This window comes from Bradyrhizobium sp. Ash2021 (assembly GCF_031202265.1).
Taxonomy (GTDB): Bacteria; Pseudomonadota; Alphaproteobacteria; order Rhizobiales; family Xanthobacteraceae; genus Bradyrhizobium.
This window is the reverse complement of the sequence record NZ_CP100604.1, coordinates 4161280-4216416: the sequence shown is the minus strand read 5'-3', so window position 1 is coordinate 4216416 and position 55137 is coordinate 4161280. Positions and strand designations below refer to the sequence as shown.

The following is a 55137-nucleotide window of genomic DNA, read 5'->3' as shown; positions in this document are numbered from 1 at the left end:
GAACACGCCCTGAATGATCAGCGCCAGCCCGAATGTCAGCAGCAAGCCGTAGAGATGATCGAGGCCGGCCAGCCATTGCAGCATGGTTCGCTCGAGGATCATCCCGAAGATACCCACGACGATCGGCGCGATAATCAGCGCCGGCCAGTAGCCGATGCTGAGGTACGCATTGTTGAGCAGGAAATACGCGACGAAAGCGCCCATCATGTAGACCGCACCATGGGCGAAATTGATGATGTTGAGCATGCCGAAGATCACGGCAAGCCCAAGACTGAGCAGCGCGTAGAACGAGCCGTTGATCAGTCCCACCAGAAGCTGTGCGTACAGAGCCTGCATCGATTTGGCTTTCGCTACCTAAAGTGAAGCCCGCCGGCGGCTTGATCGCCGGCGGACCATGATAGTTATTTCTTCAGCAACGCGCACTTGCTTTCCGAGAGCGGCGTGAACGCCTGGTCGCCCGGAACGGTGCCGACCAGCTTGTAGAAATCCCAGGGGCCCTTGGACTCCGAGGGCTTCTTCACCTCGAACAGATAGGCCGAATGGATGGTGCGGCCGTTCGGTTGAATTTCGCCCTTGCCGAACAGCGGATCGTCGGTCGGCATCGACTTCATCTTTTCCACGACCTTGACGCCGTCATGCGGATTGCCGCCGAGCGCGTCCAGCGCCTTGAAATAGTGGATGAGGCCCGAATAGACGCCGGCCTGCACCATGGTCGGCGGCGCGCCGTTCTTCATCCGCGCGGCGAATTTCTTGGAGAACGCCCGGGTCTGGTCGTTCAGGTCCCAATAGAAGGTCTCGGTGAAGTTGAGGCCCTGCGCGGTCTCCAGGCCGATCGCCTTGATGTCGGTGAGGAACAGCAACAATGCTGCGAGCTTCTGGCCGCCCTTGACGATGCCGAATTCGGCCGCCTGCTTGATCGAGTTGGTGGTGTCGCCGCCGGCATTGGCAAGGCCGATGATCTTGGCCTTCGACGACTGCGCCTGCAGCAGGAACGAGGAGAAGTCCGAGGTGTTGAGCGGATGCTTGACACCGCCGACGACCTTGCCGCCATTGGCGTTGATGACGGCGGTGGTGTCACGCTCCAGCGCTGCGCCGAAGGCGTAGTCCGCGGTCAGGAAGAACCAGCTGTCGCCGCCGGCCTTCACCAGCGCCTGACCCGTGGTATGGGCCAGCATGTAGGTATCGTAGGTCCAGTGCACGGTGTTGGGCGTGCACTGCGCGTTGGAGAGGTCCGAGGTCGCCGCACCCGAATTGATGTAGACGCCGTTCTTTTCCTTCACCACGTTGTTGACCGCGAGCGCGACACCGGAATTCGGCACGTCGACGATGACGTCGACCTTGTCGACGTCGAACCACTGCCGGGCAATCGCGGTGCCGATGTCGGGCTTGTTCTGGTGATCGCCGGAAATGATGTCGATCTTCCAGCCCTTGGCCGCGAGGCCGGAATCCTCGGCCGCCATCTGCGCCGCCAAAGTCGAGCCCGGCCCGCCGAGATCGGCGTAGAGCCCGGACTGATCGGAGAGCGCGCCGATCTTGACGGTCTTGTCCTGCGCGAATGCGAAACCGGCCGACGCCAGCGTCAGCGCGGTGCCGAGCAGAAGCGTCGAAATCGAATTCTTCATGCTGTGATCCTTTTTGGTTTTCTGGTCCGGCGGTTTCAGACGCCGAGATAGGTGTGGAGCTTGTCCATATTGGCCGACAGCTCCGAATTGGCGAAGCCGTCAATCACCTTGCCGTGCTCGACGATGTAGTAGCGATCGGCGACCGTCGAGGCGAAGCGAAAATTCTGCTCGACCAGAAGAATGGTGAATCCCTCCTTCTTGAGCCGCGCGATGGTGTGGCCGATCTGCTGGATGATCACCGGCGCCAGACCTTCGGTCGGCTCGTCCAGCATCAGGAAGCGGGCGCCGGTGCGCAGGATTCGCGCGATCGCCAGCATCTGCTGCTCGCCGCCCGAAAGCTTGGTGCCCTGGCTGTTGAGGCGCTCTTTCAAATTCGGGAACAGATCGAAAATCTGATCCAGCGACAGCCCGCCTGCGCGCACGATCGGCGGCAGCAGCAGGTTCTCGCGCACGTCGAGGCTGGAGAAAATCCCGCGCTCCTCGGGACAGAACGCGATCCCCATCCGCGCGATCTTGTCGGACGAGGTGCGCGTGATTTCCTTGCCGTCGAAGCGGATCGAGCCGGTGCGCTTGCCGATGATCCCCATCACCGATTTCAGCGTGGTGGTCTTGCCGGCGCCATTGCGGCCGAGCAGCGTCACCACCTCGCCGGCATTCACATTGAAGTTGATGCCGTGAAGGATGTGGGATTCGCCGTACCAGGCCTGCAGATCGTTGACCGACAACACTTGCGTGTCCGCCGGTTTCGCGGCGGCTTCGGCCATTTTCAGTTCAGGCATGACCGGCCCCCAGATAGGCTTCCTTGACGCGCTCGTCCTTCGACAGGTCGGCATAGTTGCCTTCCGCCAGGACCTGACCGCGCGTCAGCACGGTGATGATGTCGGACAAATTGGCCACCACGGACAGATTATGTTCGACCATCAGGATGGTGTACTTCGCCGAAATGCGCTTGATCAGCGCCGCGATCTTGTCGATGTCCTCATGGCCCATGCCGGCCATCGGCTCGTCGAGCAGCATCATCTCCGGGTCGAGCGCCAGCGTCGTTGCTATTTCAAGTGCGCGTTTGCGCCCGTAGGGCATCTCGACGGCCGGCGTGTTGGCAAATTCGCTCAGGCCGACATCGTTCAGCAGTTCATGGGCGCGGTCGTTGAAGCGGTCGAGCACGCTCTTGGAGCGCCAGAAGTCGAAGGAACTGCCGTGCTGGCGCTGCAGCGCGACACGGACATTTTCGAGCGCGGTCAGATGCGGAAATACCGCCGAAATCTGGAACGAACGCACCAGCCCGAGGCGCGCCACATCGGCCGGCGCCATCGCGGTGATGTCCTGCCCCTTATAGAGAATCTGCCCCGCCGAAGGCTTCAGGAATTTGGTCAGCAGGTTGAAGCACGTGGTCTTGCCGGCGCCATTCGGCCCGATCAACGCATGAATGCTGCCGCGGCGCACCTTGAGGGCGACGTCGCGAACGGCAAAGAAACCCGCGAATTCCTTGGTCAATCCATGGGTTTGGAGAATGAACTCATCGGCCAAACAAATTTCCCCCATCAGCCATCGCCGCGAAGTCCCCTCGCGTGTGGCCAATTTTTTCCTAACCAGCCAGGTTCTCCCGGACGCCTTGGAACGCCCGGACCTGCCGCCTCCGGGCCGGAATATGCCGTTAACGGCGGGGATTAGGCAAGGTGGAAAGCTCGGCTTGTGCAAAGCATTAGGACCGGTTCCGAATCCGCCCTTAGTCGAATTGCCGGTGGACAGGATCATCCGGGTTTGCCAGCCGTTTTCCGCCGCCTCCCGCAAACCGGAAAGCGAGCGTTAACGGTGTTTTGCTGCAATCACGCGTTTTCATAGAATATTTCCGCCTCGGGCCCATCATGGCGTGATTTACATATTTAGGGATCGCGGCTTTGCATTTCGAAAGCGCCAACCCATCGGTCGTCAAATCGATCAAGCAGCGCGACCTGCTCAACAATTGGCTGCGGCTTTACGTCCGCGACCATTCGCTGCCACGCATTGACGAATATCAGCCGGCGCGGATCGAGGATGAACTCCCGGACCTGGTGTTTTGCACCGTCGATACGACGTCTGAGCCGCCGCGGCTGACGATCCAGAGCGACGGCACGCGGATGTCGAGCGCCTATGGCAGCACCGGCAAGGGCCGCTATCTCGACGAATATCTGGGCACGAGGCTCGCGCCGATCGTGATGCCGGTCTATTACGAATGCATCGTCCGCCGCCTTCCCGCCTATACCATCGCCAATATCGATGACATCTACGGGCGAATCGTTGCCTATGAGCGGCTGCTGCTGCCGTTCTCGAGCGGCGGCAACGTCACCCACATCATCGCGTCGCTGAAGACCATCAGCGAGGACGGTGGCTTCGAGATCAAGAATCTGATGCGTGGAAACGACAAGCTGCCGGTGCCGAAGCTTCGCACCATTATCGATCGCGATCTTTTCCATTGCGCACCCGGCCGCATTCCGCCCGGCGACGTCCTCGAATTCGGCTAGCTCCATGGAATTCGAAAGTTCCGATCCCTCGGTGATCAGGTCGATCAAGCAGCGTGAGCTCCTGAACACTTGGCTGCGCGCCGCCGCCAGGCACCGGCCCCTCCCCCTCATCGGCAACTTCCAGCCGAACCGCTTCGGCGAAGAACTGGCCGACATGATGGGATTTGATGTCAGGGGCGTTGGCGACAGCGCGCGCTTCCTGATTACCCAGGAGGGCGTTCGTCTGACCGCCACCTATGGCAACGAGCATATCGATCCGGACCAGCGAACCAACCGCTACCTCGACGACGCGATCGGGCCAGTACGTTACGCCAACGTGATTGAGCTATATCGCGCTTGCGTGACGCACAGGCGGCCGGCCTATTCGATTTCAACGGTGCAGGACGCCGACGGCAAGGACGTTTCCTATGAGCGGCTGCTGCTGCCGTTCGGCAGCAGCTCTAACGTCGAGCAGATCGTCGGTTCCTACAAGAGCATCAGCATCGAGGGCGGCTTCAAGATCAATAATCTGATGGGTCTGAAGCCGAAAGCCCTGCCCGTGATCCTGATCAGGGCCATCATCGATCGCGAATTCGTTCCGAGCCGCGCAGACCGGCGTCTGTCCGACGACGATGTGATCGAGCTGGATTAGCCCTTCCGCCCGCGCGGCTTCGACGCCACTTCGCTGGCGTAGATGTCGGGCTTGAAGCCAACAAGCAATTTGCCGCCGAGGTCGAGCACGGGCCGCTTGATCATCGAGGGCTGGGCCAGCATCAGCGCCAGCGCCTTGCGCTCGTTGAGGCCTTCCTTGTCAGCATCGGGCAATTTCTTGAACGTGGTGCCGGCGCGGTTGAGCAGCGTCTCCCAGCCGACTTCGTCCGACCATCGCTTGAGCTTGTCCTTCGCAATGCCCGCGGTCTTGTAGTCGTGGAAGTCGTAGGCCACGCCATGGCCGTCGAGCCAGGTCCGCGCCTTCTTCATGGTGTCGCAGTTCTTGATGCCGTAGATGGTGATGCTCATCGCATGTGTCTTTCCTAAGTTGCGCCGGGCTCGAGCGCCTCGCCGAGTTCGATCGGATGCGCCATCGCCTCGTGCAGCCTGTCCTTGTCGAGTTCGCCTTCCGAGCGGCTGATGACGATGCAGGCAACGCCATTGCCGATCAGGTTGGTCAGCGCGCGGCACTCGCTCATGAACTTGTCGATGCCGACAAGGATGGCGATCGACTGGATCGGTATGTCCGGCACGATGGAAAGGGTCGCGGCGAGCGTGATGAAGCCCGCCCCCGTCACGCCGGAGGCGCCCTTCGAGGTGATGATGGCGATGCCGAGAATGGCGAGTTCGTGCCAGATCGTCAGGTGGGTGTTGGTCGCCTGGGCCAGGAACAACGTCGCCAGCGTCATGTAGATATTGGTGCCGTCGAGATTGAAGCTGTAGCCCGTGGGAATGACGAGCCCGACCACCGGCCGCGACGCGCCGAGGTGCTCCATCTTCTGGATCATCTGCGGCAGCACCGTCTCCGACGACGACGTCCCGAGCACGATCAGCAGTTCGTCCTTGATATAGGCAATGAAGCGGATGATCGAGAAACCCGAGAGACGTGCAATCGCGCCGAGCACGATCAATACGAACAGCACGCTGGTCAGATAGAAGGTGGCGATCAGCGCAATCAGGTTCCATAGCGAATTGAGCCCGTACGCGCCGACCGTGAACGCCATCGCCCCGAAGGCGCCGATCGGCGCGACGCGGACGATGATCGCGATCACCCTGAAGAACATTTTGGCGGCCTGATCGATCGCATACGCGATCGGCTCGCCGGCCTTGCCGAGAAAGGCGACGGCAAAGCCGGAAAGGATCGAGATCAGCAAGACCTGCAGCAGGTCGCCGCGGGCGAGCGCCCCGAAATAGCTGTCGGGAATGATCCCGAGCAGATGCGCGACGATGCCTTCCTCCTTCGCCTTGCTGACATAGGAGGCGACGGATTTGGGATCGATCGTAGCCGGATCGATGTTGAAGCCGTGCCCGGGCTGAAGCACTTCGCCGACAATCAGGCCGACGGCCAGCGCCACGGTGGACACGACCTCAAAATAGATCAGCGCCTTCAGGCCGACCCGTCCGACGCGCTTCAGATCACCCATCGAGGAAATGCCGTGCACGACGGTGCAGAAGATCACCGGCGCAATCATCATCTTGATCAGTGCAATGAAACCGTCGCCGAGCGGCTTCAGCTCCTTGCCGAGATCCGGATAGAAATAACCGATCAGGACACCGAGCGCGATCGCAATCAGAACCTGAAGATACAGGATCTTGTACCAGGGCTGATGATGGCTGGCAGGGCGGATTGCTGCTGTGGTCATGGCGCGCTCGGAACGGGAACGAGGAAGCTCGTGGGCCATCATGGGATAGAGCTGCGCGGCGGACAATGAAAAATCATCTCGCGGCGCATCAAGGTAATGTCATGACCCACGGCAAGGACCGCCTGCGTTCGTCGTCCACCGCGTGGCTGATGGGCCCGTTTTTATTCAAAGCGGATCGGCGAATCAGCCATAAACTGCCGTCGCATTCGCTGCCGGGGGCCGATGATGGAATTCACCGCACTGCTTCTCGCCATTACCATCGTCATGCTGGTCGCCTGGCGCGGCCCGCGTCCGCTCGCGCTCGGTCTGTTCGCCGCCGTCATGATCGCCTGCGTCGCGACCTATCTGCACCACGCCACCGATACGCTGAAACTGTCGTTCTGAGATATGCGATGACCCAAACCCGCGCCATCACCCTGAGTGCGCTTGGCCTCTATGCCGTAGCGCTGGTGCTGGCGGCCGCGTTTGCCGCGCAATTCGTGCTGCACGAATTGCCCTGCCCGCTGTGCCTGCTGCAGCGCATCCTGTTCGCGACGCTGGCCATCGGCCCCATTCTGAACATCCGGTTCGGACCGCGTCCCAGCCATTACGCGATGTCGCTGTTCGAAGCCGTTGCCGGCGCGGTCGTTTCGACGCGACAGGTACTGCTGCATATCATGCCGGGAGACGCCGGCTACGGCTCGGCGCTGCTCGGCTTTCATTATTATACCTGGGCGCTGATCGGCTTCGTCGCAGCCATTGTGCTGCTCGCTTCCATCCTGCTGTTCGACCGCCAGTTCGACGACACCGCACCGCAACCGATCTCCCGCGGCGCTTTCGCGCAAGCCGCGGTGTGGCTCGTGATCGGCCTGACGGCGCTGAATGTGGTCTCGACGCTGCTGGAATGCGGTTTTGGCGCCTGCGCCGACAACCCCACGGTCTACGAACTGCTCAAGCACGCCGCTTAAGGCCGTTTCGGAATGTTCAGGCCACGCTCCACGGCAGGACGCGCCAGGCCGCGCTCCAGCCAGGCGGGCACGTGTGTGAGCGTATCGAACGCAACGATCTCACGCGCACCGTAAAAGCCGACCAAATTGCGCACCCAGCCGAGCATGGAAATGTCGGCGATCGTATAGTCGTCGTCCATGATCCACTGCCGCCCCGCAAGGTGCGTCTCTATCACCCACAGCAGGCGCTTTGACTCCGCGACATAGCGCTCGAGCGGCCGTTTATCCGGAAAATCCTTGCCGGCGAATTTGTGGAAGAAGCCGACCTGGCCGAACATCGGCCCGATCGCGCCCATCTGGAAGTGCAGCCATTGGATGGTCTGGTAGCGGCGCGCCGCGTCCGGGGGCAGCAGTTTTCCGGTTTTCTCGGCGAGATATTGCAGGATCGCGCCGGACTCGAACAGGGGAAGCGGCCTGCCGCCGGGGCCATCCGGATCGAGGATCGCCGGGATCTTGCCGTTCGGGTTCAGCGACAGGAATTCGGGCGTCTTCTGGTCGTCTTTGCTGAAGTCGACGAGATGCACTTCGTAGGGCAAGCCGATCTCTTCCAGCATGATCGAGACCTTGACGCCGTTTGGCGTCGGTAGCGAATAGAGCTGAAGGCGGTCGGGATGTTTGGCTGGCCAGCGTGCGGTAATCGGAAAGTCGGAAAGACCGGACATCAAAACTCGTTCTTTGCTTGGTTCTTGTTGGATGGCTAATGTACGGGCCTATCCGCACCTGGCAAGGGCCGGCGTTACGCATGAACGATCATCAGACAACCGAGAAGATTGGCCTGACCGACGCGGAGCTTGCGATTCATCCGACCGTGTTCGCGGCCGACCTGCTCAGAGATCAGGTCGTCCTCGTCTCCGGCGGTACCGGCGGCATCGGCCGCGCGATCGTCTGGCTGTTTGCCCGGCTCGGCGCGCATGTCGCCGTCGTCGGCCGCAATCAGGACAAGCTCGACGCCCTCGTCGCCGAATTGGCCGGCCGAAACCTCAGGGCATCCGCCTGCGTTGCCGACATCCGGGAGCCGGATGCGATCAACGCCCTGTTCGAAACGATCTGGGCGGCGCATGGCCGCGTCGACCATCTCATCAACAGCGCCGGCGGCCAGTTTCCGCAACCCGCAATCGACTTTTCGGTGAAAGGCTGGAACGCGGTCATCAACACCAATCTGAACGGCACCTGGTACATGATGCAGGCGGCCGCCCAGCGCTGGCGCGACCACAAGCATCCCGGCAGCATCGTCAATATCGTGGTGGTGACAACGCACGGGCTTTATGGCATCGCGCACACGATCGCGGCGCGGTCCGGCGTCATCGGATTGTCGCGCGCCGTCGCCGTCGAATGGGCGCCGCTGAACATCCGGGTGAACTGCGTGGCGCCCGGTGCGATCGAGACCGAGGGCTGGAACGTCTACACGCCGCAAGCCCGCGCCGCCTACCCGCGCTCCAACCCGATGATGCGCGCGGGCTCGCCCTGGGACATCGCGGAGGCCAGCGTGTATCTCGCGGCGCCTTCAGGAAGGTTCGTCACCGGCGAGACGCTGACGGTCGATGGCGGCGGCCAGTTGTGGGGCGAGACGTGGACCACGGGCAAGCCGGCGTATTTTGGCGACTAAGGCCATCGTTCGACTGCCGCCGCCCGTCACGCCGTCCTGCCCCGCAAGCTGTCCGCGAACGCGGAAAGCATATCGGCAACTTTTCTCGCGGTTTCCGGTGCCGGCAGCGGCATTTTGAGGTTTTGCGCGCCGGTGTTTGGATCGCGCTCAATCCACGGATGCGCGGCGGCGTCCGGATTGCTGGCAGCAGCCAGCGCGGCAATAAACTGAGCGCCAACCTGCGCCAGGGCTTGCCACGGGTCGGAACTCGTATCGCGCGGTGGTGCTGCGGACCCATCGGCCCGAGCCACCGCCGTCGATCGAGCGTCAACGCTTTGATCCGCACCGGCCGCTTCCACTGATCCCGCGCCATCGGCGGTGACTATATTCGTCACTTCCTCTGCCGGCGTCACGGCCTCGCCCTCACCCATATTTCCGGTGACGCTCTCCACCTCCTTCATGAAGCGGCTGAGACGCGAACCGCCAAGCGAAATCTCGCCACTGCCGCCGTCGAGAATTCCGGCCGACAGCGAGCGCTTGAAGGCCAGCACCGAGAGCATGCCCTCTTCGATGGTGCCCTTTGCCACGAAATTGATGACCCGCACCGGTCGCGCCTGGCCCATGCGATGGATGCGAGCGATACGTTGTTCGAGGACCGCCGGATTCCACGGCAAATCCATGTTCATCAGGGTCGAAGCATGCTGCAGATTGAGACCGGTGCTCCCGGCATCGGTCGACAGAAACACGCGGCAGGCGGGGTCGTCGCGAAACCGCTCGATCAGTGCCGGGCGCTTGTCCGACGGCACACCGCCATGGAAACTGACGTAGCCAACCCCCCGCGCTTCGAGGCGGCGGATGACGATGTCATGGGTCCGCGTCCATTGCGAAAACACCACCACCTTGGCCTCGGGATCGGCGAACAAATCATCCAGCAGTGCCGCGAGTTCGTCGGCCTTGACGCCATGATCGGTTTCCTGGTCCAGCAGATAGGTGCTGTTGCACGACATGCGCATGTTCTGCAGGGCAATCATCAGCCGCCGCTGGTCCATGTCCGACAGAAATTTGGTCTTGCGCCAGCGCCGGACGATTTTCGCCACCTCATCGGCGTTTTCCTTATGATGATCCATTTGCATTTCCGTCATCGGCACCAGCAGGTTCTGGTCGGTCCGGCTCGGCAGTTGCCGCAGTACCTCGGCTTTGCGGCGGCGAATCATGATCGGCGCCAGCGTTTGGCCGATCTTCTCCAGCCCGGTATAGCCGGTGACTCGACCGGCTTCGTCCTTGACCTGATGCTCGTGCAGCAGCTTCCAGGTTGGCCCCAGCCGATGCTGATCGACGAACTGAACGATGGAGATCAATTCCTCCAACTTGTTTTCCAGCGGCGTGCCGGTCAGCACGATCGCATAGGAGCTATCAATCCGCTTCAAGGCGCGCGCCGCAATGGTGTTCCAGTTTTTCACCCGTTGGGCTTCATCGACGATGACCAGTTCGGGCGCCCATGCGGCAATCAGGTCTAGATCGGGTTGCAGTTTCTCGTAGTTCGTGATCTTGCAGAAGTCGTCCAGGGCGTAGTCCTTCTGCCGCTGCGCTCGACCGCCGTTGATGACGCGTGCGGCATCTTCACCTTCCCGCCCCGAGAAACGCGCAATCTCGCTTTGCCATTGATATTTAAGGGAGGTTGGGCAGACCACCAGAACTTTCGAGACGCCAAAATCCCGCGCCAATATCTCTGTCGCGGCGATCGCCTGTATCGTCTTGCCGAGCCCCATATCGTCGCCGATGAGGGCCCGGCCAATCCGCACTGCGAACAGCGCGCCGTCGGCCTGGTAGGGATAGAGTGGCACCTTCAAAAGAGACCGCAGCTTTGGATCGGTGGCGCCGCGCGGGAACAACTGCTCGAGCTTCGAAGCCCGACGGTCCGCGTCCCGTCTCCCGGCGACGAAATCGAGCGCATCGTCGTACGCGCGCAACTCATGACCGCTCTTCGACACCATGGTCATGAAGCGGTCCAGTTCGCCAAGGCGATCGTCCGGCAACATTCCATCGTGCCCGGCGTCGAACAAGTCGGCGGCGGCCTCGCTCACCTCCGGCGGGCAATCCTTTCCGGCGCGAAAATGCACGCGGCGTTTGCCTTCATTGCGTAGATACAACTCGGAAAACGCCGGCTGGTAGCCGCGCGCGAACGCTGTCCTGGCGCCGCGCTTTTTTTCCAATCGCCCAAGCGTGAATTCCAGGTGCTTGCAGGTTCCCAACTCGCTGGTGGCATAATCAGGGCATGAACAGAAATTGCCCCCCGGTCCCAAGCCTCGAATCGCCACGCGATAGCTGGACTTCGAAACGGGATTGCTGACCCGAAATTCGGAGAAAAACGGTTCGCTGCCGAGGTTTTCAAGCCCGAACACTTGCTCGCGGCCGAACTGGCGGCGCAAGCCGCGTTGCCAGGCCAGCGGCGATAGATCGGCGGGCGCATGGGTGCGGGAGAGCTTCGGTTCCTTCTTCGGCTTGGCAGTGAAATTCAGGTTTCGGCGCGTGGATTTCATGGCAGGACGTCCGTTCGGAAGAGGTTTCGCGGCCAACGAAGATTCGAACAAGCCGAGTTCGCGGCCCAACGGCTTCATCCTAGAACAATTCGCGCAAGGGTTCGACCGGCCTCATGCTCATATTTGGGGACGTTTAATAGCCATCGGTCGAGATAGCCTTGATCGCTCCTGCTCAATCATTGCTGGCGAAACATCAAATCCGTTTCTGCAACACCGTCACATGCAGGCGACGGCGGATTTCCATTCCCTGCCCGATGGCGGACGTGTTGTTGGAAAATACATGCAGGAAGGGAATCTCTCCCCGCGACACGATCTGGCGGGCAACCGCGCCAAGCAGCATTTGCGCGTAGCCGCGGCCGCGATGATCGGGATGCACGCAGACGGCCGTCATCTCGGTGTAATGGCCGGGCTTCATGCGCTCGCCCGTCATCGCGACGAGCTGACCATCGATGCGGATGCCGAGAAAAGTACCCAGCTCATGGGTGCGCGCGCTGAAGGGCCCTGGTTTTGTGAGCTCGGTCAACGCCATCATCTCTGGAACATCGTTGACGCCGAGTGTGACGGTCTCAATCCCAGGAAGCGAGCTTTCCGCGGGCGTTCCAATCATCTGCTCTCCTGTTTCGGCCAGCAGAATCTTGAACTCATCGGGCGCAGTCACGGCGTCCGGCGTGAACAACACGGCGATTTCGGATCCGGACAGGATCGCGCCGAGCGCAGCGAAACTCTGTGGCGACATATCCACCATGTCCGCGAACGGCGCGATCGCAGGCGGATAACGCCGCGCCAGGGCACCGCCTTCCGCCAGCGACTGTTGCCGGGTCGTCAGCGCGCCCCAGATCGGACGATCAAGCGGATGCACCGGAACCGGACGGCTTTCACTTGCCACGAGCATGCTGATCGAACGCGCTGAGCACGGCGAGCGTCATGGCCGTAACGCCGGTTTCAATGGTCGGCTTCGGCACCGGCGCGAACAGCGGCGAATGATTGGACGGCAGTTCAGGCCCGGTGCCGTTGTTTGCCGCGACGAAGCGTTCAAGTTCGTAGACGCCGATGTTGAAAAACATCGACGGCACCCCGGCATTGACGAATTCGGAATAATCCTCGCTCGGCGTGCCCGGCGGCGAGGTCCTGAACTTGTCGCCGAACGCGGCCTTCAGCACCTTTTCGGCGGTCGCCACCACCTGGGGATCGTTCATCACGGCCTTGGCGCCCTCGGTGATCTTGATCTCGGGCGCGGGCGCATCCGACATCGCGGCGACGGCCTTCGCCGTCCGCTCGATCCCCGCCAGCATCTTGGCGCGGACCTCGGGCTTGAAGGTACGGATGGTCCCACGCAGCAGGACGTCGTCGGGAATGATGTTTTCGGCCGTCCCGCCCTGAATGGCGCCAATGCTGACCACGCCGAATTCGGTCGGGTCCTTTTCGCGGCTGATCACGCTTTGCACGTCGACAACGAAGCGTGCGGCCATCATCACGGGATCGATGGTTCGCTGCGGCGCCGCGCCGTGACCACCGCGGCCGTGGAACGTAATTTCGAGGCTGTCGGAATTCGACGAGCCGATGCCGACGCGATAGCTGATGTAGCCGTAGGGGAAGGGCCCGTCGTGCAGGGCAAAGCCGAAATCGGGTTTCTTGAATCGCGTGAACAGGCCTTCATTCAGCATCGCCTTGGCGCCCGACACCGTTTCTTCGGCGGGCTGGGCGATGAACATCAGGGTGCCTTGCCACTGGTCTTTCAGGCCGACCAGCGTCTTTGCCGTCCCTACCCAGCTCGCCATGTGGATGTCGTGACCGCAGCTGTGCGCCACAAACGTCTCCCGGCCGTTCCAAACGGTCTTGTCGTGGCTTGCATAGGCAAGACCGGTTTTCTCCTCCATCGGCAGCGCGTCGAGCTCGGTGCGCACCATGATGGTGGGACCGTCGCCGTTTTTGTAGATCGCGACCAGCCCGGTCTTGCCGACCTTCTCGGTAACCTCAAAGCCGAGCGCGCGCATTTCGGCAGCGAGTTTTGCGGCCGTCTTGACCTCCTCGAAGGCGATCTCCGGATGGGCGTGGATATCCTTGTAGAGGGCGTCGAGCTTTGGATAGTCGGATTCGACCGATTTCTCGATCGTGGCCTTGAGGCGCGCAACGTCCATCTCCGCGTGCGCGGGCAAGAACGTCGCCGCCCACAGCGCGGCCGACATCAGGAAAGGCTTGGCAAAATGTTTCATGGCACTGACGCTCCCTGTGTGCCCAAATCCGGATTTCACGATCGAACGCGAATTGCACGAGACGGACAACTTGAACCTCCGATAGATGGGTGTCCAGAGCATCGGTTCTGATCGAATCAGAACCAGTGCACTAGCTTCTTGTGTTGACGCGTTTTCTTCACGCGAACCGGCATCCACTTCGCTCGAAAACGCTCTAGCCTGCCGCGCCGTCATCGAGACTCACGATCACGGCGGCATTGGCGATGAGGATGGAATCACTGCCCTGCTCGGCAGGAACTTCCAGCCCGCCCTTGACCGCCGTGACGGTCACCATGCCGTAAGGCAGCTCTTTCGCGACCGCAGCGGTGTCGACCGAGCTCGGGTCCGGCACGCCGATCGTAACATCGACGAACATGTCCTTTGCGGTCTTGCCCAGCATCCTGAAGAACCCGAGACTGGAATGGCGGATCGCGTCCGAGACCGCCCGCTTGGCCGCCTTCGTCGCATCGCGTCCGTGAACGTCAACGCCCATGCCCATTTCGGTGATACAGCGCACACGTGCCATCGGTTTTTTTGCTTTCGTTAGGGTGCGAGGGATATCAATCTTGAGCGAGAGTTTCGCGCCAAGGCGTTCGGAACGCAAGCGGCTCGCAAGTTCGAGTCAATCTCAGAGAGCTGAGGGAGAAACGAAAACGATCCCGCGGCCCGATGCGCCCGAGCGGTGCCAGAGCCTTTCCCCCGTGATAACAGAGGGCGCAGGAAATGCCGGGTGCCCGATGCACCCGCAGCCTCGTGTGCAATATTCCGAATGCTGCGATCTCAGGAGGTCGTGTCCGGCGACGGCGTCGAGGCGCGGCCCCTTCGTCGTCTGGAGATCAGCTTCAGCCAGGGCCCCAAATGGAAGGCACTCATCAGCAGGTACATCGGCGCCATTCCGCTCAGCGGCGACGCGGCCGAGCAGAGCATCTCCGGCGGGCCGCTGGCGGGAACACCCGTAAGCAACGCCATGATGGCGAAGGTCGGCGCGGCCGCGAGGCATAGCCAGTCGGCTGCGCGGAGCGCGGCGGTGCGGCCGCTTTCGTGACGGATCACGCCGCTCGCGCGTTCGCCGGCGTAAGCCTCACCCATGATCTCTCTCCGGTAACGTCCCGCGGTTGCGCCGACGACACCCATGATCCACCTCATTGCCTGTCGTACTGATCATGGTGGCGCCACCAGAGGCCGGTCTCGTTGCGCCCCCTCGGGGCACGGTCGAGCCACTGGTACATGCCCCACAGGCCATCCAGTCCGCGCGCATAGGTGGAATAGGTGTGGTAGACGACGCCGTCCTCATGCGTGAACGCGCTCATGCCCGGCCGCTGGCGCATGAACCCGGCGGTGTCGGTTCCGGCCATGGCAGCGAAGGCGATAGGCCCCTCGGCGGCGGCTTCCGGCTTGGCGTCCAGCACATGGCCGCTGCGCTTGTAGTTGTAGTCGATTCCCCCGGCGCGCTGTTGCTGCTCGGTGATCGACACGTTGAAGTCGAAGTTGAACTCGCCGCCCTGCGAGGACGCCCAGGGGAACGTCCACCCCATCCGCCGCTTGAACGCCTGCAATTTTGCCAGCGGCGCCAGCGACACCGCGGAAAGCATGACGTCATGGTTCGCCAAATGGACGGCGAAGCCGTTGAAGCCATCCGCGATCGCCGAGCAGGACGGACACCCCGCCGCATATTCGGGCCCGAACATGAAGTGGTAGACGAGGAGCTGCGAGCGCCCTCTGAACAGGTCCACCAGCGAGGCGATCCCTTCCTCGGTCTCGAATCGGTACGCCTTGTCGACGCGCACCCACGGCAGCGCCTGACGCCGCCGTGCCAGTTCGTCGCTGCGCCGCGTCAGGTCCTTCTCCGCCTCGAGCAGTTCGAGCCGCGCCGTCAGCCATTGTTCACGCGTTCCGGTCGTGTGTATCGTCATTGTTTTCTCCTGTCGTTTGTCGCCCGCAGCGTTCGCGATACGGCTTGCTGGTTGGTGGTCGTGAGATAGATTAGGGCCCGATATCGGAGGGGTGGGAGTGACAAGTGTGTCGGGATTTAGATGGACTCGCTGATTACGGCCGCGGCGCGCGCGCTTGCGGCGGGTGATCCCCTCGGCGCACTGAACCGGGTCGCCCTGCGCGACGATGCGCCGGCGCTCGCGCTCCGGGGCATCGCAATGGCGCAGCTCGGCGATTTCGGTCGAGCGAAAATGCTGCTGCACAGTGCGGCGCGCGCCTTCGGTCCGAGAGAGGCCGTGGCCCGCGCCAGGTGTGTGGTCGCAGAAGCCGAGATCGCGCTGGTCTCGCGCGATTTGGGTTGGCCTGCGAAAAAGCTCGACGCCGCGCGGGCGACGCTCGAAGCGCATGGCGACCGGGTGAATGCCGCGCATGCGCGCTATCTCGAGGTCCGGCGCCTGCTCCTGATCGGGCGCCTCGACGCCGCCGAGCAGGCGCTTGCCGGGCTCGATCCCGCCCCCTTCCCGCCCGCATCGCGGGCCGCCCACGAGCTGGTGGTTGCGGGGATCGCGATGCGACGCCTCCACGCCAGGGCCGCGCGCGCAGCCCTCGCCCGGGCCGAACGCGCGGCGCGCCATGCCGGCATCCCTGCGCTGACCGCGGAGATCGAAAGCGCCTCTCTCATGCTGAACACACCGGCGGCACGCCTGATCGCGCGTGGCGAGGAGCGCCCTCTTTTGCTTGAGGAGGTCGAAACGTTGCAGGCGTCGAAAGCGCTGGTCGTGGACGCCCTTCATCATGTCGTGCGTGACCCGCGCGCGGCGGTCTCGCTGGCCAGGCGTCCGGTGTTGTTTGCGCTCGCCCGCGCACTGGCCGAGGCGTGGCCGAAAGACGTACCGCGGGACGTGCTCGTGGCCCGGGCCTTCGGCGGCAAGCACGCCGATGAATCGCATCGCGCCCGGTTGCGGGTCGAGATCGGGCGGCTGCGCACATTGCTGCGGACGCTGGCCGGCGTGAGCGCGACCAGCCAGGGCTTTGCGCTGACGCCGCGCCGCGCCCGCGAGGTCGTCGTGCTGGCGCGGCCGATCGACGAGCGGCATGCGGCGGTGCTCGCCTTCCTCGCCGATGGCGAGTCGTGGTCGAGCTCGGCACTGGCACTGGCGCTCGGCGCCAACCAGCGCACCGTGCAGCGGGCGCTCGACGGGCTTGCGGCCGCCAGCAAGGTGCAATCGTTTGGCCGTGGCCGCGCGCGTCGCTGGATGACCCCGTCGGTGCCGGGACTCGCGACGACCTTGTTACTCCCCGCGCCGCTGCCGAGCGACTAGGATGCGGGCATGACCAGGAAAGAACCATGAAAAAATCAGCCGCCGAGATCATTCGTGAGTATGGACCCCTGCCGGGCATCGACCGCATCGGCGGGGTTACGTTTGACGGCCAGCACGTCTGGCTTGCGTGCGGAGACAAGTTGAACGCGCTCGATCCCGCGAGCGGCAAGACGGTGCGCGCGATCGATGTCCCAGCCCATGCGGGAACGGCCTTCGACGGCCGGCATCTGTTCCAGATCGCCGAGGATCGCATCCAGAAGATCGACCCGGACACCGGCCGTGTGCTCTCGACGATCCCGGCGCCCGGCGGCGGCGGCGACTCCGGGCTCGCCTGGGCCGAAGGCACGCTCTGGGTCGGGCAGCATCGGGAGCGCAAGATCCATCAAATTGATCCGCAAACCGGCGCGATCCTTCGCACCATCGAATCCAACCGCTTCGTCACCGGGGTCACCTGGGTCGATGGCGAACTCTGGCATGGCACCTGGGAAGGCGACGAGAGCGATGTGAGGCGGATCGATCCCGAAACCGGAGAGGTTTTGGAGCGGCTCGAGATGCCGCCCGGCGTCGCCGTGTCTGGCCTCGAGTCCGATGGCGGCGATCAATTCTTCTGCGGCGGCGGGGGAAGCGGAAAGCTGCGAGCCGTCCGCCGGCCGAAGCGAGGCTGAGCGGCCTGCCGGCTCAACTATCCACCGGCTTGTCCGAATCCCCCGAGAGCAGGCAAGGATACAGCGGCTTGAACGCAAACTTGTCGTCGCCCTTGGCACGGTCGAAGCGGAGCACGACGTCATAGCGATCGCCATCCCATTTGGTCGGCAGCTTGCCTTTGCTGACCGGAATCCGCGGCAGGATATCGGAGATGATCGCCTTGTGCTCCCAGCACACCAGCGCGACGCCTTTCAGCGGCAGCAGCGCGTTCACCAGGTGTTTTTCGTCGCCCTTGCCGAAGCCTTCCTTGGGCGTCAGCTTGAGTCGGGCCGCCAGCGCCGAAATGGTTTCGGCGGGACGACGGCTCGGCCCCTTGTTCGGGTCGTTGTCCGCTCCGGGCGTGGCGGCGTAGATCACCTGCGGGGCAGGATAGTCCTTGTCGGAAAGCCCGGCGCCAAACAAGGCTGCCCAGGCGCCGGAGCGTTGCCATCCCCGGATCACCAGCGACTCCGTGTCCGAAACGCCATTATCCATAAAGCCCGGCCCCGGCCAGGTCTCACCGGGCTTTTCACCGTGACGAATGATAAAAATCGTGAGTGCGTCCATCTCTGGCCTCATGGAAGTTGTCGTTCTGAAACTTTACCGAAGGATATTCGGTATCGCAACTATAGCGGCGCATGTCACGGTATCTCTACTAAAGAATGTTTGTGCGGTTCTGCCCATTCTCAAGGCTAACGATCACGACGGTGTGACGGCTTTGGTGGGAACATTCAGACAGCGATGGATGCAAGTCCGCATGCGCGCGGCGCGATGCGCCCTCACCCATCCTCAGTTTTTAATCCTCCGGCAGCGTGAAGACCGCACAAGGCGTGGCGATGCCGCGCAAATCGTGCTCGCCTAGCGAGATCAGCTTCATGTTCGTCTCGGCTGCGATCGCGCCCGAGATCAGCACGCTGCGGCCAAGCGGCCGGCATAGTCCTTCGAGTCGGCTGACAAGATTGACGGCCGGGCCGATCGCGGTGAAATCCAGCCGGTCGGCGGTGCCGATGTTGCCCCACAGCATCTCGCCGAGGTGCAACGCTGCGCCGAAGGGCAGCGGCGGCAGTCCTTGCTTTTGGCGTGCCTTGTCGAGATGGGTCATGCCGGCCCGGGCCGCACCGACGGCGCTGAGCGCAGCGTCGCAGGCGGCGGCAGGCGATCGCTCGCCGATCGGAAAAATCGCAAGCACCCCGTCTCCGATGAATTTCAGCACCTCGCCACCGAACGCGTGAACGGCGCCGGCGATGCGGTCGAACCAGGCGTCAAGCGCTGTGACCACCGCCTCCGGCGCCATCGTCTCGGACAGAGCCGTGAAATCGCGCAGATCACCAAACAGCAGCACCGCGCGGATGGTCTCGCCGGTTTGGCGCCGCAGCCGTCCCGCCAGCACCTGCGCCGCGCTGCGCCGGCCGAGATAAGCCTCGAGCAGCGCGGCGAGCGTCGACCGCGTTGCCAGGACGGCGAGCGGTGCCGCGGCGAAACGCGCCGCCTGGTGCAACAACGCAGATTCCTGCCCGGTGAGCGGCCGCAGGATCGACCAACCAAGCTCCGCTCCGTCCGGCGCGGAACCAGCGACATCCTGTTGCACCACCGCGCCGCCAAGCCGCGTCAGCCAATCGCGGCCGACATCGTCCTGACCGGACCCGGCCGAGCCCAAAGCCTCGAAGCCCAGCGCCTCGATCACCACGCCGGTCTCCGCCCGCCATAGCCAGGTGCGGCGCGCGATCATTGGATGCGGCGCCGCCAGCGTCAATGCACCGCCGGCGAGCGGCAAATCATCGGCGATCAGCCGTGCGCCGAGCGCTGCCAGGAAATGGTCAGCGCTATCAGCGGCGCTGGCCTCGTCGAGCAGCCACGCAAGGGTGATGGGCAACTTCATGCGGGAACAATGCGGCCGCGGCGGAGACCTGTCACCATGGCATCGTTACCAAACTGGGCTCGCAGGCAGGAATGTGCTTTTATCCAGCACGGAGCAACGGAGGCTTCCGATGATCGAACCGCTCATCGTCCGGCGCGAGGTCCACATAGCGGCACCGCCAGCGACCGTGTTCGCTTTCCTCACCGATCCCCAGAAAATCCTGCGATGGATGGGCACGGAGGCGACGATGGAACCGCATCCCGGCGGCCTTTACCTCGTCAACGTTACCGGCAAGGACGTCGCCCGCGGCAGGTTCACCGAGGTTATTCCGGTCCACCGCCTCGCCTATAGCTTCGGCTGGGACGAGCGCGACAAAAATGTACCGCCGGGCTCGAGCCTGATCGAGATCGACCTGATCGATCATGAGGCGAACGGGACGCTGTTGCGCATGACCCATAGCGGCCTGCCGGACGCTGCGAGCTGCGCCAACCATGACAAGGGCTGGACCCACTATTTCGCAAGGCTGGCTCAAGCCGCCTCCGGCGGCGATCCCGGTCCCGACCCCAACCGCAAGGTAGCCTGACGCATTTTAGTGTTCCGGCTCGCTCGCGAGGCCGACGATGGCCTCCTTGTCGACTTTGTCTGTCGCTCATTCCTCCTCCGCCGTCGCCTTGATCAGAGTGTCGCGGAGTGTAACGATGCTTTTCTGCAGCCGCGCGAATTCGTCCGGCTTGAGCCCGCTCGACTTCACCAGCTTCGTGTGCATGCCCATCTCGCGCAGCCTTCGGCCGGCGTCGGTGAGGCTGACGCGCACCTGCCGCTCGTCTGCGGGATCGCGCTGCCGGCGCAGATACCCCATCGCTTCAAGCTTTTTCAGGACCGGCGTTAGGGTGTTGGATTCGAGGAACATCTTGTCGCCGAGATCGCTCACGGTCTGGCCGTCCTCCTCCCCCAACGCCACGATCGCGATCCATTGCGGGTAGGTAAGCCCGAGTTCATCGAGGCCCTGCTTGTAGGCCCGCCCGTAGGCGAGGTTGGCCGAATAGATCGCAAAGCACAGGAAATCGGATAGGCGCCGGTCGCCCGCGGCCGGTTTCTGCTTCGCTTTTGAATGGTCTTTGGAATTGGCCTTGGGATTGTCCATGGGATTATCCTTGGGATTGGCCTTGGAACCGTCTTTCAGCGTCATGGGGCACCCTTCCGACACGAACATGTGAAGCCTCGCACCTATATATATCGCATCCGATTAAATCGGAAGGGTTGACATCGGACACGGCTTAACTTTTATATCACGCATCCGATTAACTCGTACACGATATAAATCGAAGGAGCACATTATGACGTCACTCAAGACAATCGCGGCAGCCGCGGTGCTGTCGGCCCTCACGGCAACACCGGTATTCGCTCAGGCCGCCATTCAGGAGCCGGGTGCGTTCGCGTTCTATCATCCCGATCTGGATGTTCTGAACGGTGGCGCACCTACCCCGGCGGCGAGGCTGGCCGCGGAGTTGCCGACGGCTGCAACGGGCAATATCTCAAGCTTCGCGCGGATGTCAGGGCATAACAGGCATCGGAACGACTGAACTCCCGCTCGTTTCAGCCAATGCGGCGCACGCTGCGTGCGTCGTCCCCCCAGGCATCAAGGAGAGAACGATGACCAATGCAACCAAGGCCCCTAAAGCACCGACGGTCGACCTGAAGTTCGAGATCGCCGTCATCCCGGTTTCCGACGTCGATCGCGCCAAGGCGTTCTACACCCGCCTCGGCTGGCGGCTCGACGCCGACTTCGCCGCCGGCGACGATTGGCGCGTGATCCAGTTCACGCCGCCGGGCTCGCCGGCCTCCGTCATCTTCGGCAAGAACGTCACTGCGGCAGCCCCCGGCTCTGCCCAGGGACTCTATCTGATCGTCTCCGACATCGAGGCCGCCCGCAACCAACTGCGCAGCAGCGGTGCTGACGTCGGTGAAATCTTCCACCCCGTCGGCGACAAACACACCGGCACCGACGAGCCCTATCTGTCGGGGCGACACCGGGTCAGCGGCCTGGATCCTCACCGTGGCAGCTACCGCTCCTACGCCTCGTTCAGGGATCCCGACGGCAATGGCTGGCTGCTCCAGGAAATCACTACGCGATTGCCCGGACGCGTCGATGCGCACGGCGCGAGTTTCGCCTCGTCGGCTGATCTTGCCGCCGCGCTCCGGCGTGCGGCGGCGGCGCATGGCGAGCACGAGAAGCGGAACGGCGGCCAGCACGATGCGAACTGGCCGGACTGGTACGCCGACTACATCGCCCGCGAGCAGGCCGGCGAGCCGCTGCCAGTTTGAGCAGCGGCTGGTTCGTCGCGAATTCACGGACGCATATCTGAAAGACAACAGGAGGTTCACATGAGGACGATTCGAAGCATGGCTTTGGCGGCGATGATTGTCGCAAGCGGTCTGACGCTGCCCCCGGCGCAGGCGCAGCAGCCGGGCGTCAAGCGTACCGACCTACAGCGGCACGATCTCAGTGCCCCCGGACGCGAGGCCGTCCAGGTGCGCGTCGATCTTGCGTCCGGCGTGGCGTTCGGCAAGCATACGCATCCGGGCGAAGAGATCATCTATGTCCTCGAAGGCACGCTTGAGTATCAGATCGAGGACAAGCCGCCGGTGACGCTGAAGCCCGGCGACGTCCTCTTCATTCCCGCCGGAACGGTCCACTCGGCGAAGAACGTCAGCAGCGGCACCGGCAGTGAGCTGGCGACCTACATCGTCGAGAAAGGCAAGCCGCTGCTCACACTGGTGAAGTGACGGCTGCTTCAGGAAGTAACAGGGGTCCAGGATGATGACAACGCGAAAGCTCCTCATATTGGGTGTGCTGTTGATCGTCGTGCTTCTTGCCATAGCGCAATTCAGCCCATCGCTGCTGTTTTGATGAAAAACAACGCCGTGGCCAATTCGGCTCTCGACAAGTTGAAGATGTGATTATTGTCATTCCATTGATCGGCGCGGCGTAGCGACTAGCTCGGTAGCAGTTCCTGTTAAGGAGAAGTCCAATGACCAAGCCAACCGAAAAGTCCGGATACCATCGCTATGAACTCGTGCACGGCGACGATGCCGACTTCGTCGCCTATCAGCGCCACCTCGGCGATGGCGTCTGGCAGACGTTTTCGACCTGGATGATCCCGCACGCGGCCTGTGACTGACCCATCCGATCAACGCGCAGCCGTCCAGCGTGAACTTCACGCCGGCACCGGCTCGGGCTCGGCTTTCGCCGCCGGGAACGGCCTGAAGGTCAATGCGATCACGAAGGCGCCGAGGCCGAACGCCCAGGAGCCGATATAGAGCCAAGCATAGCTGGCAAAGGTGTCGTAGATCAAACCTCCGGCCAGCGGTCCCGTCGCCATGCCGAGGCTGCCGGCCATGGCGGTGCCGCCGATCACCGTACCCATCATTCGCAGCGGAAAATTTTCGCGCGCCAGCACCGAATAGAGCGGCATGGTGCCGGCGTAGATGAAGCCAAAGATCGCAGCGACGGCGTAGAACGCGGCAAGCTCGCGCACGAAGACGTAGCCGAGCGCGCCGAACGCCTGGGCGAGCAGTCCAAGAACAAGCACGCGTTTGGCGCCAAAGCGGTCGCCGAGCAGGCCGAACGCGATACGGCCGCCCATCCCCGCCAATCCCTCCACGCTGTAGATCGTAACGGCTGAAATCAGGGGGATGCCGCAGCTGACCGCATAGCTCACGGTATGGATGATCGGGCCCGAATGCGTGGCGCAACAGAAGAAGTTCGTCAGCAGCAACACGATGAACTGCGGCGAGCGCAACGCTTGCCCAAGCGACATCTCGGATTGCGACGCGCTAGCGCCGGCCGGGGCGGAATGCGCCGCTTCCAGCGCCGGCGCGCGGCGAACCAAGAGCGAGACCGGGATCATGATGCAGGCAACGACCGCGGCCACGATCTGCATCGAGGTTCGCCAGTCGTGGTTCGAGACCAGCCAGGCCGCCAGCGGCGACATCGTCATCGGCGCCATGCCCATGCCGGCCGACACCAGCGAGACCGCGAGGCTGCGATGGGTGTCGAACCAGCCGGTGACCGTTGCCATCATCGGGGCGAAGATCGCGGAGATCGAGCCGCCGACCATCAGTCCGAACATGATTTGGAACGACAGGAGCGAGGTCGCCCGGCTGGCCAGCGCCAGGCTTGCCGCCAGCACGATCGACCCGGTCAGCACCACCGGCAGCGGCCCCACCCGGTCGGACAAGGTGCCCCAGGCCATGCTGGTGCAGGCCATCGCGAGAAAGCCGATCGTCATCGCGCTGGACACGCCGGTGACCGACCAGCCGGTATCCCGCGCGATCGGTTGCAGGAAAACCGGCAGCGAAAACATGCCGCCGATCGCGACACAGCCGAGCAAGCCCCCGGCCGCAACAATCACCCAGCGATAGCGAGAATTGGTCATTCGTGGTCTCCAGTGCAGCTCCCTCTGGATGGTAGACGAACGAGACCGGCCGGAACCGACAGGCTGACGGGGGTGCGGTCGATTTTTTTTGCGAGGCGACGGCTCCGGCACTTAGCGACCAGCCAGTTTGCATCCCGGCTGCGGCGCAATCTCTTCCAGCGCGCGGACGGTGACAAGATCGCGGCCTTTGGTCCTGGCGATGAACATTATCGTCGCGCGGTAGTCCACGAGCAAGTGACCGGGCCCAGGCGGTGATCGCGAGGGTCATTTCTTGCCTTGTGGGTAGATCGTCTCGCCGCGCTTGAGCATCGCGACAAAGGCCTCGATCTTCTTCTTCCGGCCGGCTTCGGTCTTCATGTTATGGGTGCGAAAGGCCAGCGCGAAGCGGTTCTGCGCACTGAGTTTCGCCAGCATTGCCTTTGCCTTGGGCTCGGCATCAATCGCGGCTTGCAGATCATCCGGGATTTTCATGTCCTTGCCGCTCTTATAGGCGCGCGCCCAGCGCCCGTCGGACTTGGCCTGATCGACCTCCTTTAACCCGTGTTCAGTCATCCGGCCTTCCTTGATTAGCCGGGCGACGTTATCGACGTTGATCTGGCTCCAGATGCTTTTGCTGGTGCGCGGCGTGTAGCGCTGGAGAAAGCTCTTGTCGTCGAAGCCCTTGCGGAGGCCATCGATCCATCCCCAGCAAAGTATGACGTCGATGGCTTGTTTCGGAGTAATCGATTTGATCCCCGAATCCACCTTGTAGATCTTGATCCAGATCTCACCTTCCCTGTCGTGGTGCTTGCCGAGCCACTTATGGAAGCTCCCTGCGTCGCTGAACGTGCGGATATTGTCGGGATTGATTTTGACGGGTGCCATCAACAGTCCTGCCCAGTGCGTGTAGCGCTCTGCGGTTAGCGATCAGCCAGTTTGCATCCCGGCTGCGGCGCAATCTCTCCCAGCGCGCGAACGGTGACAAGGTCGCTGCCTTTCGTTTTGGCGATGAACATGTTCATGGTCGCGTGGTGGTCGTGGCCGATGGTCACGGGCCCTGTCGGCGACGGAACGACGAGACCTACCATGGCGTCGACGATGGCCTCCTTGTCGACCTTGCCGGCCTTCTCGATCGCCGCCTTGAGCGCAATCAGCGTGTTGTAGTGCGTCATAACATAGTTCGACACCGCGACGTCGGCGCCGGCCTCGGCGCGGGCCTTGGCGACGAACGCCTTGACGGAAGGCTCGTCGCTGGTCGCCACCGACGGCACCACCGTGACCATGTTCTGGCCTTTGCCGCGGAAAATGCCGAGATCAACCTCCGACAATCCCAGGAATGCGATCGTCGTGTCCTTCAGCAATCCCCGGTCATCCGCCTGCCGGATGAAATCCATGCCGTCGCCCTTCAGCGCGAACAGCAGCACTTTTGCCTTGGACGCCGCGACCTGCGCGATCAGCGGCGTGAAATCGGTCTCGGTCCCCAGGGTATATTCGATACCGACGACCTTGCCGCCAAGCTTCTCGATCAGCGGCTGCGCCAGATCGAACATCTGGTGCGGCCAGACCCGGTCGGCGCCCAGCAGGAAATAGCTGTTGCCGATGGTCTTGTTGACGTAGGGCAGCAATTGGCCCAGTTCCTGGTTCGGAACCGTGCCGAACGCGAAAACATATCGGCTGCATTTGCCGCTTTCATAGTTGGTGGCGTAGAGCAGCGGCGTTTTCAGGTTTTCCGCGACCGGCACGATCGCATTGAGGTTACGGGAGGTGATGGGGCCGACGACCGCGACAACGCCGTCGCGTTCGATCAACGCATGCATGGCGGCCACAGCGGAGGCCGGCCTGGTCTTGTCGTCGGCATAGATCACCTCGACCGGCCTGCCGAGGATCCCGCCCGCCGCGTTGATGTCCTTGACCGCGAGGTCAAGCCCGAGCTTGGCCTGCTGACCATAGAGCTCGACGCCACCGGAAAACGGCAGCACCGCGCCGACGCGGATCGGCTCGGCGGCACCGGCGCCGGTTGAAGGGCTGAACCCTGCGCCGCAGACCAGAGCCGCGAAGGTGATGCATTTGATCGACCGCAACTTCATGCGCGCTTTCCCCTCCCCGACTCAGATCCGCCGTGGGTGAGCCTACCGCAGCATCATGGAGATTAGCCGTCGCGTTTGCGAAAGGCAGCCTCGCCGGCGTCCGACACCTTCACCCATTTCGGGTCGGGCGCGGCGTTGGGGACGTAACTGTCGTTCCAGTTCCACCATTTGTACGGCCGGGTCTGGGGGTAACCCTCGGGCGAGTCCTCCCACTCCTCCTGACGCCCGAGCGCCGTCATGTCGAGGTAGCTCCAGACGGTACCCATCGCCTCGTCGCCGCGGCTGTTGATGAAGTAGGTGCGGAAGACGCGATCGCCGTCGCGGATGAACGCGTTGTGGCCGTGCCATTCATCCACGCCGAAGTCGGCATCGAAGCTGTCGGTGATGGTAACCCACGGAATCTCCCAACCCATCCGCGCTTTCAGGCGCGCGATGTCGGCCTGCGGTGCGCGCGAGGCATACACAAGCGTCGTGTCGCGCGCGTTGAGGTGCGCGAGATGGGAGACCTGGTCGGCCCCGAGCGAACAGCCGATGCAGGCATGCTCCGGCCAGCCGTGCACGCCGGGCTCGAAGAAGGCGCGGTAGACGATCAGTTGGCGGCGACCCTGGAACAGGTCAAGCAGGCTCGCCTCGCCCCCGGGCCCGTCGAACGCATAGGCCTTTTCCACGGCAACCCACGGCATCCGCCGCCGCTCCGCAGCCAGCGCGTCCCGGGCGCGGATCATGGCCTTCTCCTTGACGAGAAGCTGCTCGCGCGCCGCCTCCCACGCCTCCGGCGACACAATCGGTGGCGTGTTCATGGCGGGCTGTCCCTGTTTCCGGTTTTTCTCGGGTGAAGTAATCGTCGTCATCGCAACCTCCTCATTAGAGCGGTCTCGCGTGTCTTCGGACTGGAACGCGCCAATGTTCACGGCCGATCGCTCGCTGTTGGTCGAGTTAGTATCGCCGCCAGACCTCGAACGGCGGGAGTGACAAATGTGACGCGATTCATGTTTGGCCGCGCTGCCGGGGGAACTCAGCCGGACCGACCCCAGTTCCTCGCCTTGGTTCTTTTATGCGCACGATCAGACGGTCGAGCAATCTAGGCTGCCGCCAAATCGTCGGCGATGGCCCGAGCCGCCTTGAGCTGAGGACGCACCAGAAAATAGAATGCGACGATGTGCGTGATCATCAGCAGCGGTACGTAGATGATCGGGATCGCGTAGGTGGCGCCCAACTCCCCGGCCTTCGCAGGGAGGTCGACCTGGACCGCGTGGTAATAGTCGAGGATCAGATCGACAAACCCCACCAGATTGAAGGCGACGACGAACAGCCAAAACAGCGGACGGATTCTGGCCGTGAGCAGCGCCAGCATGGCCAGCACGCCGGTTGCAAAATCCCAGTAGGCGGCGAACACGGCGAAGCTGGCCGGCAGATCGGGGCTGACCACGCCCGGAAGGATGAAGACGAGCCCGAAGAAGCGGAAGCTGTGCAGCGTAGCGATCGCACGTTGCGCTTCGAAATGGTCCATCGCTTTGAGCCGGGGCCAGATGTACACGCCAAAGCAAAGCAGCCACGCGACATACCCGAGGACGAGATGGGTCTGGAACAGGATTTCCGTAGGCATTTTGGCCTCCTATCAGCAGTCGATTGACGCGGCCTCGAACACGGCGGTCAAAATGCCGAGCCGGCCTTCCATGAGATTTCGCCCGAGGTTGGCGGAAAGCTGTGCGAAGTCCGGCCCCATCACCACGCCGAGATTTGGCGAAGGCGGCGGCCCCGATGCGCGCAGCTGGGCGATCCAGGCCTTGGCCGCCTCAGAGTCGTCTTGCCAGACGAGCGCGCGGAAACCGGCCGGTTCGATCGTCTCGCGCGTCGTAGCGGCTGTCAGAAGGAAGCTCGTTGCGGGCGTCCGCGCCCACGGCACGGGATAATGCGGCTCACCGCCGTTCGAGACGACGTCGTAAGTCGCGAACCTGCCACCGGTCTTCAGCACGCGACGGATCTCGCGGTAGAGCCGCGCCCGGTCGGAGATGTTCATCGCCACATGCTGCAGCAACACGGCATCGAAGTGGCCGTCGTCAAACGGAAGCTCCAGCGCGCTGGCGGTCTGGAACGACACCTGCCCGCTCTGTCCGGTGCGCTCGGTCAGATAGCGCGCGGCATCCACGAATGGCTCAGAGAGGTCGACGCCCGTCACCCGGCAGCCATAGGTCGCAGCCAGAAAGCGCGCCGGTCCGCCGACGCCCGAGCCGACATCCAGAACCGACATGTCGGCGGTGATCCCGGCCAATTTGGCAAGCTCGGTGGTCGCCGCGAGCCCACGGGTGTGAAACTGGTCGAGGGCGCCCAGTTGCCCGGGCGTGAGCCGCCGATCCTCCGGCCCGAGCGCCATCAGCGCCGTCTTCAGCCGTTCGGTCAGGCCGGGGCTGCGATAGTGGTCGCGCACGCCATCAAGTACATCGGTCATTGCAAGGTTCCTCCTGGCGTCGGATCAATTGGCGCAGCGACAGCGCGTGCAGCACCCATGGACGATCAGGGGCGCTCAGGGATTGGCCATGAGCAAGCGGAGCGGCCAAAGCGGACCGACTGCGATGTACTCGTGGTCCATCAGATCCTGCTTGCCCAATGGCAGCCCATCCATGATCGTGTGCGCCTCGCCGACATCCCTGGTGTCCAGCAGGAGGATGACTCCGCGACCATCGCCGCGCGAATACCACTCGCGAATCTTGCCACCGAGATAGAGCTGCACCGTCTGCCGGATTTCAGCGGGCATGACGGTCATGACTTGTTCGCGGGTGACGCCGGCTTTCACGGTAAGGATGACCATCACCCCGGTGGTGGTGGGCGAGGTCGCTTGTGCCTGGGCAATCGATGGTTGGGTCATGGAAGTAACACCTGTCAGAGTTAGGGTGAGCGCCAGGACGACGTTACGGATTGCTTTCATCGGTCTCGTCTCCGGGATCACGGTCGTCACCTTGGTTGGTTGAGATCGCCGTGGTGTCGCGAATGTTGGGGCTCGACATCAGCGGCGCTCCTGATTTGCAACTCCGATGTACGACCGCTTCCCGCGAGCGACTATCCGCGATAATGTCGTTGGGCCATGAAGCAGAACTTCACAGTCAGGCAGGGCGCGCTCGATGGCGTGGAAGCGTTCCTCAGCGTTGCCCAGCACCGCAATTTTCGCAAAGCGGCGGCAGAGCTTGCGGTGACGCCTTCTGCGATCAGCCAGGCCGTACGTACGCTTGAGGCGCGGGTCGGCGCAGCGCTCTTCATACGCACGACGCGCAGTGTCGGGTTGACCGAAGCCGGCGAACGATTTCTGTTACGCGCCAAGCCTGCTTTTGAGGAACTCGTCGCCGCAAGCGAGGTTGCGCGTGACCTTGGGCAGCGGCCTGCCGGACTGTTGCGCCTCACGGTGCCGCGGGCGGTGGTGCCGATCCTGCTGGAGCGGCTGATCGCGTCGTTCTGCCAAGCCTATCCCGAGGTCGAGGTGGAGGTCGCCGCAAGCGCGGAGCTGGTAGATATCGCTGCCGGAGGATTTGACGCCGGCATCCGGCAAGGCCAGTTCATCGAGGCCGATATGATCGCGGTGCGTCTGACGCCGTCGCACCCGCTGACTGTGGTCGGTAGCCCCGACTATCTGCGGCGGCGGGGGCGGCCGGAATGCATCGACGATCTGCGCCGGCACGCCTGCCTGCGCATGCGCCGCTCAAACGGGTCGATCGCGCCCTGGTCCTTTGTCAGCGGCAACGAGGCCGTCGAAGTCGTCGTTTCCGGACCTTTGATCGCCAACGACATGCCCACAATGCTTGGCGCGGCCGTCGAAGGATTGGGCCTTGCGCAGGTGCCCGAGCCGATCGCTGCCGGCGCGGTCAAGGCAGGAAAACTCGTGCAGGTTCTGCAGCCGTTCGCGCCGATGGCGCCGGGTGTGTTTCTCTACTATCCCAGCCGCCATCAAATGACGCCGAAACTGCGAGCCTTCATCGATCACGTGAAGAGCCGCTCGGGCGCTACCAACAAAGCCCGAAGTCACATTGATGACAAGCGAACTCGCGGGACGAAAATGCGCTGACGCGGGAGGCGCGGACTGGAATAGCTTGAAGTCACTATCTGAAGCATACCAGTGCCGAGACCCGCGGCTGACAAGGTTCGCGCACGCTTGGCGCGCGGTTAGCTTGAAGGAATAGATTGTTTGCTCTACTCCGAGCACGCGGTTGAGCCCTACGACTGCGCCGGACCCGCAGTCCACGATGTGACGATGTTTGGCTCACTAAGTCGTCCCGGCGAACCGCGCCGCATTCCTGATTTAGATTTCAAACAGCGTGAGGTATGGGTCCGCATTCTCGCGGCATGAGATGCCCGAGGCTTGGCAATTTTTTCACCCTCTCACCACGTAGAGGGCGCAGGGAAAGCCGGGTGCGCGCTGCACCCGCGGTCTCGCGTGCATATGTGCATCAAGAATGCGCACACGAGCATACAGGTTCAGCGGAGAGCATCCGGCCTTCCCTGCGCAATGGTTTTACGGCTTACTTCGTGCTCTCCCCGGTGAACGGCTTTCTTGCCACCGTCGCCTGCGATTACTACCGCAAGCTTGACGCCAGCACCGCGGCGTCAGAACCACACGACTTCGCCGTACGCGTCAGCTGCGTTCGTCTTGCGCAACTCCCGCGTCCACCGCATCCCACCGCAACGTCCGTGACGATCGCGACCCGCCCCTCTCTTGGGTGAGACGCGCGGAGTTATGCCCTTGATTTGCCCGTCGGGGTGAAGCGAAATATTTTTGCAAAAGGGGCTGGACAAAGGATTTTGACCATCGGCAAGTGATTTGCCCGTCGGGCAATCGCCGGGTTTCAAATCAGCAGAGGCGTCTCCTCTGCTGACCAAGCGTCAGTGAACTCTACTTTACGGTCATCAATCGACACGCGAGTTCCTGACCGCCCCATCGGGTCGCGAAAGTGTCGGAAACCTCGAACCAGGTGCCATCATTTCCCGCCCCATGATAGAGACCCATGCAGGAACATTGACACTCATACCCCATCGCATTCTGACAAGCCGGCGAGCATTTTTCCTGTTCGCGATACGGCTGTATAATGTAAACTTGGCTGTATTTCACCAATGCACGCTCTACGAAATCATTGAACCATGTCTTGGGAAACTCCCAGTATTTTTTGACGTCGATCCACGCAGGTGAGACGCGCCTTCCATTCTGAAGCCACTGGCGATTGGTGTCTGCATAAGGCAGGCGCGCTCTCAAACGCTGGCCCTTCCCGGTCCGCCGTAGGACGACCGGGACCCGCTCTTGCTCCCAGACATACTTGAGAGTTAGCTTGTGCGTGTTGGGCACAGCTTCAATCCTCAAAGCGCTCCTCAGCCTTCTGCAAAACCGCATTGGCCTGTCGAAGCTCTAGAGACAGTATGTTCATGTCAGGCTGAATTGAGAACGTCTTCGACTGATCATACCATCGCCATTGAAACCGGAGCATAGTGTCACTCTCGCTTCTTTCCCAGACGTGAATCTGAGACGGCTTTCCGTCACCCAGTTCGCGCAATCCGTGCCGCTCGGCTTCGGCAGACGCCATGCTTGCCGAACATTCCTTTGCCGCACGCACCATTGCGCTCGCAATCGCTTCGAATGCGTCTTCAAATTCTGTCGGCATAACCCCTCCTACGGTTCACTGCCTCAAATGGCACACCGGGATATGCGTGCATTCCACAACTAATACTATCGAGAAATTCCCTGCACTACTCTATGCTTCGTGAGTCTCGGGGGGCTCAATGTATCTCAAAAATATTAAACTCAATAGGTTTCGGTCATTCGCTAACGCGACAATCGAACTGCAAAAAGACCTTACCGTCTTCGTTGGCGAAAACAACGGTGGCAAAAGCAATGCCATTGACGCGATGCGTCTCCTTACATCTCCGCTTGGGGGAAGGCGAGAGATTTACTGCGAGTCCACCGACGTTCGTTTCCAGAGCACCATAAACTCATTCGAGATAGAGGGTCGTTTTGCCGAACTCTCGATTGGGCAGCAGGGACGCTTTATTTCGGCCGCTGTGGATTCCTCTCTAACTCAAGCATGCTTCGGCTTACGCTTCGATGCTGCACGGCCGGGCTCGAGGCCGATCGTTTGGGCCGGAAAAGACGGCAACGCTCCCGAGCCCGGCTGTCACGATATGGTTCGGCACGTTTACCTGCCGCCGCTACGAGATGCGAAACACTCCTTGGCGTCCGGGAATCCGACACGAATTCTGGCGCTTTTGAACCACTTCTTGGACGACACGACGCCAGAGCAGCTCGCCAAAGAACTCGCCAGGACCAACTCGCACGACGTCCTGGCCAAGGTAGACGGCGCAGTCGCAAAGAGCCTGACGGCGCTCACCTCGGGGGTGCGCCGTCAGACCGCCTCGTTGGGGTTCACCCCCGATGAAGCCCTGATCGATATTGCTCGTGACCTCAAGTTTAAGCTCGCCGACCACGGCGTCGATCCTGAAGATCTCCGATACTCAGGTCACGGCTACGCCAATCTTCTATTCATGGCCATCATCGCGGTCGAGCTTGAAAAAGTTCGCACTGCTGACCTGACCCTATTTCTTGTCGAAGAGCCGGAGGCTCACCTCCATCCTCAGCTCCAAGCCGCAGTCCTGGCGTTTCTTCGGGACCAGGCCGAGCAGTCGCGCAATGAAGAGCCGGCTGACCACTCCCCGTCGGGTGAGCTGCAAGTAATCGTGGCAACGCACTCCCCCAACCTCTCGGCGTGGGTCAGCAGCGACCGACTTGTCGTCTTCAAATCGATCGTCACAACCGCGCCGCGACCACCTGAAGAGACCCCTATCGACCCAATCGCAGCCGACGCCGCAGTCATCGAAAGCAGTCTTGCCGTCGATCAAATTCACACCAACGACGCAAACACCAATGTCCTCACGGCCACGATGACAGCAGCAGCCGTGCGTAGGTCGACGCTCTGTATTCCTCTGTCCCAAATTCCGCTTGATGAGGTCGAGCGTCGTAAGGTCGACCGCTATCTCGACGTGACAAAAGCAGCGTTGCTGTTCGGTGGACGAGTCTTGCTCGTTGAGGGTATTGCAGAGGCGCTTCTTCTGCCCGCGATTGCAAAATATCACACGCTCAAGGATCATCCGGACAAACTTCGGCTATTCATGTCTACGGTCTTCGTCCCCATCGACGGGGTCGATTTCACTCCATACGCAACGTTATTGCTTACCTCCGTAAACGGGGCGCGTATCGCCGATCGTATCGTCATCATCACGGACGGTGACAAGGGAACGGGCGACGACCAAGATGAGGACGACGAGGAAACGACCGAAAAGGAGGCTACTGAAGCGAACGAGGTGTCAGCGACCTCGGATTATGAACAAGCAGAAGCGCCCCCCGCGGCCTCGGACGGCGCAGCCGACGCTGGAGAACCGCCAATCCCAGGCGAATTGCGCAAGGCTAAGCTGGAAACGTTGGCAAAGACCCTCGGCGCAACCGATCATCTTGCAGCGATCACGAGCGTCTACTCTTTGGAATCCGAACTCCTCGGGGCCGGCAATAGCGCCATGCTGCGTAAAGCCTACCTCATGCTTCATCCCAAATCGAAGAAGAAGTGGGATAACGCTGTCGCGCTTAGCGGCGACGGGCGAGCGAAGAAAATCCACGAGATATTCAAGAAGACCCGAAAGGGTGATTTCGCCCAGATTCTCGCGCGACTGATCGAGGACGGCGAAGAGCCCTTTCAGGTCCCCGAGTATATTGCGCGAGCAATCGAGGAGGTAGTCGCGCTGTGACTATGCCTTCGTACGCTCCTACCAAACAGCAGCAGGAAATCATCGATCACGCCGGCGCTGCTTTCGTGACGGCTTGCCCCGGCGCCGGCAAGACCAGGACAATGGTCGAGCGTGCTCGGCAGTTGCTGAGCAAGCCCACAGATCGTCGCGGCGTCGCATTTCTCTCCTTCACCAACGCCGCAGTGGATGAATTGGAAGCACGCCTAAGAGCGTTCGGCATTCTCCCTTCGCCACTTTTCCCAAGCTTTATCGGAACTTTCGACCGCTTCCTGTGGCAGTTCTTAATAACGCCTTTCGGTATCCCTGGTTGCGATCGCGTGCCAAAGCTCATTCCCGACAAGAGCAATTGGGAGGTGAAGCCGCCATACGACGGCGCCCAGCCACTTTCCCTACGTTGCTTCGACAGAGCTACCGGTAAGGTCGACCCCGCGCTTGCGAAAGATGAGGGTTTCGACGTCACGACACGAAAAATCAGCGCACATGAGACGCAGGCAATTGCGATCATCAAGAATGCAAGGAGCCAAGGGCAAGTCGATTTTGATGACGTGCGCGTCAGCGTTCAAGAACGTTTGGGAGACGCAGCTTTCGCGAAACGTGTCGGCGAAGCCCTTTCAGCCAGGTTTTGCGAGATCGTCGTAGATGAGGCCCAGGACTGCAATCCCGCCGATCTGGCTATTGTCAACTGGTTGCGGAGATCCGAGATCACCGTGAAGGTTATTTGCGATCCTCACCAGTCAATCTACGAATTTCGGGGCGGAGTGACGAACGAGCTTTATAAGTTCGCAGCCACCTTTGACCCAAACGATCAGCTGCCGATGAGCGGGAATTTTCGCTCTACGCCCGCCATCTGTGCTGCGATCGTGGCGCTTCGGCCACCTTCCTCACGGTCTAATCCTGACAATTCCGTAGGCCCGTATAGAAATGATACGACACCCGTTCATATCATTTCTTATAGCGGCGGTGCGGTATCTCCCGCGATTGGTTCAACGTTTCAGAGTGTCGTCGAAGAACTCGGCATTCCGCTGCAGAGCGCGCCGGTGCTGGCGTCCACGCGCAATAGCGCCTGTAAAGCGATTGGTCAGCCCACTATCAAGCCGACCAGCCACATGACCATTGTTCTGGCTGAAGCGGCTATGAACTATCATTTCGCGTTTGCTGTCGGAAACCGGCGAGATGCCTTGGTTAACCTACACCGCGTCATCCTTTTGGTTCAGGGACGCATCAGCTCACTCGGTGGCTACCACACCTATTTGGCAAGTGAGGGGCTTGAAGATGGCGGTTGGCGCCCAGAGGTCATTGCTCTCGCCCACGGCCTTCGATTCAACCCAACGGACAAAGCCGACCAGTGGTTGGAGAGAGCCCGCGAGCTTCTTGCAAAGGGGCTCATTGCGGCGTCGAGCATCAAACAGCGCCTGAGAGCACACGGAGATCTGGCCACCGCATTAGACTGCGCACCCGCCAATTCTCCACCAGCGCGCACTATCCATTCTGCCAAGGGTCTGGAGTTCCCTGCCGTCTGCGTGGTGATGACCACCAAGACCGCAGCCGGGATTCTCGACCTGCTAGAGGGCAACGCGTCTGACGGTCAGGATGAGGAGGCGCGCAAAATCTACGTTGGAGCGTCGCGCGCGGAGCGCCTCCTGGTAATTGCAATTCCAAAAAGCCGGGCTTCGCGCCTCCAAGCCCTCCTTGGGAAGGTTTGCTGCCCCGTAAAGCTCCATCAAATCTAGAGCAGAAACATGATGTGGTCGCGGTAGTACGCAAAACCACGCTTCTATGCGAAAACCATGCTAGAAAGACCGACCTCCATCGTTTTTCCTACTCCCACTCAATCGTCCCCGGCGGCTTAGACGTCACGTCATACACCACCCGGTTCACCCCCTTCACCTCGTTGATGATCCGCGTCGCGGTCTCGCCGAGAAACTTCATGTCGAAGGGATAGAAGTCGGCGGTCATGCCGTCGGTCGAAGTGACCGCGCGCAGGCCGACGACGAAATCATAGGTGCGGCCGTCGCCCATCACGCCGACGGTCTTGACCGGCAGCAGCACGGCAAAGGCCTGCCAGATGGTGTCGTAGAGGCCGGCTTTGCGGATCTGATCGATATAGACGGCGTCGGCCTTGCGCAGGATGTCGAGCTTTTCCTTCGTGATCTCGCCGGGGCAGCGGATTGCAAGGCCCGGGCCTGGGAACGGATGGCGGCCGACGAAGATTTCGGGGAGACCGAGTTCGCGGCCCAACACGCGGACCTCGTCCTTGAACAATTCGCGCAAGGGCTCGACCAGCTTCATGTTCATGCGCGCCGGCAGGCCGCCGACATTGTGGTGCGACTTGATGGTTACCGACGGGCCGCCGGTGAAGGAGACGCTCTCGATCACGTCGGGGTAGAGCGTGCCCTGCGCCAGAAAGTCCGCGCCGCCGATCTTTTTTGCCTCGACATCGAACACGTCGATGAACAGGCGGCCGATGGTCTTGCGCTTGATCTCGGGGTCGGTGACGCCAGCGAGTTCGCCCAAGAATTGCTTCGACGCATCAACGTGGACCAGCGGGATGTTGTAGTGGTGCCGGAACAGGTCGACGACGGTCCTGGCCTCATCCAGCCGCAGCATGCCGTGATCGACGAACACGCAGGTGAGCTGGTCGCCGATCGCCTCGTGGATCAGCACCGCGGCCACGGCGGAGTCGACGCCGCCGGAAAGGCCGCAGATCACCCTGCCCTTGCCGACCTGCGCCCGGATCTTCTCGATCGCCTCCTCGCGGAAGGCGCGCATGGTCCAGTCGCCGGTGAGGCCTGCGACCTTGCGGACGAAATTGCGCAGCAGCTTGGCGCCGTCGGGCGTGTGCACCACTTCGGGGTGGAACATCAGGCCGTAATATTTGCGCTTCTCGTCCTGGATCACGGCGAACGGGGCGTTCGGCGACACGCCGGCAACGATAAAGCCCGGCGGCATTTTGGTGATGCGGTCGCCATGGCTCATCCAGACCTGATGGCGTTCGCCCATGCCCCAGGCGGACTCGAACAGCTTGCTTTGGGCTTTGACCTCGACATCGGCGCGGCCGAATTCGCGGTGATGCCCGCCCTCGACCTCGCCGCCGAGCTGGGCGGCCATGGTCATCTGGCCGTAGCAGATGCCGAGCACGGGAACGCCGGAATCGAAGATGGCTTGCGGCGCGCGCGGCGAGCCTGCCTCATGCACCGACTCAGGCCCGCCGGAGAGGATCACCGCTTTCGGCTTCATTTCCTTGAAGGCCGCTTCGGCCTTCTGGAACGGCACGATCTCGGAATAGACGCCCTCCTCGCGCACCCTTCGCGCGATCAGTTGCGTCACCTGACTGCCGAAATCGACGATCAGAATCTTGTCATGCGCCGAGGCCACTGTTGGCGTCGACTCGCGGGCGGGCGTGGCTGCTGTCATGGCAAGCAGATACGCGACGGGGGGCTGGCTCGCAACCGCGGCAAAGCACTGGCCCACATGCTTCTGCGGGCATGGACATGACCTATTTAGGTCAGTATCATTGACCTAATTTGTCCAACCATAAACTCAACAGGAATTTTGGGAGGAAAACATGCCGACGGCTCACGACGCCACGCAGCTCGCAGCGCTTGGGCGCGAATGGATCGCCGCCTGGAATTCACGCGACCTCGAGCGGGTGCTGGCCCTCTATGCCGAGGACGCCGAAATGACCTCGGACAAGATCCAGGCCCTCGGCTTCGACTCCGCCGGAACATTAGCAGGCAAGGCCAAGATCCGGATCTATTGGGGAAAAGCGCTGACGCTGCTGCCCGATTTGCACTTCACCCTGATCGATCTGTTCATCAGCCCTGACAGCCTCATCGTGTTCTACGCGAACGAGCGCGGCGCGAGGATTTGCGAATATCTGCGGCTGGATGCGCAGGGCAAGATCGTGCAGGGCTCGGCCAATCATCTGGCGCATTAGATGGTCGTCATTGCGAGCCACCGGGTCGCTCGAACGCGCGCCCGATGACAGGCTCCGCGAAGCAATCCACCTCGCAGCGTAAAGAAAGAATGGATTGCTTCGTCGCTTCGCTCCTCGCAATGACGTTGATGGAGTCGGATTCTCGAGCCCGGCTATCTCGCCGACCACTGCTGCGACCGCGGCCACGTGCTTTACGTCGTCGAGGGCGAACTCGACACCGAATTGCGCGACGGCCGCGCCTTCAAGCTGTTGCCGGGCATGAGCTACCAGGTCTCGGACCATGGAGACGCCGCGCATCGTTCGTCGACCAAAACCGGTGCGAAGATTTTTATTGTGGATTGACGAGCGCGCAGTCCATCCCCGTCATTGCGAGCGCAGCGAAGCAATCCATCTTGCAGCGTAAAGGAAGAATGGATTGCTTCGTCGCTTCGCTCCTCGCAATGACGGGGATGGAGTCGGCGTGTCGTCAGGAAGCCGCCTTCTTCAGCACCGAGACAAAAAACCCATCCGTCCCGGTGCGCCGCGGGGTCATCAGCCAGCCTTCCGGCGACTGCAGCGCCGCCTTGGCAAAATCCTCGGCCTTGTCCCACAGCACGCTTGCGGTCTGCTCCGGCGGCACCATCGAAAATTCCGGATGGCGCGCGAGAAAGTTTTTGATCTGGTCGCCGTTTTCGGCTGATAGCACCGAGCAGGTGATATAGGCGATCCGCCCGCCCGGCTTGACCAGGGCGCTCGCGCGATCGAGCACCGCGATCTGGTCCTTCAGCCGCACTTCGAGTGCGCCCGGGCGCATCCGCCATTTGGCGTCGGGGTTGCGCCGCCACGTGCCCGTCCCGGTGCAGGGCGCGTCGATCAGCACCAGATCGGCGGAGGCGTGGATGTCGGTCAGCGTATCGTTCGCCCCCTTCGGCGTGCGGACATCGGCGTTGTGGACGCCGGCGCGCGACAGCCGTTCATAGATCGGCGCGAGCTGCCGCTTGTCGTGGTCGGTCGCGATCAGCCGGCCCTTGCCCTGCATCATCGCCGCCAATGCCAGCGTCTTGCCGCCGGCGCCGGCGCAGAGATCGATCACCTGCTCGCCGGGCTTTGCCGCCGACAACAGGGCGGCGAGCTGCGAGCCCTCGTCCTGCACTTCGATGGCGCCCTTGATGAAATCCTCCTCGGCATGGACGCCGGGATTGCGCGCGTCGGCGCCGAGTTCGATGCGCAGCCCGATCGGCGACCACGGCGTCTCGCTGGCGCCGAGATGCTTGAGCCGCGGCAGCAGTTTTTCGCGCGTAGCCTTCAGCGTGTTGACGCGCAGATCGAGCGGCGCCCGGCTCGCCATCGCGGTCGCCTCGGCGACGCGATCGTCGCCGAACACCTGCGCCAGATAGGGATCGAGCCATTCCGGATAATCGCCGGCGATGTGGGCCGGCGCGCCCTCGAGCGACCGCGAGGTCAGCGCCGCGCGCTCGGCCTCGCTCAGCGGCTCCGGCGCAAAGCGTCCGCCGTCGCAGAGCGCTGCGATGGCATCGACGTCCATGCCGCGCTCGAGCTTGAGCATGCCGAGCGCCCGGGCGCGCGGCGTGTCGGCGTCCATCAGCCACGCGCTCGAGGCGCGCCGGCGCAGCACGTCCCAGAGCAGGCCGGAGATCGCGGCGCGGTCGCCGGAGCCGGCATAGCGGTGCGCGGTGCCCCACTCCTTCAGCGCTTTCGCCGCGGGAACGCGCTGGGCGTCGATGGTTTCGATCAGTTCAATGGCTGCGGACAGCCGGGCAGCGGGAGTCATCTAGGGCTTTCGGTTGGACTTCTTGTTTGAGCATAATCTCTTCGGAAAACCGGTACCCACTTTTCCGGATCATGCTCGTGCGCGTTCAGATCAACAGCAAAATCTTCAGCGCGAAATAGATCCACATCGCCAGCAGCACCAGCACGCCGGCGAACCAGGCGAGTGAACGCGTCCGGACGTCGTTCGAGGTCACGAAGATGCCGGCGTGGGCAAAGCGCGTCACCACGAATACCCACGACATCAGCACGATGAAGAGATCGGCGTGGCGCAGCGGCAGCGCCAGCGCGATCAGGGCATAGAACAGCAAGGGAATCTCGAACTGGTTCCTGAAGCAATTGGCGATCTGGGTGGCGCGTTCCGGCCAGTTCGGCTGGCCGAGCGCAATGTCCTTGAGGCTGATTTCCCGGCCCGTGATCGCACGGGAGCGCGCCGAGGCCATCCAAAGCAGCAGGGCGAAGGTGAGACCGACCAGCACGAAGACCGGCAGCAAAACCATTTGAACCGACATCAGAATCTCCCCCAGGGCAAGCGAGGTTTAAGCAATAGCGGCCGCGCACCCCCCTGACAATGAACCCGGTCCGGCCGGCTTGAACCACAACCCGCGCTCCGGTGACCAACTATCCAGAGTTCCAGTGATTTGAGCTTTGGCTTTGACGCGGCCCCGCGGGATGGCGCGATGAACATCACCTCCCCGATGCTGGCTGGCGCGGCCCATATCGCCGAATTGCCCGGCGATTCCGTGACCGCGCAGGCCGAGGCCAACGACGCCTTTGCGATCCGCTATCGCCTGCTCTGAACGTCGACGCGCCGGCTGCGGCTTCTCGATTCGAACAATTTTTCAGACAACCCTTCAAACAACCTTCACTGCAATCCCGATCGCGCCGACAATGACGGCTGGAATTTCATCAATCCGTCGCCGACAAATATATAATCGGCGCCGGAAGGAATAACGCATGCCCGAATTCCGCCTGACCCAGATTTCCGATACCCATCTCGCCCGCCGCCTGACAACCCTGACCGAAAATTTCCATCGCGTCAGCGAACATATCGAGGCGACGCGCCCCGATCTCGTCGTCAACACCGGCGATCTCGCGTTCGACGCCCCGACCCATCCCGACGATCTTGAATTCGCCAGGACGCTGCACGCAGCACTGCCCGTGCCCTGCCGCCATTTGCCGGGCAATCACGACATCGGCGACAACCCGACGGCGGTGGGGCCTGTTCCCACCCATCCGACGACGGAACAACGCCTGAAGACTTTTCGTTCGGTCATCGGCGAAGATCGCTGGCGCTTTGAGGAAGCCGGCTGGTGCTTTATCGGGCTGAATTCGCTGGTCATGAACACCGGGCTCGATAGCGAGGCCGAGCAGTTCGACTGGCTGGCCTCGCGGCTCGCGCACGTCAACGGCAAGCCGGTGGCGCTGTTCGTGCACAAGCCGCTTTTTCTCAACACGCCCGGCGATCCCGAACTTGCCGAGTCGGCAATACGCTACGTGCCGGAGCCCGCACGCCGCCGGCTGATCGACATGCTGGGCAAGGTCGATCTGCGGCTGGTCGCCTCGGGCCACGTCCATCAGCGCCGCGATTTCACTTTTCGCCGTGTCCGCCACGTCTGGGCGCCGTCCGCCGGCTTTGTCATCTCAGATGCGCAACAGGAACTGATCGGCATCAAGCAAACCGGGCTGGTGGAATACCGCTTTGCGCCCGACAGCTTTGAGGTGCGTTACGTCACCGCAAAGGGCCAGGTCGATATCGATCTGGACTCCTTGTTGAAGCGATAGCCCGGCGGCGCAGGTGCCGCCGGTTCGACACTGGCGCGGCCGGAGGGGGCCGGCCTCATTTCCGGCGTTCGGTGACGTGATTGATTCATTCCGGCGGATGAGGTCGAATACGGTTGGCAATGCCGTATTGGCACGAAAATGCCCGGGCGCCGTTGCCGGTGATAAGGGGATAAAGATGGCAAAGTCGAACGCGGTTCGCTGGATCGTCGGACTGGTGGTCCTGGGAGCGTTCGGCGTCGCCGTCTGGCTGGCGACGCGCCCGCCGCCACTGACCATTCAGGGCGAAGTTTCGGCCGATCGCGTCGACATCAGCCCGCGCGTCGGGGGCCGCATCGGCAAGCTCGGGGCCAATGTCGGCGACATGGTCGAGCGCGGAACGACGATCGCGGAACTCGACAGCCCGCAACTTGTGGCCGCCCTGGTTGCCGCCCGCGCCGCGCTCAGCGTCGCCAATGCCGACCTCGCCCGCATCAACAGCACGCGGCCCGAAACGATCGCCGCCCGCCGTGCCGATTCCGCCGCCGCGCAAGCCGACGTAATCCTCGCCAAGGAAACCTTCGACCGGCAGAACCAGCTGGCAAGTACCGGCAATGCGCCGCAGGCGCGGGTCGACGAAGCCACCCGCAATCTCGAAATGGCGGCGCGGAAGAAAGACGCGGCCGACGCGGCGCTGCAGCTCGCGGTCGCCGGTGCCAGCCCCGAGGAGCGCGCGCTTGCCGCGGCTCAGGTCAAGCAGGCCGAGGCAGCCCTGAGCCAGCGCGAAGTCGACATCGCAGAACTCGTCATTCGCTCCCCGATCGCGGGCCAGGTCACGACCCGGATTGCCGAACTCGGCGAAAATTTCAGCGCCGGCGCGCCGCTGTTTTCGATGGTCGACATCCGCAACGTCTGGTTCACGTTCAATCTGCGCGAGGATCTGCTTGGCGGCCTCAAGGTCGGCGACACCTTCGAGGTGACGGTTCCGGCGCTGCGGTCGGAGCGCATTCCGGTACGCGTCACCGTGATCAACGTGCAGGGACAATATGCGACCTGGCGGGCGACGCGCGCCACCGGCGAATTCGACCTGCGCACCTTCGAGGTCCGCGCCGCGCCGGTCCAGCCAAGAGAGGGATTGCGGCCGGGCATGAGCGCGATTGCGTCCTGGGCCGAACGAGGACGCTGAAATGCGATCGCGCGCCGGCCTTCGGTTTGGCTTCCGCCTGGTGTTCTGGCGGGAGCTGCGCTGGCTTCGCCGGCGTTATTTCCTGCTCGCCCTGACGACGCTGGTGCCGCTCGGTCTGATGGCGTTGCTGATCGCGATTTTCAGCGCGGGACTGGCGACCCGGCTGCCGATCGGCGTCCTCGATCTGGATAATTCCGACCTGTCGCGCACCGTCGTCCGGATGGTCGACGCGACGCCGGATGCCGCCGTCGAGGTCCATGTCGGCGAACTCGCGGCGGGGCGGCAGCTGATTCAGTCGGGCCAGATCTACGGCCTGCTGATGCTGCCGAAAGACCTGCAGCGCGACGTCTTCGCCGGCCGCCGGCCGGAGGTGGTGTTCTTCTACAACACCCAGAAGATGACCTCCGGAAACATCGTTCTGCGCGGCGTCAGCAATGCGGTGCCGACGGCAGCCGCCGGCATTCGCCTGTCGCTGCGGACCGAACAGGGCCAGCCCGCCGATGTTGCGCAGGCCGACCTCACGCCGATTCCGGTGCAAACCAACGCGCTGTTCAATCCGACGCTGAACTACGTGCATTTTCTGCTCGCCGCGCTGCTGCCCAGCCTGCTGCAGATCGTGATCGTGACGACATCGTCCTATTCGGCCGGAATGGATATCGAGACCAATCACCGGCTGCGGATATTGCGACGCCTGGGCGGCGGGCTGTGGCCCGCGGTCGCAGGCAAGCTTTTGCCCTACACCATCCTCTATCTGGCGATCCTGCTGGTTTCGGACAGCATTCTTTTTCACTTCTTCGATTTGCCGCTACGCGGCAGCGGAACGCTGCTGCTGTTCGCGGGCATTCTCTTCATCCTCGCCTGCCAGCTCATCGGCACCGTGCTGGCCCTCGTCCTCAAGCCGATGGCCAGCGCCGTCAGCATCGGATCGCTGCTGACGGCGCCGGCCTTCGGCTACATGGGCGTGAGTTTTCCGCGGCATGGCATGAACGCCTTCGCCTATGGGTGGGGCGAGATCCTGCCCGGCACCTGGTACTTGATGGCGCGGATCGACCAGACCATCCGGGGAACACCACTCGACCTGTCCTGGAAACCGGTGTTCGTTCTCTGCGCCTTTGTGACCGGCCTTGGCGCCCTGCTCGGCCTGTTGCTCGAGACGCGGCGCAAGCAGACCGACTCCGGCAAGCGCCCTGCATTGGATACCGCCCGGGAGGCTGTGCCATGAAAGCGACGCTCGCCGTGCTGCGAAACGAACTGCATCGGATCCTCACGCTGCGGCCGGCCTTTTCCGTGCTCGTCGTTGCCACCATCCTCTATGCCGCGTTTTACCCTCAACCCTATGTCAACGAGGCCCTGCGCGACCTCCCGATCGCCATCGTCGACCGCGACAACACGCTCGGCAGCCGCGAACTGGCGCGCCGCGTCGATGCCACGCCCGATGTCGCGATCACCATGGCGCTGCCGGACCTTGCGACCGCCGAGCGTGAAGTCTTTGCGCGGCGAATCTCCGGCATCCTGCTGATCCCCCAGTACTTCGAGCGCGACCTCCTGCACGGCCGGCCCTCGCCGGTCGCGCTCTACGCCGACGCCAGTTACTTCCTCACCTATCAGCGCATATCGGGCGGCGTCAGCGCGGCTGCGCGAACGCTGGGGACCGAGGTCGAAACCGCACGGCTGATCGCGGCCGGCGTCGAACCCGCGTTCGCCAGCGCCGCGGCCGACCCCATGCCGTTGACCGCTGTCGCACTGTTCAACCCGCAAGCCGGCTATGCGACATATCTGCTGCCGGCCGCGTTCGTGTTGCTGCTGCAGCAGACGCTGCTGATCGGCGTGGGGCTGCTCGGCACGCTGCCCGGCGGCCGGTTCGGCTCGCGCGACGGCGCCGCAGCCAATGCCGGGCCTCTCGCGAGCGTCGCCGGAAAGCTTCTGGCCTACCTCGTGCTCGAAGCAGTGGTGCTGCCATTTTATCTGATCGTCCTGCCGTATCTCTACGGCCTGCCGCGGCTCGGGTCGGCGGTCGAGATTCTGATCCTCGCGCTTCCCTTTGTGCTCGCCGTCAGCGGGCTCGGCATGGTGATCGCCGCGATCTTCCGCTCGCCGCTGGCGGTCCAGCTTGCTTTTGCGGCGATCGGCTTGCCGTTCTTCTTCCTGGCCGGCTTCGCCTGGCCCCCGGAAGCCATTCCTCACGCCATCAGGATCGCATCAATTCTGGTGCCGAGCAGTGCCGCGATCGACGGCTTCGTCAAACTCAGCCAGCTCGGCGCGCCGCTGTTCGACGCGCGAAGCGAATCCCTGACGCTGTGGGCGCTTGCGATCCTCTACGGCGGCACAGCGCTGGCGCTTGAGATCAGAGATCGCCGCGCATCGCGTCTCGCGCCTGCCTGACCAAGCAGGCAAGATCGGTGTCATTTCAGGGTCCGCCGCCCGGCGCGGCGGACCGGTGCCGATGATCCGGACGCCCGCTTGAACAGCGAAGCGCCACGAGAGCCCGTCAGTATCCCTGCACGGAATAGGCCGGGGAAGCTAGCAAGGCGGTGCCGTATCCCACGGGGCCGTTGCGAACGCGCCCACGCGCGGCCCCGGATTGCAGGACTGCCCCCTGAGATAGACCGGGGGAGGCGCGGTGCCGACGTTGGAGTCCACCGCATAATGCCGCGTCACGTGATGCTCACGAGCCGCGACAGGCGTTGCCAGCATGGCGGCCGCGATCAAGCCGGCCGATAGAACGGTAAGGTTGGTCATTGATCTTCTCCAGGAATGAGAGAGGCCAACGATGAACGGCCTCCCAATGCGACACATGGGAAGTCAACGGCCCGCTTGACTGCCAAATCCTCTCACATTGCTTCAAGGTGGCGTGAGGCGGCCGCGCGACAACATCACGAATTGCGGCTTCGCGGTTGATCCACGATGCGGCGGTTACGCTCGGTCGGGCCCGACGCGCACGAGCTGCTTGCCGAAATTGGCGCCCTTCAGCAGGCCCATGAAGGCGGCGGGCGCGCTGTCGAGGCCTTCGGTGACGAACTCCTTGTGCTTGACCTTGCCCTCGCGCACCCAGGTCGACATGTCGCGCAGGAAATCGCCGTAACGCGCGGCAAAATCACTGACGATGAAGCCGCGGATGGTGAGGCGCTTGGTCAGCACGTTGCGCATCATCGCCGACGCCCATTTCGGCGCTGATGCCTCGGTGTCGTTGTAATGCGCGATCAGGCCGCACACCGGCACACGGGCGAACGCGTTGAGCAGCGGGAATACCGCCTCGAACACCGCGCCGCCGACATTCTCGAAGTAAACGTCGATGCCTTTCGGGCAGGCCTCTTTCAGCTTCGCCGCAAGATTGACATCGCGGTGATCGAGGCAATCGTCAAAACCGAGCTCCTTTTTGACGTAGTCGCACTTGTCCTTGCCGCCGGCGATGCCAACCGCGCGTGCGCCTTTGATCCGCGCGATCTGTCCGACCGCCGAGCCGACCGCGCCGGAGGCGGCCGCAACCACCACGGTCTCGCCGGCCTGCGGCTTGCCGATATCGAGCAGGCCGGTATAGGCGGTCATGCCGGGCATGCCGAGCACGCCAACCGCGGTCGAGATCGGTGCGATTTTTGGATCAATTTTTGCCAATCCCTTGCCGTCGGAGATGGCATGGGTCTGCCAACCGGCGCGCGACAGCACGATGTCGCCCTTGGCAAAACCGGGATTGTTGGAAGCTGCGACCTCGCTGACCGTGCCGCCCTCCATCACGCCGCCGATCGGTACCGGCGCCGCATAGGACGGCCCTTCGCTCATGCGCCCGCGCATATAGGGATCGAGCGACAGCCAGATGGTGCGCAACAGCACCTCGCCCGGACCGGGCGTCGGTGCCGTGTAATCTTCAATGCGGAAATCAGATGTCTTGGGCTCGCCGACGGGACGAGCGACGAGAACGACGCGTTTTGCTGGCTGCGACATGATTGTTTCCTCCGGTTTATTGTTATTTCGTCATTGCGAGGAGCAAAGCGACGAAGCAATCCACACTTGCTTTGTGGCCCTATGGATTGCTTCGCTGCGCTCGCAATGACGCTCTCTAATTTCCATTAGAGCATATTTTGTAAGATATCAGGCCGCGATTTTGGCGAGTGCCGCTTCGAACGCGGCAGCGGCGCTCGGCAGATCCGTGAAGGCAAGCCCGCTATCCGCGGTCTGCTTCTGCGCTTCGGTCGCGGTGGGACGAATTTCCGCGATCGGCTTTCCGCTGTCGAGCAGGGCTAGCGGCGCGATCACGTGAAACTCGTGGGCTTCGACCGGCTGGTCCTTCAAGAGAAAGACGCCGAGCGAGACGATATCCTTGCCGCGCCGGTATGAAATATAGCGGTCGACCGCAACCGAGCCGTCGCGCTGCATGCCGCCCAGTTTCGCGTAGCCTTTGGAATCCAGCAGTTTGTGGGCCTTGAAGCCCTTGACGCCCGCAGACCTTGCTTTCGCGGTCTCCTCCGACAGATCGTATTTAGCGGCCATCGCCTTGCCGATTTCGGCGAGTTGCTCCGACATGGCGTGCTCGAGTTCTTTCACCTCGGTACGCGGCTTCGACGGGTTGCGCGGCCTGGACGTATCGCGCTTCTCCATCTCGGCCTTGCATCGCGCGACGATCTCGGCGGCGGATTTCCGCTCGGCATTGGCGAGCAGGTTCTTCAAATCCTGTTTTGAAAGCGCGGCGATTCGTTCGTCCGACCAATCGATCATTCAACTAGACCCCGCCCGGGTAATTCGGGCTCTCGCGCGTGATGGTGACGTCGTGGACGTGGCTCTCGCGCAAGCCGGCGCCGGTGATGCGCACGAACTGCGCCTTGTCGTGGAATTCGGCGAGGTTTCGCGCCCCGACATAGCCCATCGCGGCGCGCAGGCCGCCGGCGAGCTGATGCATGACATTGCCGACCGGGCCCTTGTACGGCACCTGGCCCTCGATGCCCTCCGGCACCAGTTTCAGCGTATCCTTGATGTCCTGCTGGAAATAGCGGTCGGCCGAGCCGCGCGCCATCGCGCCGACCGAGCCCATGCCGCGATAGGCCTTGTAGGAGCGGCCCTGCCAGAGAAACACTTCGCCCGGCGTCTCGTCGGTGCCGGCCAGCAGCGAGCCGACCATCGCGATATCGGCGCCGGCGGCGAGCGCCTTGGCCAGATCGCCGGAATATTTGATGCCGCCGTCGGCGATCACGGGGATATCAGCCCTCTTCGCGGCTTCCACCGCGTCCATGATCGCGGTGAGCTGCGGCACGCCGACGCCGGCGACGATGCGCGTGGTGCAGATCGAGCCCGGCCCAATGCCGACCTTGATCGAATCCGCGCCGGCATCGATCAGCGCCTGCGCGCCCTCTTTCGTCGCGATATTGCCGGCGATGACCTGCACCGCGTTGGAGAGCCGCTTGATGCGGTTGACGGCCTCCAGAACCCGCGAGGAATGGCCATGGGCGGTGTCGACCACGATCAGGTCGACGCCGGCATCGATCAGCCGCTCGGTACGCTCGTAGCCGCCCTCACCGACGGTGGTCGCCGCGGCCACGCGCAAGCGGCCTTGCGCGTCCTTGCAGGCCAGCGGATGCGCGACCGCCTTTTCCATGTCCTTGACGGTGATCAGGCCGACGCAGCGATATTGATCGTCGACCACGAGCAGTTTTTCGATGCGGTGCTTGTGCAGCATCCGCTTGGCCTCGTCCTGGCTGACGCCTTCGCGCACCGTGACCAGGTTTTCGTGCGTCATCAGTTCGGAAATCTTCTGGCGCGGATCGGTCGCAAAGCGCACATCGCGGTTGGTGAGAATGCCGACCAGTTTTCCGGGCACACCCTTGGTCGCGCCCGTCACCACGGGAATGCCGGAGAATCCGTGGTCGTTCATCAGCGCCATCGCGTCCGACAGCATCGCGTCGGGACCGATCGTCAGCGGATTGACCACCATGCCGGATTCGTACTTCTTGACCTGCCGCACCTGGGCGGCCTGGCCCTCGACATCGAAATTGCGATGGATGACGCCGACGCCGCCGGCCTGCGCCATCGCGATCGCCATGCGTGCTTCGGTCACCGTGTCCATCGCGGAGGCGATGATCGGAATATTGAGCGGGATCGCGCGGGTGACGTGGGAGCGGATATCGGCCTCGGAGGGCAGGATGTCCGAGAGACCGGGTTTTAGAAGCACATCGTCGAACGTATAGGCTTCGCGGATTGCCTGAAGTCCCTGCGCCATTGCCAACTCCTTTTGGCGGCCATCCGCCGCGATATGATTTACGGATGAACGTCGCCTTCGGCGATGCTACCGGCATCGCCGTCGAATCGAAGCCCATCGGTGGGGTTGACGGCGGTCGATAGCATGGCGGGACGCCGAATCAAAGCGTTTGCCAGCCATGCACAGGCTTTTTGCGAAGCCGGCCGCGTTGGAGGCTAGCGAGGATAACCCGGTTTTCGCAGCGCTAGCGAGAATAACCCCGCGGCTGGCCGTGCCGGCGGATCGCCTCCACCACCTCCCGGTGCCGGCGGTCTCCCCGCTTCATGTGGACCGCGATCACCGCGTGCGCCGAGGGCACCAGCAGCAGGACGTGGAAAACCAGCCCGAAAAGCGCGCAAAACACCATCAGGACCAGGTTGAAGATCGCCGAAAACGGCTGCCCGTTCAGCAGCAGGCCGAGCGGCGGCAGCAAAGCGGCCAGCACGTAGATCATCGCAAGCCTCTCATTATCGCAAGATTCGGGCACCTGGCTCGGTGCATACCAGCGTCACGCAGGATTTAGGTGGTTTGGCCGGTTCCGCAATAGCGTGGGTGACGGGGGGATGATACAGCCCCCTCGCCTGCCTCATTTCGGCCTTCCGATTTCGATGAACAAACAACGCCTGATCCCGCTCATCGTGGCCACCGCCCTGTTCATGGAAAACATGGACTCGACGGTGATCGCGACCTCGCTGCCGGCGATCGCGGCCGATATCGGCACCAGCCCGCTGACGCTGAAGCTTGCGATCACGTCCTATCTGCTGTCGCTGGCGGTGTTCATTCCGGCCAGCGGCTGGACCGCCGATCGCTTCGGCGCGCGGATGGTGTTCTCGATCGCCATCGGCGTCTTCATGCTGGGATCGATCGGCTGCGCGCTGTCGACTTCGGTCACGGACTTCGTGATCGCACGCATCCTGCAGGGCCTCGGCGGTGCGATGATGACGCCGGTCGGGCGGCTGGTGCTGCTGCGCTCGATCGACAAGAGCGCGCTGGTCAATGCGATGGCGTGGGTGACGGTGCCGGCGCTGATCGGCCCGGTGATCGGTCCGCCGCTCGGCGGCTTCATCACCACCTATTTCTCCTGGCACTGGATCTTCCTGATCAACATCCCGATCGGGCTGCTCGGCATCTACATGGCAATGAAATACATCGACCCGATCCGCAGCGAGGATCCCGAGCGCTTCGACCTCAAAGGGCTGCTGCTGGCCGGCATCGGGCTGGCCGGCATTGCCTTCGGCCTCTCGGTCGCCGGCCTCAACCTCTTGCCATGGACGATCGTCGCCGGCCTCGTTGCCATCGGCTCGATCTCGATGACGCTTTACGTCGTGCATGCGCGGAAGACGAGATCGCCGGTGCTGGACTTTGCGATGCTGCGGCTGCCGACGCTGCGCGCCGCGATCATCGGCGGCTTCCTGTTCCGGCTCGGCATCGGCGCGCTGCCGTTTTTGCTGCCGCTGTTGATGCAGGTCGGCTTCGGCCTTTCCCCGTTCCAGTCCGGCCTCGTGACCTTCTCCTCCGCGGTCGGCGCCATGGGCATGAAGACGCTGGCGGCGCGCATTATCCGCACCTTCGGCTTTCGCAACATGATGACGATCAATGCCGTCGTCAGTTCGGTCTTTCTGGCGGCCTGCGCGCTGTTCACGGTGACGACGCCGCTAATGTTGATCTTCATCATCCTCGTGGTCGGCGGCTTCTTCCGCTCGTTGCAATTCACGGCGATCAACACCGTCGCCTATGCCGAGGTCGAACCGGCGCAGATGAGCCGCGCCACCACGCTGGTCAGCGTCAACCAGCAATTGGCGGTTTCCGCCGGCGTCGCCGTCGGCGCGTTCTCGGTGGAAACCAACCTCGCCCTGCATCGCGCCACCGAACTGACGGCCGGCGTATTCGCGCCGGCCTTCATCGTTGTCGCGATCATTTCGGCGGTGTCGTCGTATTTCTTCTGGCAGATGCCCGACGATGCCGGCCACGAGATTTCGGGGCGCCAGGCGGTCGAGATTTCCAGCCGCAAGGGCGCGGCAAGCGCCGCGGTGAAGGCTGCCACCGAAGATAGCCAGGACGCACGGGACCAGCGATTGGGGTAGAATGATCGCCAGCGTCGTACCCGGAAGACGTTCGCGCAAAAATGCCGAAAGAGACGATGACCCCCCCTTTCATTCCCCAAATCTCGCTTTACCGCCGTTGGCTCGCCGATCAACGCGGCCTCAATTTCTCCAATTACGAAGAGATGCGGCGATGGTCGGTCACCGACCTCGATGCTTTCTGGCAAAGCATCTGGGACTATTTTGACCTGCAATCGCCGACGCCGCACCGCGCGGTGCTGGCGCAGCGCAAGATGCCGGGCGCGGTCTGGTTTCCGGGGGCGCAGGTCAATTACGCGCGCCAGGTCATGCGGCATGTCGCGGCCGCGGATGCCGCGGGGCAGCCTGCGATCGTCAGTAGCGGCGAAGACGGCGTGCTGACGGAGACAAGCTGGCCCGAATTGCGCCGCAAGGTCGCAGCGCTCGCCCTTCATCTGAAGGCACAAGGCGTCGACGCCGGCGATCGGGTCGCCGCCTACCTTCCGAACATCCCCGAGACCATCATCGCCTTCCTCGCCACCGCGAGCATCGGCGCGATCTGGAGCGTCTGTGCGCCCGACATGGGCGCTCCCGCGGTGATTGATCGCTTCAAGCAGATCGAGCCGAAGGTGCTGATTGCCACCGACAGCGTCATTTATGCCGGACGCCGGCATGACCGGCGTCCGGTCGTCGAGGAATTGCGCCGGTCGCTTCCGACCGTTAAGCATTTCATTTTGCACGGCGACGCCGCCGACGCGCCGGCTTCCGGGCCTCTGCTGTCAAATATCCTCACAGGCAAAGGCCGCGAGATCGACGCCTTCGAACCGGTGTGGCTGCCGTTCGATCATCCGCTCTGGATCGTTTACTCCAGCGGCACCACCGGGCTTCCGAAACCGATCGTTCACGGCCACGGCGGCGTCATGGTCGTTGTGCTGCCGCTCAACGTGCTGCACAACGATATCGGTTGCAGCTACCAGCCGAATTCGCTCAGTGAACGCTTCCACTGGTACAGCTCGACCGGCTGGATCATGTGGAACTGCCAGGTCAACGCCCTGCTCGCCGGCACGACGTGCTGCATCTTCGACGGCAGCCCCGGCGGATCGAAGGAAAAGCCGGACTGGACCACGCTGTGGCGTTTCGTGTCCGACACCAAGACGACGTTCTTTGGCGCCGGCGCGGCCTTCTTCGCCAGTTGCGCCAAAGCCGAGATCGACCTCGCCGCCGTCGGCGATCTCTCACGATTGCGCGCGCTGGGATCGACCGGCTCGCCGCTCGCCAGGGATACCCAGGATTGGTTCAGTGAACGCTTCGCCGCGCTGTCGTCCATCAACGGCAACCTGGCGCAGGCCGAAATGCGCTGGGCGAACATGTCGGGCGGTACCGACTTCGCCGGCGCCTTCATCGGCGCCAATCCCGAATTGCCGCAGGCCGCCGGCACCATGCAGTGCCGGCTGCTGGGGTGCGCCGTCGAAGCCTTCGACGAACAGGGCCGCGCCGTCATCGACGAGGTCGGCGAACTCGTCTGCACCGAACCGTTGCCCTCGATGCCGCTGCGCTTCTGGAACGACGACGGCGACGCCCGCTATCACGGCAGCTATTTCGAGACCTATCCCGACAATTTCGACGGCACCGGCCGAGGCGCGGTCTGGCGTCATGGCGACTGGCTCAAGATCGGCGCCGACGGCACCTGCACGATCTACGGCCGCAGCGACGCGACCATCAACCGGCACGGCCTGCGGATGGGAACGAGCGAACTCTATTCCGCGATCGAAGCCCTGCCGGAAGTGCTGGATTCGATGGTCGTGGACCTCGAATATCTCGGCCGCGAAAGCTACATGCCGCTGTTCGTGGTGTTGCGCGACGGCGTGACGCTGGACCGAGCGATGCAGGCGCGGATCAATGCTGCGATCGAGGCGAGCCTGTCGCGCCGCTTCCTTCCCAACGAAATCATCGCTGTTCCCGAGATTCCACGAACGCTGTCGGGAAAGAAGCAGGAATTGCCGATCAAGAAATTGCTGCTCGGCCAGCCGCTGGAGAAGGTCATCAACAAGGACGCAATGGCCAATCCAGGATGCCTGGATTGGTATCTGGCGTTTGCGCGGGATCGCTTACAGCAAGCGTGACAGCGATCAGAGGTAGCCAAAGACTTAACTCGCCCCTCTTCACCGAGCGGCCGATTGCGGTGCGCTAATCGACTCGACGAGCTGTCGGTCTGATATTCATTAATCGACAAGCAATTTGCTGGCCTCCCCAACGGGTGGCGAAAGTTTCCGACACTTCAAACCAGCTACCATCGTTGCCGGCGCCATGATTGGCCCCCATGCATGAACATTGGCACTCGTGACCAATCGCATGCTGGCATGCAGGGGCGCACTTTTCCTGTTCGCGGTAGGGCTGAATAATATGTAATCTTCCATACTTCCGCAGCGCCCTCTCAACAAAGTCGTTGAACCAGGCACTAGGAATCTCCCACTACTTTCGTTCAACGAACCATTCAGGTGATGCCCGTCGTCCATTCCGCAACCAACCTCGATTTTCGTGCGAGAACGGGACTCTGATTCTAAGACGCTTGCCTTTTTTCCTGCCGCCTTGCTTTCGCTTTCACGAACCAAAATTGAGAATTTTCTCTGCCGTCCGGCCCAGAATATCCGCCTTGTCGTCGTCGCTCAGCGATGTTGATGCAAAAATGTGGTCGACCGGCTGCAACTGCCAGGGGAACGGATAGTCGCTGCCGAGCACAACCTGGCTGACGCCGACCTGGGCCACCAGATGACGCAGCGCCTCGGGCGTGAAGACCAGCGAGTCGAAATAGATCTGCTTGAGGTATTCGGTCGGCTGCTTCTTCAGCTTGATATCGGGATTGCATCCGCCGGGATTGACCAGGCAGGCATGATCCGAACGATCGGCGTAGGACGGCAAGAAACCGCCGCCGTGCGCAGCGATCACCTTCAGTCCGGGGAATTTGTCGAACGTCCCCTCGAAAATCAGGTGCGACAGCGCGATCGTCGTCTCCACAGGGTAGGCTATCGCGTTGCTCAGCCAGCCGTTGCCGGCCACTTGCTTGTTGAGCTCGGGCACGCCCTGCGGATGAATGAACAGGGACGCGCCGAGTTCTTCGGCCTTGGCCCAGACCGGATGGAATTTGGGATCGGAGAACGCCTCGCCGGCGACATTGCCGCCGATCGCAGCGCCCTTCAGCCCCTGCTTCTTGACCGCGGTTTCGAGTTCCTGCACCGCCAAGTCAGGCGCCTGCAGCGTCAGCGAGGCAAAGGCTGCGAACCGGTCGGGCTTTGAGGCGCAGAGCTCGGCCAGTTTCTCGTTCTGGACCTTGACGACCTGCCCGGCCAGTTCGCGATCCCGGCTGTACCAGTTCGGATTGACCGAGAGTACCTCCATGTCGACCGCCTGCGCGTCCATCGCCGCGAGCCGCTTGTTGATGTCGATGACCACCTCATCGGCGCCCCTGACCGGAGAAGGCGACGCGGGACCCAGCAGCTTGCTGGCTTCCGGGATGACGCAATGCGCGTGGACGTCGATGGTCCTGACCCGCTTGCCGCCCAACGACACCGGCAGCTTTTCCCGCGAAGTCTGTTGCCCGTGGGCGCTTTGCAGCAGACCGCAACTGCAAAACACGATCCCGGTAGCGGCAGCGGCGCTGCCGCGCAGAAAGTCACGGCGTGTGGTCATGACGGTTGCCTCCCTTGGCTTGTTTTCCGGCTTATTTTTTTCTGGCGTGGTGTGCCGGCACCACGCCAGATTGTAGCGAAGCGTAAGGCATGTCTGTGGGAACGACCAGTCCGTCACGGAAATATGAGCACAGCGTCTCAGGCAGGGCGGGCTTAGCCCGACGGACCTACTTGGCCCACGGGAATTGGGATAGGTTTGGTGCCGCAAGGGGACCTAGTATGAAACTTCACCGTCGTAAATTCCTTGAACTCGCAGGCGCCGTTGCCGCTGCGCCGGCCTTTGCGCAGTTCGCCTCGGCGGATGATTATCCGGCGCGGCCGGTGCGCATCGTCGCCGGTTTTGCCGCCGGCGGCGGGGTCGACATCACCGCACGCCTGATCGGCCAGTGGTTGACCGAGCATCTCGGCCAATCCTTTGTCACGGAGAACAGGGCGGGCGCCGGCGGCAATATCGGCACCGAGGCCGTCGTGACCGCGGCGCCCGACGGATATACGCTGCTGCTGGCGACCGTCCCGAACGCGGTCAACGCCTCGCTGTACGAAAAACTCAACTTCAATTTCATCAGCGATATCGCGCCGGTCGCCGGCATCATCCGCGTGCCGATGGTCATCCTGTTAAATCCATCGGTGCCGGCCACCACTGTCCCC

General features: G+C 62.6%; 56 protein-coding genes and 1 pseudogene (2 of these 57 cut by a window edge). 24 read left to right on the top strand and 33 right to left on the bottom strand.

The annotated features are described in order from the left end of the window. The 4 genes from NL528_RS19935 to NL528_RS19920 form a co-directional block, all read right to left on the bottom strand. Positions 1 to 336, bottom strand: partial view of a branched-chain amino acid ABC transporter permease gene (locus tag NL528_RS19935; protein ID WP_309184378.1) — the beginning only. The gene continues 558 nt to the left of window position 1, outside the view; the window shows 336 of its 894 coding nt (coding positions 1–336); its start codon is at positions 334 to 336; the stop codon falls past the left edge of the window. 65 nt (positions 337 to 401) lie between these two features. After that, positions 402 to 1622 carry an ABC transporter substrate-binding protein gene (locus NL528_RS19930; RefSeq protein WP_309184377.1) on the bottom strand — a complete coding sequence of 407 codons (1221 nt, stop codon included), beginning with the start codon at positions 1620 to 1622 and terminating at the stop codon, positions 402 to 404. 35 nt (positions 1623 to 1657) lie between these two features. Beyond that, positions 1658 to 2401 carry an ABC transporter ATP-binding protein gene (locus NL528_RS19925; protein ID WP_375144028.1) on the bottom strand — a complete coding sequence of 248 codons (744 nt, stop codon included), beginning with the start codon at positions 2399 to 2401 and terminating at the stop codon, positions 1658 to 1660. Beyond that, complete coding sequence (locus tag NL528_RS19920; protein ID WP_309184376.1) at positions 2394 to 3149, bottom strand: ABC transporter ATP-binding protein; 756 nt, start codon at positions 3147 to 3149, stop codon at positions 2394 to 2396. Before NL528_RS19920 ends, NL528_RS19925 begins: the two co-directional genes overlap by 8 nt. Positions 3150 to 3520: 371 nt before the next feature. Between NL528_RS19920 and NL528_RS19915 the strand changes: the two genes are divergently transcribed. Next, positions 3521 to 4123 (top strand): PAS domain-containing protein, encoded by a 603-nt coding sequence (locus NL528_RS19915; protein ID WP_309184375.1) that lies wholly within the window; start codon positions 3521 to 3523, stop codon positions 4121 to 4123. A 4-nt stretch (positions 4124 to 4127) separates the two neighbouring features. Then, positions 4128 to 4754 carry a hypothetical protein gene (locus NL528_RS19910; RefSeq protein WP_309184374.1) on the top strand — a complete coding sequence of 209 codons (627 nt, stop codon included), beginning with the start codon at positions 4128 to 4130 and terminating at the stop codon, positions 4752 to 4754. Here NL528_RS19910 and NL528_RS19905 read toward each other — a convergent pair. Next, the gene (locus NL528_RS19905) at positions 4751 to 5122 is read right to left on the bottom strand and encodes an ArsC family reductase (RefSeq protein ID WP_309184373.1); all 372 of its coding nucleotides are present in this window, start codon (positions 5120 to 5122) and stop codon (positions 4751 to 4753) included. The two genes, NL528_RS19910 and NL528_RS19905, sit on opposite strands and share 4 nt — an antisense overlap. Before the next feature lie 14 nt (positions 5123 to 5136). Beyond that, positions 5137 to 6456: a dicarboxylate/amino acid:cation symporter gene (locus NL528_RS19900; RefSeq protein WP_309184372.1), complete on the bottom strand. Its 1320-nt coding sequence runs from the start codon at positions 6454 to 6456 to the stop codon at positions 5137 to 5139. Positions 6457 to 6681: 225 nt separating this feature from the next. On the opposite strand from NL528_RS19900, the gene NL528_RS19895 reads away from it, so the two are divergent. Together NL528_RS19895 and NL528_RS19890 are read left to right on the top strand one after the other, a co-directional pair. After that, positions 6682 to 6840 (top strand): DUF5993 family protein, encoded by a 159-nt coding sequence (locus NL528_RS19895; RefSeq protein WP_309184371.1) that lies wholly within the window; start codon positions 6682 to 6684, stop codon positions 6838 to 6840. Positions 6841 to 6848: 8 nt separating this feature from the next. Continuing rightward, positions 6849 to 7403 carry a disulfide bond formation protein B gene (locus tag NL528_RS19890; RefSeq protein ID WP_309184370.1) on the top strand — a complete coding sequence of 185 codons (555 nt, stop codon included), beginning with the start codon at positions 6849 to 6851 and terminating at the stop codon, positions 7401 to 7403. Here the strand turns inward: NL528_RS19890 and NL528_RS19885 are convergent. After that, complete coding sequence (locus tag NL528_RS19885) at positions 7400 to 8104, bottom strand: glutathione S-transferase N-terminal domain-containing protein (protein WP_309184369.1); 705 nt, start codon at positions 8102 to 8104, stop codon at positions 7400 to 7402. The genes NL528_RS19890 and NL528_RS19885 overlap by 4 nt on opposite strands. Positions 8105 to 8184: 80 nt before the next feature. Between NL528_RS19885 and NL528_RS19880 the strand changes: the two genes are divergently transcribed. After that, positions 8185 to 9048 carry an SDR family oxidoreductase gene (locus NL528_RS19880; protein WP_309184368.1) on the top strand — a complete coding sequence of 288 codons (864 nt, stop codon included), beginning with the start codon at positions 8185 to 8187 and terminating at the stop codon, positions 9046 to 9048. Positions 9049 to 9074: 26 nt separating this feature from the next. Here the strand turns inward: NL528_RS19880 and NL528_RS19875 are convergent, their stop codons facing one another. The 6 genes from NL528_RS19875 to NL528_RS19850 form a co-directional block, all read right to left on the bottom strand. Next, on the bottom strand, positions 9075 to 11567 hold the full coding sequence (locus NL528_RS19875) for a DEAD/DEAH box helicase (protein WP_309184367.1): 2493 nt from the start codon (positions 11565 to 11567) through the stop codon (positions 9075 to 9077). 193 nt (positions 11568 to 11760) lie between these two features. After that, positions 11761 to 12459, bottom strand: a complete 699-nt coding sequence (locus NL528_RS19870; protein ID WP_309184366.1) for a GNAT family N-acetyltransferase — start codon at positions 12457 to 12459, stop codon at positions 11761 to 11763. After that, positions 12443 to 13780, bottom strand: coding sequence for an amidohydrolase (locus NL528_RS19865; protein WP_309184365.1), 1338 nt, complete (start codon positions 13778 to 13780; stop codon positions 12443 to 12445). The genes NL528_RS19870 and NL528_RS19865 overlap by 17 nt, the downstream gene beginning before the upstream one ends. A gap of 193 nt (positions 13781 to 13973) precedes the next feature. Next, complete coding sequence (locus tag NL528_RS19860; protein WP_309184364.1) at positions 13974 to 14324, bottom strand: Lin0512 family protein; 351 nt, start codon at positions 14322 to 14324, stop codon at positions 13974 to 13976. 254 nt (positions 14325 to 14578) lie between these two features. Next, on the bottom strand, positions 14579 to 14887 hold the full coding sequence (locus NL528_RS19855; protein ID WP_309184363.1) for a hypothetical protein: 309 nt from the start codon (positions 14885 to 14887) through the stop codon (positions 14579 to 14581). A gap of 53 nt (positions 14888 to 14940) precedes the next feature. After that, entirely contained in the window at positions 14941 to 15711 is a 771-nt protein-coding gene (locus NL528_RS19850) for a DUF899 domain-containing protein (RefSeq protein ID WP_309184362.1), read from the bottom strand. 120 nt (positions 15712 to 15831) lie between these two features. On the opposite strand from NL528_RS19850, the gene NL528_RS19845 reads away from it, so the two are divergent. Continuing rightward, a complete protein-coding gene (locus NL528_RS19845) occupies positions 15832 to 17052 on the top strand; it encodes a helix-turn-helix domain-containing protein (protein WP_309184361.1) in 1221 nt (406 codons plus the stop codon). A 26-nt stretch (positions 17053 to 17078) separates the two neighbouring features. Continuing rightward, positions 17079 to 17717, top strand: a complete 639-nt coding sequence (locus tag NL528_RS19840) for a PQQ-binding-like beta-propeller repeat protein (protein WP_309184360.1) — start codon at positions 17079 to 17081, stop codon at positions 17715 to 17717. Between the two features lie 13 nt (positions 17718 to 17730). Here NL528_RS19840 and NL528_RS19835 read toward each other — a convergent pair whose 3' ends face one another. Together NL528_RS19835 and NL528_RS19830 are read right to left on the bottom strand one after the other, a co-directional pair. Beyond that, positions 17731 to 18303: a histidine phosphatase family protein gene (locus tag NL528_RS19835; RefSeq protein ID WP_309184359.1), complete on the bottom strand. Its 573-nt coding sequence runs from the start codon at positions 18301 to 18303 to the stop codon at positions 17731 to 17733. A 229-nt stretch (positions 18304 to 18532) separates the two neighbouring features. Continuing rightward, positions 18533 to 19615 carry an adenylate/guanylate cyclase domain-containing protein gene (locus NL528_RS19830; RefSeq protein WP_309184358.1) on the bottom strand — a complete coding sequence of 361 codons (1083 nt, stop codon included), beginning with the start codon at positions 19613 to 19615 and terminating at the stop codon, positions 18533 to 18535. Positions 19616 to 19724: 109 nt separating this feature from the next. Here NL528_RS19830 and NL528_RS19825 point away from each other — a divergent pair, with 109 nt between their 5' ends. Next, complete coding sequence (locus NL528_RS19825) at positions 19725 to 20177, top strand: SRPBCC domain-containing protein (protein WP_074277433.1); 453 nt, start codon at positions 19725 to 19727, stop codon at positions 20175 to 20177. A 66-nt stretch (positions 20178 to 20243) separates the two neighbouring features. Here the strand turns inward: NL528_RS19825 and NL528_RS19820 are convergent, their stop codons facing one another. After that, positions 20244 to 20738 carry a MarR family transcriptional regulator gene (locus tag NL528_RS19820; RefSeq protein ID WP_309184982.1) on the bottom strand — a complete coding sequence of 165 codons (495 nt, stop codon included), beginning with the start codon at positions 20736 to 20738 and terminating at the stop codon, positions 20244 to 20246. A gap of 193 nt (positions 20739 to 20931) precedes the next feature. Between NL528_RS19820 and NL528_RS19815 the strand changes: the two genes are divergently transcribed. From NL528_RS19815 to NL528_RS19800, 4 genes are all read left to right on the top strand, one after another. Beyond that, positions 20932 to 21177, top strand: a complete 246-nt coding sequence (locus NL528_RS19815; RefSeq protein WP_309184357.1) for a hypothetical protein — start codon at positions 20932 to 20934, stop codon at positions 21175 to 21177. Between the two features lie 70 nt (positions 21178 to 21247). After that, a complete protein-coding gene (locus NL528_RS19810) occupies positions 21248 to 21919 on the top strand; it encodes a VOC family protein (RefSeq protein WP_309184356.1) in 672 nt (223 codons plus the stop codon). Positions 21920 to 21979: 60 nt separating this feature from the next. Beyond that, a complete protein-coding gene (locus tag NL528_RS19805; RefSeq protein WP_309184355.1) occupies positions 21980 to 22381 on the top strand; it encodes a cupin domain-containing protein in 402 nt (133 codons plus the stop codon). A 245-nt stretch (positions 22382 to 22626) separates the two neighbouring features. Beyond that, positions 22627 to 22776 (top strand): hypothetical protein, encoded by a 150-nt coding sequence (locus NL528_RS19800; protein WP_309184354.1) that lies wholly within the window; start codon positions 22627 to 22629, stop codon positions 22774 to 22776. Between the two features lie 36 nt (positions 22777 to 22812). On the opposite strand, the gene NL528_RS19795 is transcribed toward NL528_RS19800, so the two are convergent. From NL528_RS19795 to NL528_RS19765, 7 genes are all read right to left on the bottom strand, one after another. Further along, entirely contained in the window at positions 22813 to 24033 is a 1221-nt protein-coding gene (locus tag NL528_RS19795) for an MFS transporter (protein ID WP_309184353.1), read from the bottom strand. A gap of 264 nt (positions 24034 to 24297) precedes the next feature. Beyond that, a complete protein-coding gene (locus NL528_RS19790; RefSeq protein WP_309184352.1) occupies positions 24298 to 24897 on the bottom strand; it encodes a YdeI/OmpD-associated family protein in 600 nt (199 codons plus the stop codon). Positions 24898 to 24932: 35 nt separating this feature from the next. Beyond that, a complete protein-coding gene (locus NL528_RS19785) occupies positions 24933 to 26099 on the bottom strand; it encodes a substrate-binding protein (RefSeq protein WP_309184351.1) in 1167 nt (388 codons plus the stop codon). Positions 26100 to 26161: 62 nt separating this feature from the next. After that, positions 26162 to 26950, bottom strand: coding sequence for a DUF899 domain-containing protein (locus tag NL528_RS19780; RefSeq protein WP_309184350.1), 789 nt, complete (start codon positions 26948 to 26950; stop codon positions 26162 to 26164). A gap of 230 nt (positions 26951 to 27180) precedes the next feature. After that, positions 27181 to 27705 carry a hypothetical protein gene (locus tag NL528_RS19775; RefSeq protein WP_309184349.1) on the bottom strand — a complete coding sequence of 175 codons (525 nt, stop codon included), beginning with the start codon at positions 27703 to 27705 and terminating at the stop codon, positions 27181 to 27183. A gap of 12 nt (positions 27706 to 27717) precedes the next feature. Then, a complete protein-coding gene (locus tag NL528_RS19770; protein ID WP_309184348.1) occupies positions 27718 to 28548 on the bottom strand; it encodes a class I SAM-dependent methyltransferase in 831 nt (276 codons plus the stop codon). Positions 28549 to 28623: 75 nt separating this feature from the next. Then, the gene (locus NL528_RS19765) at positions 28624 to 29025 is read right to left on the bottom strand and encodes a hypothetical protein (protein ID WP_309184347.1); all 402 of its coding nucleotides are present in this window, start codon (positions 29023 to 29025) and stop codon (positions 28624 to 28626) included. 156 nt (positions 29026 to 29181) lie between these two features. Between NL528_RS19765 and NL528_RS19760 the strand changes: the two genes are divergently transcribed. Then, on the top strand, positions 29182 to 30153 hold the full coding sequence (locus tag NL528_RS19760) for a LysR substrate-binding domain-containing protein (RefSeq protein WP_309184346.1): 972 nt from the start codon (positions 29182 to 29184) through the stop codon (positions 30151 to 30153). 1276 nt (positions 30154 to 31429) lie between these two features. Here NL528_RS19760 and NL528_RS19755 read toward each other — a convergent pair. After that, positions 31430 to 31738, bottom strand: a complete 309-nt coding sequence (locus NL528_RS19755; protein WP_309184345.1) for a hypothetical protein — start codon at positions 31736 to 31738, stop codon at positions 31430 to 31432. 118 nt (positions 31739 to 31856) lie between these two features. Between NL528_RS19755 and NL528_RS19750 the strand changes: the two genes are divergently transcribed. Next, complete coding sequence (locus tag NL528_RS19750) at positions 31857 to 33869, top strand: AAA family ATPase (protein WP_309184344.1); 2013 nt, start codon at positions 31857 to 31859, stop codon at positions 33867 to 33869. A gap of 2 nt (positions 33870 to 33871) precedes the next feature. Then, complete coding sequence (locus NL528_RS19745; RefSeq protein WP_309184980.1) at positions 33872 to 35599, top strand: ATP-dependent helicase; 1728 nt, start codon at positions 33872 to 33874, stop codon at positions 35597 to 35599. 88 nt (positions 35600 to 35687) lie between these two features. Here the strand turns inward: NL528_RS19745 and guaA are convergent, their stop codons facing one another. Further along, positions 35688 to 37283, bottom strand: a complete 1596-nt coding sequence (guaA, locus tag NL528_RS19740; RefSeq protein WP_309184343.1) for a glutamine-hydrolyzing GMP synthase — start codon at positions 37281 to 37283, stop codon at positions 35688 to 35690. A 151-nt stretch (positions 37284 to 37434) separates the two neighbouring features. On the opposite strand from guaA, the gene NL528_RS19735 reads away from it, so the two are divergent. Together NL528_RS19735 and NL528_RS19730 are read left to right on the top strand one after the other, a co-directional pair. Next, complete coding sequence (locus tag NL528_RS19735) at positions 37435 to 37806, top strand: nuclear transport factor 2 family protein (protein WP_309184342.1); 372 nt, start codon at positions 37435 to 37437, stop codon at positions 37804 to 37806. A 147-nt stretch (positions 37807 to 37953) separates the two neighbouring features. Further along, positions 37954 to 38148 (top strand): annotated as a pseudogene (locus tag NL528_RS19730) (DHCW motif cupin fold protein); the annotation flags it as partial. Positions 38149 to 38272: 124 nt separating this feature from the next. On the opposite strand, the gene NL528_RS19725 reads toward NL528_RS19730, so the two are convergent. Continuing rightward, on the bottom strand, positions 38273 to 39577 hold the full coding sequence (locus tag NL528_RS19725) for an RsmB/NOP family class I SAM-dependent RNA methyltransferase (RefSeq protein WP_309184341.1): 1305 nt from the start codon (positions 39575 to 39577) through the stop codon (positions 38273 to 38275). Positions 39578 to 39662: 85 nt separating this feature from the next. Then, positions 39663 to 40085 (bottom strand): MAPEG family protein, encoded by a 423-nt coding sequence (locus NL528_RS19720; RefSeq protein ID WP_309184340.1) that lies wholly within the window; start codon positions 40083 to 40085, stop codon positions 39663 to 39665. 445 nt (positions 40086 to 40530) lie between these two features. Here NL528_RS19720 and NL528_RS19715 point away from each other — a divergent pair, with 445 nt between their 5' ends. The 4 genes from NL528_RS19715 (at position 40531) to NL528_RS19700 (ending at position 44902) form a co-directional block, all read left to right on the top strand. Then, positions 40531 to 41358, top strand: a complete 828-nt coding sequence (locus tag NL528_RS19715; protein ID WP_309184339.1) for a metallophosphoesterase — start codon at positions 40531 to 40533, stop codon at positions 41356 to 41358. A 175-nt stretch (positions 41359 to 41533) separates the two neighbouring features. After that, positions 41534 to 42520: an efflux RND transporter periplasmic adaptor subunit gene (locus NL528_RS19710; RefSeq protein ID WP_309184338.1), complete on the top strand. Its 987-nt coding sequence runs from the start codon at positions 41534 to 41536 to the stop codon at positions 42518 to 42520. 1 nt (position 42521) lies between these two features. Beyond that, positions 42522 to 43742 carry an ABC transporter permease gene (locus tag NL528_RS19705; RefSeq protein WP_309184337.1) on the top strand — a complete coding sequence of 407 codons (1221 nt, stop codon included), beginning with the start codon at positions 42522 to 42524 and terminating at the stop codon, positions 43740 to 43742. After that, entirely contained in the window at positions 43739 to 44902 is a 1164-nt protein-coding gene (locus NL528_RS19700) for an ABC transporter permease (protein ID WP_309184336.1), read from the top strand. The genes NL528_RS19705 and NL528_RS19700 overlap by 4 nt, the downstream gene beginning before the upstream one ends. Positions 44903 to 45040: 138 nt before the next feature. Here the strand turns inward: NL528_RS19700 and NL528_RS19695 are convergent, their stop codons facing one another. The 5 genes from NL528_RS19695 to NL528_RS19675 all read right to left on the bottom strand — a co-directional run bounded on the left by NL528_RS19695 (position 45041) and on the right by NL528_RS19675 (position 49197). Then, positions 45041 to 45259 (bottom strand): hypothetical protein, encoded by a 219-nt coding sequence (locus tag NL528_RS19695; protein WP_309184335.1) that lies wholly within the window; start codon positions 45257 to 45259, stop codon positions 45041 to 45043. Positions 45260 to 45433: 174 nt separating this feature from the next. Beyond that, positions 45434 to 46459 (bottom strand): NADP-dependent oxidoreductase, encoded by a 1026-nt coding sequence (locus NL528_RS19690; RefSeq protein ID WP_309184334.1) that lies wholly within the window; start codon positions 46457 to 46459, stop codon positions 45434 to 45436. Between the two features lie 147 nt (positions 46460 to 46606). Beyond that, positions 46607 to 47230, bottom strand: a complete 624-nt coding sequence (locus tag NL528_RS19685) for a hypothetical protein (protein WP_309184333.1) — start codon at positions 47228 to 47230, stop codon at positions 46607 to 46609. Between the two features lie 4 nt (positions 47231 to 47234). Continuing rightward, entirely contained in the window at positions 47235 to 48725 is a 1491-nt protein-coding gene (guaB, locus tag NL528_RS19680; protein ID WP_309184332.1) for an IMP dehydrogenase, read from the bottom strand. Between the two features lie 223 nt (positions 48726 to 48948). Continuing rightward, on the bottom strand, positions 48949 to 49197 hold the full coding sequence (locus tag NL528_RS19675; RefSeq protein ID WP_309184331.1) for a hypothetical protein: 249 nt from the start codon (positions 49195 to 49197) through the stop codon (positions 48949 to 48951). Between the two features lie 154 nt (positions 49198 to 49351). On the opposite strand from NL528_RS19675, the gene NL528_RS19670 reads away from it, so the two are divergent. After that, positions 49352 to 50827 (top strand): MFS transporter, encoded by a 1476-nt coding sequence (locus NL528_RS19670; RefSeq protein ID WP_309184330.1) that lies wholly within the window; start codon positions 49352 to 49354, stop codon positions 50825 to 50827. A gap of 56 nt (positions 50828 to 50883) precedes the next feature. After that, entirely contained in the window at positions 50884 to 52926 is a 2043-nt protein-coding gene (locus tag NL528_RS19665; protein WP_309184329.1) for an acetoacetate--CoA ligase, read from the top strand. Positions 52927 to 53404: 478 nt separating this feature from the next. On the opposite strand, the gene NL528_RS19660 is transcribed toward NL528_RS19665, so the two are convergent. Next, entirely contained in the window at positions 53405 to 54490 is a 1086-nt protein-coding gene (locus tag NL528_RS19660) for an amidohydrolase family protein (protein WP_309184328.1), read from the bottom strand. Positions 54491 to 54708: 218 nt separating this feature from the next. Here NL528_RS19660 and NL528_RS19655 point away from each other — a divergent pair, with 218 nt between their 5' ends. Beyond that, positions 54709 to 55137, top strand: the start of a protein-coding gene (locus NL528_RS19655) for a tripartite tricarboxylate transporter substrate binding protein (RefSeq protein WP_309184327.1). 549 nt of this gene lie beyond the right edge of the window; only the first 429 of its 978 coding nucleotides appear in the window; it begins with the start codon at positions 54709 to 54711; its stop codon lies beyond the right edge, outside the window.

What these genes read in the sequence shown, in the direction of transcription:
- NL528_RS19930 (WP_309184377.1), bottom strand. Translation starts at nt 1,622, where the DNA reads ATGAAGAATTCGATTTCGACGCTTCTGCTCGGCACCGCGCTGACGCTG.
- NL528_RS19925 (WP_375144028.1), bottom strand. Translation starts at nt 2,401, where the DNA reads ATGCCTGAACTGAAAATGGCCGAAGCCGCCGCGAAACCGGCGGACACG.
- NL528_RS19910 (WP_309184374.1), top strand. Translation starts at nt 4,128, where the DNA reads ATGGAATTCGAAAGTTCCGATCCCTCGGTGATCAGGTCGATCAAGCAG.
- NL528_RS19905 (WP_309184373.1), bottom strand. Translation starts at nt 5,122, where the DNA reads ATGAGCATCACCATCTACGGCATCAAGAACTGCGACACCATGAAGAAG.
- NL528_RS19900 (WP_309184372.1), bottom strand. Translation starts at nt 6,456, where the DNA reads ATGACCACAGCAGCAATCCGCCCTGCCAGCCATCATCAGCCCTGGTAC.
- NL528_RS19895 (WP_309184371.1), top strand. Translation starts at nt 6,682, where the DNA reads ATGGAATTCACCGCACTGCTTCTCGCCATTACCATCGTCATGCTGGTC.
- NL528_RS19890 (WP_309184370.1), top strand. Translation starts at nt 6,849, where the DNA reads ATGACCCAAACCCGCGCCATCACCCTGAGTGCGCTTGGCCTCTATGCC.
- NL528_RS19885 (WP_309184369.1), bottom strand. Translation starts at nt 8,104, where the DNA reads ATGTCCGGTCTTTCCGACTTTCCGATTACCGCACGCTGGCCAGCCAAA.
- NL528_RS19880 (WP_309184368.1), top strand. Translation starts at nt 8,185, where the DNA reads ATGAACGATCATCAGACAACCGAGAAGATTGGCCTGACCGACGCGGAG.
- NL528_RS19875 (WP_309184367.1), bottom strand. Translation starts at nt 11,567, where the DNA reads ATGAAATCCACGCGCCGAAACCTGAATTTCACTGCCAAGCCGAAGAAG.
- NL528_RS19870 (WP_309184366.1), bottom strand. Translation starts at nt 12,459, where the DNA reads ATGCTCGTGGCAAGTGAAAGCCGTCCGGTTCCGGTGCATCCGCTTGAT.
- NL528_RS19865 (WP_309184365.1), bottom strand. Translation starts at nt 13,780, where the DNA reads ATGAAACATTTTGCCAAGCCTTTCCTGATGTCGGCCGCGCTGTGGGCG.
- NL528_RS19860 (WP_309184364.1), bottom strand. Translation starts at nt 14,324, where the DNA reads ATGGCACGTGTGCGCTGTATCACCGAAATGGGCATGGGCGTTGACGTT.
- NL528_RS19855 (WP_309184363.1), bottom strand. Translation starts at nt 14,887, where the DNA reads ATGGGTGAGGCTTACGCCGGCGAACGCGCGAGCGGCGTGATCCGTCAC.
- NL528_RS19850 (WP_309184362.1), bottom strand. Translation starts at nt 15,711, where the DNA reads ATGACGATACACACGACCGGAACGCGTGAACAATGGCTGACGGCGCGG.
- NL528_RS19845 (WP_309184361.1), top strand. Translation starts at nt 15,832, where the DNA reads ATGGACTCGCTGATTACGGCCGCGGCGCGCGCGCTTGCGGCGGGTGAT.
- NL528_RS19840 (WP_309184360.1), top strand. Translation starts at nt 17,079, where the DNA reads ATGAAAAAATCAGCCGCCGAGATCATTCGTGAGTATGGACCCCTGCCG.
- NL528_RS19835 (WP_309184359.1), bottom strand. Translation starts at nt 18,303, where the DNA reads ATGGACGCACTCACGATTTTTATCATTCGTCACGGTGAAAAGCCCGGT.
- NL528_RS19830 (WP_309184358.1), bottom strand. Translation starts at nt 19,615, where the DNA reads ATGAAGTTGCCCATCACCCTTGCGTGGCTGCTCGACGAGGCCAGCGCC.
- NL528_RS19825 (WP_074277433.1), top strand. Translation starts at nt 19,725, where the DNA reads ATGATCGAACCGCTCATCGTCCGGCGCGAGGTCCACATAGCGGCACCG.
- NL528_RS19820 (WP_309184982.1), bottom strand. Translation starts at nt 20,738, where the DNA reads ATGGACAATCCCAAGGCCAATTCCAAAGACCATTCAAAAGCGAAGCAG.
- NL528_RS19815 (WP_309184357.1), top strand. Translation starts at nt 20,932, where the DNA reads ATGACGTCACTCAAGACAATCGCGGCAGCCGCGGTGCTGTCGGCCCTC.
- NL528_RS19810 (WP_309184356.1), top strand. Translation starts at nt 21,248, where the DNA reads ATGACCAATGCAACCAAGGCCCCTAAAGCACCGACGGTCGACCTGAAG.
- NL528_RS19805 (WP_309184355.1), top strand. Translation starts at nt 21,980, where the DNA reads ATGAGGACGATTCGAAGCATGGCTTTGGCGGCGATGATTGTCGCAAGC.
- NL528_RS19800 (WP_309184354.1), top strand. Translation starts at nt 22,627, where the DNA reads ATGACCAAGCCAACCGAAAAGTCCGGATACCATCGCTATGAACTCGTG.
- NL528_RS19795 (WP_309184353.1), bottom strand. Translation starts at nt 24,033, where the DNA reads ATGACCAATTCTCGCTATCGCTGGGTGATTGTTGCGGCCGGGGGCTTG.
- NL528_RS19790 (WP_309184352.1), bottom strand. Translation starts at nt 24,897, where the DNA reads ATGGCACCCGTCAAAATCAATCCCGACAATATCCGCACGTTCAGCGAC.
- NL528_RS19785 (WP_309184351.1), bottom strand. Translation starts at nt 26,099, where the DNA reads ATGAAGTTGCGGTCGATCAAATGCATCACCTTCGCGGCTCTGGTCTGC.
- NL528_RS19780 (WP_309184350.1), bottom strand. Translation starts at nt 26,950, where the DNA reads ATGACGACGATTACTTCACCCGAGAAAAACCGGAAACAGGGACAGCCC.
- NL528_RS19775 (WP_309184349.1), bottom strand. Translation starts at nt 27,705, where the DNA reads ATGCCTACGGAAATCCTGTTCCAGACCCATCTCGTCCTCGGGTATGTC.
- NL528_RS19770 (WP_309184348.1), bottom strand. Translation starts at nt 28,548, where the DNA reads ATGACCGATGTACTTGATGGCGTGCGCGACCACTATCGCAGCCCCGGC.
- NL528_RS19765 (WP_309184347.1), bottom strand. Translation starts at nt 29,025, where the DNA reads ATGAAAGCAATCCGTAACGTCGTCCTGGCGCTCACCCTAACTCTGACA.
- NL528_RS19760 (WP_309184346.1), top strand. Translation starts at nt 29,182, where the DNA reads ATGAAGCAGAACTTCACAGTCAGGCAGGGCGCGCTCGATGGCGTGGAA.
- NL528_RS19755 (WP_309184345.1), bottom strand. Translation starts at nt 31,738, where the DNA reads ATGCCGACAGAATTTGAAGACGCATTCGAAGCGATTGCGAGCGCAATG.
- NL528_RS19750 (WP_309184344.1), top strand. Translation starts at nt 31,857, where the DNA reads ATGTATCTCAAAAATATTAAACTCAATAGGTTTCGGTCATTCGCTAAC.
- NL528_RS19745 (WP_309184980.1), top strand. Translation starts at nt 33,872, where the DNA reads ATGCCTTCGTACGCTCCTACCAAACAGCAGCAGGAAATCATCGATCAC.
- guaA (WP_309184343.1), bottom strand. Translation starts at nt 37,283, where the DNA reads ATGACAGCAGCCACGCCCGCCCGCGAGTCGACGCCAACAGTGGCCTCG.
- NL528_RS19735 (WP_309184342.1), top strand. Translation starts at nt 37,435, where the DNA reads ATGCCGACGGCTCACGACGCCACGCAGCTCGCAGCGCTTGGGCGCGAA.
- NL528_RS19725 (WP_309184341.1), bottom strand. Translation starts at nt 39,577, where the DNA reads ATGACTCCCGCTGCCCGGCTGTCCGCAGCCATTGAACTGATCGAAACC.
- NL528_RS19720 (WP_309184340.1), bottom strand. Translation starts at nt 40,085, where the DNA reads ATGTCGGTTCAAATGGTTTTGCTGCCGGTCTTCGTGCTGGTCGGTCTC.
- NL528_RS19715 (WP_309184339.1), top strand. Translation starts at nt 40,531, where the DNA reads ATGCCCGAATTCCGCCTGACCCAGATTTCCGATACCCATCTCGCCCGC.
- NL528_RS19710 (WP_309184338.1), top strand. Translation starts at nt 41,534, where the DNA reads ATGGCAAAGTCGAACGCGGTTCGCTGGATCGTCGGACTGGTGGTCCTG.
- NL528_RS19705 (WP_309184337.1), top strand. Translation starts at nt 42,522, where the DNA reads ATGCGATCGCGCGCCGGCCTTCGGTTTGGCTTCCGCCTGGTGTTCTGG.
- NL528_RS19700 (WP_309184336.1), top strand. Translation starts at nt 43,739, where the DNA reads ATGAAAGCGACGCTCGCCGTGCTGCGAAACGAACTGCATCGGATCCTC.
- NL528_RS19695 (WP_309184335.1), bottom strand. Translation starts at nt 45,259, where the DNA reads ATGACCAACCTTACCGTTCTATCGGCCGGCTTGATCGCGGCCGCCATG.
- NL528_RS19690 (WP_309184334.1), bottom strand. Translation starts at nt 46,459, where the DNA reads ATGTCGCAGCCAGCAAAACGCGTCGTTCTCGTCGCTCGTCCCGTCGGC.
- NL528_RS19685 (WP_309184333.1), bottom strand. Translation starts at nt 47,230, where the DNA reads ATGATCGATTGGTCGGACGAACGAATCGCCGCGCTTTCAAAACAGGAT.
- guaB (WP_309184332.1), bottom strand. Translation starts at nt 48,725, where the DNA reads ATGGCGCAGGGACTTCAGGCAATCCGCGAAGCCTATACGTTCGACGAT.
- NL528_RS19675 (WP_309184331.1), bottom strand. Translation starts at nt 49,197, where the DNA reads ATGATCTACGTGCTGGCCGCTTTGCTGCCGCCGCTCGGCCTGCTGCTG.
- NL528_RS19670 (WP_309184330.1), top strand. Translation starts at nt 49,352, where the DNA reads ATGAACAAACAACGCCTGATCCCGCTCATCGTGGCCACCGCCCTGTTC.
- NL528_RS19665 (WP_309184329.1), top strand. Translation starts at nt 50,884, where the DNA reads ATGACCCCCCCTTTCATTCCCCAAATCTCGCTTTACCGCCGTTGGCTC.
- NL528_RS19660 (WP_309184328.1), bottom strand. Translation starts at nt 54,490, where the DNA reads ATGACCACACGCCGTGACTTTCTGCGCGGCAGCGCCGCTGCCGCTACC.